Below are 41,488 nucleotides of genomic sequence, written 5' to 3'. Positions count from 1 at the left end.
TGCCGCGATGTCGCCAGAAGGAGCCAACACAGATGTTCTACGTGATTAGACCGGAGGGCGCAGCCCATCTCAACCGTCCACACGTCGTCGTCCACCGCATGAAGCTCTATGAGGACGAGCTCACGACGGTTGACGGCGTCCCGGTCACCGCCGTGGAGCGCACCTGGCTGGACATGGCCGAGATGCTGACCGTGGACGAGTTGGTGGTCATGGGGGACAGCTGTGTGCGGATGCCGCGGGTTGAATTCGAAGGGCGCGACACGCCGCTGTGCACTCTCGCGGATCTTCAGCGGATGATCGATCGCCACAAAGGCAAGCGCGGCCTGCGCAAAGCCAAGGAAGCGATCCAACTGATCCGGATAGGCTCCGATTCCCCGCAGGAATCCTTGCTCCGGCTAGCCATTGTCAGGGCAGGCTTGCCGGAACCCGAACTCAATGCGCCGATTGAGGCCGGAGACGGCGGGAGGTTCCTGCAGCCTGACTTGTCGTACAAAAAGCACAGGATCGGCATCGAGTACGAGGGCGACAGCCATGGCAGCGAAGCACAAGTGGTGCGGGACATTAGCCGCTCGGAACGGTATGAGGCGCTGGGCTGGATGGAGGTCCGGATCTCAAAACGCCACATGTTCAACGATGCGAAAGCTGCCGTAGCCAAGGTCCGAAGCGCGCTGGTCCAATCCGGTTGGCGTCCTGCCTGTTCTTAAAAACGATTGCGCCCCACCGGCTCCCAGCCTTCGCAAGCTCAGGCCGGGGCCCTCGCCGGTGTGGCCCCACGTAACTGCCGCTCTGAGGGTTCAATACGACAGTTACGCAGCAGTCGATTTGTTCTAGTGGATGACGGCGAGCAGCACACCCACGGACATGAACAGCACGCCGAAGGTGCGGTTCAGGACCTTTTGTCCGTGCTCATTGTGCGTGAACCGTTGGAATGAACGGGCTGCCAAGGCGAAAAAGAACCACATGACGCAGACGTCGATGAAAACGATCGTGGTGCTGAGGATCAGATATTGCGGAATCAGTGGCTGCTCGGGGCGGATGAATTGCGGCATGAAGGCCAGGAAGAAAACGATCGCCTTGGGATTGAGCAGGTTGACCCAGACGCCTCGCTGGAACATGGACCACGCGGGCTCGTTGCGCCGGGCCTCCACCTTTTCCTTGTCCAGGTCCGGGCGGTGAAGGAACTGCCGGATGCCCATGTACACCAGATATGCCGCCCCCGTATAGCGGATGACGTTGAAGACCACCGGCGAGCTGGAGACCAGAACGCCTACCCCGAGCGCCACGACCAGGATGTGGATGATCAGGGCCGTCTGTTGGCCCAGCACTCCCCAGATGGAGCGGCGGAATCCGGAGTTGAGCGAATTGCTCATCGTGGAGATGGCGCCGGCGCCGGGAGTGAAACTGATCAGGGTGCCAGCGCCTACCAGGGCCAGCCAAAGCGAAATTTGCACCAATCCAGCTTATGCCCGCAGGACGGGGCGCCCGGACACGCCGCTACCAGATCGTCTCCACCAACGGGAACCTATGGAACTCCTGATCGGCGGTGATGACCACCATCGATTCCACAATGGCTTGCGCAGCGATCAACCTGTCGAAGGGGTCCCGATGCTCCCAATCGAGGTGTCCGGCCGCAAGGGCATGCACGCTCCGAACGGACAGCTCCTCGTTACATAGCTCGGCGACGTGCCGGGCATAACCCAGAAGCAGTCCGTCTAAACCCGGAAGCTTACCCAGTTTGTGCTTGTAGCCGATCTCGTAAGCGCTTGCGGATGATGCCACGAGACGGTTGTCGAATGACTGGATTGCACGTCTTGCCTTGGGTGAGAGCTTCCGTGGTTCCGTGAGGGCCCAGATCAGGGCATGTGTGTCGAGGAGATAAGAGGTGCTTCCCACAGCGCAAGTTCCTCCTCACCCATAGGCTTTAGGAAATTGTCCGGAAGTTGTCCTTTAACGAATCCAAGGCGGCGCTTTGTGGGCCGCTCAATCTTCACTAGCCGGGCAACGGGCTTGCCGGCTTTGGCGATGACCACATCTTCGCCCCGTTCAACCATGTTGAGAAGCTCGGAAAGGCGGGTCTTTGCTTCCTGGACGTTGTACTGCGCCATGTTGACCAAGTTTAGTTGGTCAACCTCTGCAACGTAAGGCTTAGCGGCGCGGTGGATGCTCGCGGCCCCCTGTCGGGGAAGCTCAGGCACACTGGCCAAACCTCGAATGCACCCAGTGAGTCATGGTGCTTGGGAGATCGTCCTCCGATGGATACTGGTCAAAGTACGAGTGCGGCCCGGCGGACATATACCCGGTTTCGTCGATGCCAAAATGACCAATCATCAGAATTCCCTCCCTTGCGGCTGCCTCTGACAGAAGCTTCGCTTCCGCGTGGATTGGCTGTTCATTGAAGTAGTCGTCCTCGGCCCAGATTCCGGCGTGCGCGATCGCAAAATACGTGGAGCCCTCAATATCCAGATCTTCCAGGATGGCGTCCTGGAATGGATTCAGGCTGCCTTCAAAGGACTCCGTGACAACCCGGATGCTTTCAAGCTGCATCTCGGCGTCCAGGCCGATCACGACGAGTCTTGGGTAGAGCCTTTCTTCTTGGACGATGAGTGGACGGGCGAGGAGCTCGAGGTCAAAACCTGCTTGAATGATCATGCTTTGAGGCTATTCATGGCCGCAGACCGCCGACAGAGGTCACTTTGCCTATGTGGACAACTGCCCGAGCTTGGCCGCCTTCACGAGGAGATACTGCCGCTCCTGCAGGCTCCCTGTCTTCTTTGCCGCGGCAAGAAAGGACTCCCGGGCGCCCGCAAGGTCGCCGGACATTTCGAGCAAGTGCCCGCGGACGGCGTCGAGCCTGTGCCAGTTTTTCGGGGCATCCTCAAGCCCCTCCAGCAGTTGAAGGGCCACCCGCGGCCCCTCGACCATGGCCACAGCAACTGCCCGGTTGAGCGTCACCACCGGGCTTGGGGCCATGGCTTCGAGGACCGAGTACAACGCCAGGATCTGCGGCCAGTCGGTCTGCTCCGCGGAGGCCGCCTCGGCATGGACCGCCGCGATCGCGGCCTGCAGCTGGTAGGGTCCCGGACGCCCAACCCCCAGCACGGCTGACAAGAGTTCAAGGCCCTCGGTGATTCGCGTCGCGTCCCACAGCCGGCGATCCTGCTCGGCGAGCGGCACCAGCACCCCGTCCGGGAGGGACCTCGCCCGGCGTCGTGCATCGGTGAGGAGCATGAGGGCCAGCAGTCCGCCCACCTCGAGCTCGCCCGGGAGCAGACCGCGCAGGAGCCGCGTAAGGCGTATGGCCTCTGCCGTGAGGTCTTCGCGCTGCATGGATGGCCCGGAACTCGCCGCGTAACCCTCGTTGAAGATCAGGTACAAGACGTGGAGTACGACGCCGAGCCGCGCCTTCCGCTCGCCTGTTTCCGGGAGCTCGAAATGGGCTCCGGCCTTCTTGATGCTCTGCTTGGCCCGGCTGATCCTCTGGCCCATGGTGGCTTCCGGGACAAAGAACGCGCTGGCGATTTCCGCCGTCGTGAGCCCTCCGACTGCCCGCAATGTCAGTGCCAGCTGCGAGGGTGCTGAGAGGGCGGGGTGACAACAGAGGAAAAGGAGGGTGAGGGTATCTTCTGCAAACCCGTCCGTGTCACCGGGCGAAGAAGACTCCTCGACAGGTGGCGGTTTCAAGGCCGCCGCGCGTTGTTCGCGTGCCTGCCGGGCACTTTCGCCGCGCCAGTAGTCCACCAAACGCCGTGAGGCGACCGTCAGCAGCCACGCCCTGGGATTGTCCGGGACGCCGGACGCGGGCCATTGCAATGCTGCTTCGAGCAGTGCCTCCTGGACGGCATCCTCGCACTCTGCGAATTGCCCGTACCTGCGGACGAGCACGCCGAGGACCTGCGGCGCAAGCGTGCGCAGCAGGTCCTCGAACGTGGATTCCGTGGAAGGCTCAGCCAAGCGCTAGACCTCCGGCGGCTCGTCCTGGACGCGGCGAAGCTCCACAACCGGCGCGTATTTCACGATGCTGGAACAGATTTCCACGGCCCGTTCCTCGCTCGCGACGTCCACCACCCAGTAGCCGATGAGGGATTCTTTGGCCTCGGCGAAAGGTCCGTCGGTGGTGATGACCCCGTTGTCAGTCTGCTTGACCAGCTTGGCAGTTCCGGGGTCAGCCAGCCCCGCGTTGAAAACCATCTCGCCTGAATCGCTGAGATCCTTGTCGATCTGGATCATGAAGCCGATCATTTCCCTGATCCACTCGGGATCGGCGGCTTCCATCATGCCCTCGGCCGAACCAAACATCATGATCATGTATTTCATCTCGAACTCCTTATCAGGGCGCTCCGCGTGGGCGCTTTCGTTCATGGGTCGGAACTACAGGACGGTTTTCGACATGGTTTGATGGAAAATCCCGAAAAACTATTTCGCCTACGCCTACGCCCGCGCGATGACTTCCCCGTTCGGGATCAGGAAGAAGCCATCATCCGTGGAGCCCCAGCGGTGCCAACCGGCGGCGATCCGGGCCAGGTCAGCTTCGTTGGCCAGACCGTATTCCAGCGCCTGCTCGGCAAAGGCGGAGTGCAGGACGCGTTCGCTCCACACCCGCGACTGCCAACGCCGCTGCTGCGCGGTGGCGTACAGCCAGTTGCTGCTTGAGGGCGCGACGTCGGTGAAGCCCGCCTGCTGTGCCCAGGATACGAGCCGCCGCCCGGCGTCGGGCTCCGCACCGTTCCGTCGGGCAATCTTCTGGTAGAGCTCCATCCAGTCGTCGAGTTCGCGGACCTCCGGGTACCAGCTCATGCCGTGAAAATCGGCGTCGCGCACTGCCACGATGGCGCCGGGTTTGGCTACGCGCCGCATTTCGCGCAACGCGGCCACGGGGTCGGTCAGGTGCTGCAGGACTTGGTGGGCGTGGACCAGGTCGAAGGTCTCGTCCTCGAAGTCCAGATCGTAGATGTTACCGGTCACGAATTCCACGTTCTCCACACCACGTTCGGCCGCGAGCGAGGCAGCCTGGGCCACGATGTCGGCGGAACGGTCGAGCCCGACTACCTTCGCGGGAGCCACCAACTCCGCGAAGTCGCAGGTGATGCTCCCGGGTCCGCATCCGACGTCGAGCACTGATGTCCCGGCGGCGAGATGCGGGATGACAAACGCGGCAGAGTTCTCGGCTGTGCGGGAGGCATGGGCGCGTACGACGGACTCGTGGTGGCCGTGTGTGTAGACGTCTTCAGGCTTCTGCTCGTTCATAGGGAAACGCTACCCCGATGGAGTGGAAAGCGGGCGGAACTTGGCGTGGCCTTACTCCTGGGGCCGGTTCCGGTAGGCCGCCAGGAACGTGGCGATCCTGCGCACGGCCTCCTCGATCTCGCGGACGGACGGCAGGATGACGAAGCGGAAATGGTCCGGGGCTGGCCAGTTGAAGGCCGAGCCGTGAGAGACAAGGATTTTCTGGTCCTGTAGGAGATCGAGGACAAATTTCTCGTCGCTCTCAATCGGGTAGACATCGGGGTCCAGCCGCGGGAACAAATACATTGCCCCGGCTGCGGGAACGCAACTGACTCCGGGGATCGCAGTCAGGAGCTTCAAGGCCAGATCCCGTTGTTCGCGGAGCCGGCCACCCGGCCTGATGAGTTCCTCGATGCTCTGGTAGCCGCCCAGGCAGGTCTGGATGGCGTGCTGCGCCGGAACGTTGGAGCACAACCGCAGGGACGCCAACAGCTCCAATGCTTCACGGTATTCGGCGGTTGCCGCGTGCGGGCCGGTCAAAGCGACCCAGCCGGCACGGTAACCGGGCATGCGGTAAGCCTTGGAGAGGCCGCTGAAGGTCAGAATACAGATGTCGTCTGCCACGGAGGCCATGTGGATGTGCTGGGCGTCCTCGTAGCGGATCTTCTCGTAAATCTCGTCCGAGAAGAGGACAAGATCATGCTTGCGGGCCAGTGCCGCGAACTGCTCCAGGATGTGGCGGGGATATACCGCGCCCGTGGGGTTGTTCGGGTTGATGATGACGATGGCCTTGGTGCGCTTGGTGATCTTGGCTTCGACGTCGGACATGTCCGGCCACCAATTCTGGCTCTCGTCGCAGAGATAGTGCACCGGGTTGCCGCCCGTGAGGGTTACTGTGGCCGTCCACAGCGGATAGTCCGGCGCGGGGATGAGGACCTCGTCGCCGTTTTCCAGGAAGGCCTGCAGCGTCATGGAAATCAGTTCACTGACTCCGTTCCCGATGAAGATATCCTCGACGCCGATATTCATCAGGTTCTTTGTCTGGTAGTACTGCGAAATCGCTGTCCGCGCCGTGAAGATGCCTTTGGAATCGCTGTACCCTTGGGCACCGCGGAGGTGGTGGATCATGTCCACCACGACGGACTCCGGAGCTTCCAGTCCGAACGGTGCGGTGTCCCCAAGATTCATCTTGAGGATCCGGTGCCCTTCGGCCTCCATGGTCCTGGCCGCTTGGAGGATGGGCCCGCGGAGCTCATAACGGACGTTCTGTAGTTTGCTGGAGTGCTGCATCGGACGCATGGTTGATCATTTCATGTCCGGTGCCTGTTCTCCCTCATTCCCATCGGATGATGACCGGCAGGCTGCTCGTATTGGCCGATACTTCACGTTCAGTGCCGCGGACTGCCACGACAAAATGCTGGAGATCGTCCGCCGAGGCCGGGACCTCGAAATGGCCGGTGGGATCGCTCACGACGGCGGTTCCGGACGAATGTGGGCGGATATACGCCTCGGGGATGCCCTTGTTGTGGACGTCGACCAACCTGCCGTGGATGAGGCGGGCCACCGCGGTGGCGGCAAGCAAAGGTTCAGCGACCGGAGGGTCGGAAGGCTCGTCGAGGCTTATGCCGATGGGGACGCGGACCAGGAAACCGAGGCCTTGGCGGATGCCGGCGTCGTACTCGTCCGGCTGGAATTCTCCACTGGAGACCACGGAATATTCGGTGTTTTGCTCGATGGCAACCAAGAGTTTCTCCATGTTGTCCAGCTGCGTGGGACCATGGCATTCAACGGCCACCTTTAGCTCAAGGTCCAGCAGCGGCCCCTCCCGCCGGGAACGGCCCACCCTGTTCATGGCGACCGCATGGACCGTGACAGGAGCATCGGTGGATTGGCCTGTGGGTGGTTCGGAACCATCATCGAAGCGGACGCGCACTGGTGAGACGGCGTCGGAAAGTATCCCGAGGAGCTCGGTCAGGGACGATCGTACGACACCCACGGTGACACTCCAGTCCACAAAGTGGTCCAGCTAGCCGTTGTGCTCTACGTTACTCCCGCATTGGTCCACGAGTCACCCGGGTTCAGGCGTAACTCCATTCGATGGTTGGCTGTTTGGCGTGACATCACGCGCCGAATGGGGCTCAGCGGGCAGCCACGGCTTGCTGATCCCGCCACCAGGCCACTGTCGCCGCCATCGCGTCCGGAAGTGGCGTCGTTTCCAGCCCGAGCTTGGCTTGGCTGGCGGTGGAGTCCATGACGAATGGCCGTTCGAACTGGTACAGCATTTCGGCCAGCTCCCGCATGTCGGTTGAAAACAGGCCGAGTGTCCGGATCAGCCAGCCTGGAACGACACTCAGCTTTGGTTCGGGGACGCCGGCCGAGTGTGCGAAGGTTCCCGCAATTTCCCGCATCGTCATGGCCGGTCCCGTGGGGGCGTGCAGCACCGAGTTCCAGAGTCCGGGGTTTTGGGCTGCGGCGATCATTGCCGCGGCGAGATCCGGGACGTAGGTGAACGAGTGCGGCTGCCCGGCGCTTCCGAGAACCTGGACCGTCTTGCCTGTGAGGATCAGGGGGACCATGCGCTCTCCGGCGTGCGCCATGCGGGCACGTGGCCCGAAGAAATCGCCCGACACCACGCTGACGGTGTTCGCCGGGTGGGCCTGCCGGGCCTTCAGCAGGGCGGAGCGGATCCCGCGCTTGCCACCGGCCGCTTCGCGCGGGCTGCTTTCAGTGATGGTCTTGTCCGGCTGGCTGTAGGAGTAAAGGCTCTCGGGGAAGACGACGACGGCGCCCGCCGCCACAGCGGCGTCCATCACCACTCGCTCTGCCCCAGGAAGCTCGGCCGCCCAGGCTTTGGCCCGGTAGGCAGAACCGTGGATGCAGTGAAAGACGGCCGCGGCGCCATCGAAGGCTTCGGCCAACTTGGCCGGGTCGGAGACATCCACGCGGAGCTTTTCGACCAGAGGGTGGTCCGGGCCGCTGCCTGAGCGTGTCAGGACGCGCACCTGTTCTCCGCGGTCCGCGAGTTGCTCGGCAATGGTCCATCCGACGGGGCCTGCTCCTGTGACGACATACATGGCACTGCTCGCTTTCTGGCTCGGGATCAAGTTCTCGGGTTGTAAACCTCGTTCGAGAGCAGTGCTCTCTGAATTCAGATTGAGCCTTTTCTAATCTCCTGTCAAGAGCACTGCTCACATTTGTTGCCAGTGCTCTCTTTTGTGGCATGCTGGATGCATGGACCTCCCTTTAGCCGCAGCGGCCAAACAATCGACGCCCCGCGAGCGGGCCCGGGCCCAGACCGTAGCGGACATCATCCGGCTGGGTCGTCGGCACCTTGCCTTGCATGGCGCCGCAGGTTTGTCCCTGAGGGCTGTTGCGCGCGATCTCGGCGTGGTGTCCTCCGCTGTGTACCGCTATGTTGAGAGCCGCGACGAACTGCTGACCCTCCTGCTGATTGACGCTTACGGCGAGCTGGGCGACGAAGTTGATGCCGCCGTCGACGCCCTCCCGGGGGACGACTACCGTGGTAGGTTCCTGGCGCTTGGGCGGGCTGTTCGTCAGTGGGCCCTGCGCGAGCCGGCAAGGTATGCCCTCTTGTTCGGCAGCCCGGTGCCCGGATACCAAGCGCCCGCCGAGCGCACCACCGAACCCGGAACGCGGGTGATCTACCGGATGGTGGGGATCTTCGACGCCGCCTACCGCGCAGGTGCCTTGGCCGCCGAAGTTGCGCCCGCCGTCGTCGTTCCTCCCGCTCTTGCCGCGGACTTGGCGGCCGTCCGGGCCGAGCTGGGCGTGGCCGTTCCCGAGCCTGCGTTGGCCAGGGGCGTGCTGGTGTGGACGTCGGTCTTCGGGGCGGTCAGCTTCGAGGTATTCGGCCAATATGGGGCCGACACTTTCGCCGCGCGCGACGAGTTGTTTGAGCACCAGCTCGAGGTGCTGCGCGGAATCGTAGGGCTGTAGCGCCCGCGCAACCGTGCATGAAAGACGATGCGCGAAGGTACAGTAAACTGCATGGCTCGCGGACTTGCTGACATCGGCGCGGAGGGCGTTTTGCTCGCCGGAGCAGGACGCGCCATCCTGATGCAGATCGCCAATCCCGCGGTCGGTCACGGCGTCGCCGAACACAGCAATTTCGCCGAGCGGCCACTGGACCGGCTGCGCGCCACCATGACGTACGTCTACGCTGTGGTCTACGGCTCGGACGAGCAATTGGCCGCGGTGCGCCGGGCTGTGAATCGTGCGCACGCCCCTGTTCGCCGGATGGCGGACGACGGGTCGACGGGATACAACGCCTTTGACGCGCAATCCCAGCTCTGGGTAGTGGCGACCCTCTATGACACCGCCGTCACCGTTTACGAAAAGGTCCATGGAACCCTCGACGACGACACGGCCGACCGGGTCTACCGTGAGTATGCGCGGATCGGGACAGCCTTGCAGCTTCCCGCCGAGCTCTGGCCTGCCGACCGCTCGGCCTTCGCGAGCTATTGGGACGAATCCTTGCGGAACCTTGAACCGGATGCAGCTGCGTTGAGGCTGGCTCACGAGCTCCTGTACCCCGCGGGTGGGCCGTTCTTGATGCGGTTGAGCATGCCGTTGGTCCGGCTGCTTACCGCGGGCCTGCTGCCGGAGGAGCTTCGTGCGGGTTTCGGACTTCCTTGGAACGCCCGGCATCGGCGTAGCTTCGATGGCACCATGCGACTCCTGGCGGCGGCTTATCCAAGGCTGCCGGAAAAAGTCAGGCATTGGCCGAAGAACTACTACCTTGGCCGACTTGGACCGGGCGAGCTCGGACCGGGCGAGTAGGGCGCCGATGCGTGAGCTCACCGCGGTAGAGGAACTTATCGACGGGAGCGCGAGCCGCTTCCTGGGGAGTGCCCCGGTCCAAGGGCTTCGATCCAGGCTCACTGAGTTCACCGTCTTCGGCCTCAAGCAGGCGTGGGCGTGCATCTTCGGCGCTTCGCTCCTTGCGGTCATTTTCGCTGCCCACCTCTGGTATCCGGCCAACGCAGGCCTCGCGAGGAACGATTTCCTGACGATCGCCGCCGTCGTGATCCAAATCCTGATGGTGGCCACGAGGCTGGAAACCTTGCGCGAGCTCAGGGTCATCGTGCTCTTCCACATGGTGGGAACGGTCATGGAGCTGTTCAAGACCGACGTAGGCTCGTGGTCCTATGAAGCCGAGGGTGTCCTCCGCGTCGGCGCCGTTCCGCTATTCAGCGGCTTCATGTACGCAGCGGTTGGCTCGTACATGGTGCGGGTTTACCGGGTTTTCGACCTGCGCTTCGCCAGGTATCCGCGGCGTTGGATTACTGCGGTCCTCGCTGCAGCCATCTATGTTAACTTCTTTTCGCACCACTACACCGTTGACGCCCGCTGGGTCCTGCTGGCCGCCGTCGTCGTGATCTATGGCCGGTGCGTCATGTACTTCCGGGTGTTTCGACGTCGACTCCGGATGCCGCTGGTCCTGGCATTCCTGCTGGTGGCGCTCTTCATCTGGATTGCCGAGAACATCGCCACCTGGTCGCACGCTTGGCTGTATCCGAGCCAGCTGGATGGCTGGCATTTGGTGTCCCCGGACAAGCTTGGCTCGTGGTTCCTCCTGATGATCATCTCCGTGGTGCTGGTGGCGTGGGTCTACAAGCCGATCCCGCCCGATGCCTGACGCCTGACGCCTGACGCCGGACGCCAGGGTCGCCGGAACGCTGCGGGGTCGTCGGAGCCTTCCGGTGAACGGGCACCGTTCCCACGAGTTCGACGCCGGCCGCAAAGTTGAGCGCACTCGACTCAACTTTGAGTTGACATTGAATGAGGGCTGAGTACAGTTGAGTGCAGAACGCTCAACTAGCCGAAGGTTGAGTGCTCCCCGCCCTCCAAGCCCTCCGTGGGTATCGGAATCGGGTGAAATCTCGATCGTCGGCCATTGAAAGGAAGCAACATATGTCACGCGCTGTAGGTATCGACCTCGGAACCACTAACTCCGTCGTCTCTGTTCTCGAAGGTGGCGAGCCCACCGTCATTGCCAACGCCGAGGGTGGCCGCACCACGCCGTCGGTCGTTGCATTCTCCAAGTCCGGTGAAGTCCTGGTTGGCGAAATTGCCAAGCGCCAGGCCGTCAACAACATCGACCGCACCATCGCTTCCGTGAAGCGCCACATGGGCACCGACTGGTCCGTCGCCATTGACGACAAGAAGTACACGCCGCAGGAAATCTCCGCGCGTATCCTCATGAAGCTGAAGAACGACGCCGAGAGCTACCTCGGCGAAAAGGTCACCGACGCCGTCATCACCGTCCCGGCCTACTTCAACGACGCCGAGCGCCAGGCCACCAAGGAAGCCGGCGAAATCGCCGGCATGAACGTTCTCCGCATTGTCAACGAGCCCACCGCCGCTGCACTTGCCTACGGCCTGGACAAGGGCAAGGAAGACGAACTCATCCTGGTCTTCGACCTCGGCGGCGGAACGTTCGACGTCTCCCTGCTGGAAGTGGGCAAGGACGAAGACGGCTTCTCCACCATTCAGGTCCGCGCAACCGCCGGCGACAACCGCCTCGGCGGCGACGACTGGGACCAGCGCGTTGTTGACTACCTGTTGAACCAGCTCAAGGTCAAGGGGATCGACCTCTCCAAGGACAAGATCGCCCTGCAGCGTCTGCGCGAGGCTTCGGAGCAGGCCAAGAAGGAACTCTCTTCCTCCACCAGCACCAACGTCTCCCTCCAGTACCTCTCCGTCACCCCCGACGGCCCGGTCCACCTGGACGAGCAGCTGACCCGCGCCAAGTTCCAGGACCTCACCAAGGACCTGCTCGAGCGCACCAAGAAGCCGTTCCACGACGTCATCGCCGAGACCGGCATCAAGCTCTCTGAGATCGACCACATCGTGCTGGTGGGCGGTTCCACCCGCATGCCCGCCGTCTACGACCTCGTCAAGGAACTTGCCGGAGGCAAGGAGCCCAACAAGGGCGTCAACCCGGACGAAGTTGTTGCCGTTGGCGCAGCCCTCCAGGCCGGTGTGCTGAAGGGTGAGCGCAAGGACGTTCTCCTGATCGATGTCACCCCGTTGTCCCTCGGTATCGAAACCAAGGGCGGCGTCATGACGCACCTGATCGAGCGCAACACGGCCATCCCCACCAAGCGTTCCGAGACCTTCACCACCGCTGACGACAACCAGCCGTCCGTAGCCATCCAGGTCTTCCAGGGCGAGCGTGAATTCACCCGCGACAACAAGCCGCTGGGCACGTTCGAACTGACCGGCATCGCTCCGGCACCGCGCGGCGTCCCCCAGGTCGAGGTCACCTTCGACATCGACGCCAACGGCATTGTCCACGTCTCCGCCAAGGACAAGGGCACCGGCAAGGAGCAGTCGATGACCATCACCGGCGGCACCGCGCTGTCCAAGGAAGACATCGACCGCATGGTCCGCGAAGCCGAGGAGCACGCAGCCGAGGACAAGGCCCGCCGCGAGGCTACCGACACCCGCAACACTGCCGAGCAGCTCGCCTACTCCGTCGACAAGCTCATCGCCGAAAACGACGACAAGCTGCCTGAAGAGGTCAAGACCGAGGTCAAGGCCGACGTCGACGCCCTCAAGAAGGCCCTCGAAGGCACCGACGACGCAGCAGTGAAGACCGCTTTCGAGAAGCTGCAGCAGTCGCAGTCGAAGCTCGGCGAAGCGATCTACTCGCACGCCGGTTCCCCGGACGGCGCAAGCAGCGCCGCTGGTGCTGAAGGCGCTCCCGCCGGTGCCAAGTCGGGTTCTGCCTCCGGCGATGAGGACATCGTCGACGCCGAGATCATCGACGAAGACGAAAAGAAGTAAGCATGCCTCACCACGGCAACGACGCAGAGCACCCACCTTCCAACAACGAGGGCAAGCACGACGAGCGTGAAGGAGCCGGTCAGCAGAAGCCGGTTATCCGAGACAACCGCAAGGTTGACCCGGAGACCGGGGCCGCCCGCCACCCGCAAGGATCGGCAGCTGATTCCAACGCCGCTGCCGCCGAGGGCGACGCCTTGTCCCAGGCTGAGGAAATCCTCAACGGCATGGAGGTTCCGGCTGAAGAGTCGGTAGCCCCCGGTGCCGCTGCAGAAGCAGAGGCCGCGGAACTCCGCAACGACCTCCTGCGCCTGCAGGCTGAGTACGTCAACTACCGCAAGCGCGTCGAACGCGACCGCGCCGTGGCAGGGGAAATGGCCGTCATCGGCGTCCTGAACTCCCTGCTGCCGGTGCTGGACGACGTCGACGCCGCCCGCCAGCACGGCGACCTCGTGGACGGCCCGTTCGCCGCGATCGCCGCCAAGCTGGAGAACGCGCTGAAGACGTACGGCTTGGAGCGCATCGCGGAAACCGGAGTCGAATTCGACCCCACGATCCACGAAGCCCTCATCCAGCAGCCGGGCGGGGACATCGAAGTAGACACTGTCAGCCAAGTGCTGCGCTCCGGCTACCGGTCCGGCGACCGCGTGCTGCGCGCGGCCCAGGTGATTGTGGCTGTGCCGGCCTAGTTGTACTCATTGCGTTAGGTGTGTGCTCACCGCACCTTCGCGGATGAGGGGGCAGCACCGCGAAACGAGACAAGGGGCCCCGCCCCTTCGCCGGGTGGCCTAGGATCTGCGATCCTTGGCCACCCGGCTTCGGCAGGCCCGATGCCACTCCCGGGCCCCTTGCCTCGCTCCGCTCAGGCGGTCGTCTCACCTAAGGTGGGATAAGCGCAGCGCAGCTGGATAGGGGGCCGCGGCGTGGCGGGCACCGCGAAGCGGGCACGGCCCCCTATCCAGCGGAGCGCAAACTTAACCAGAAACGAAAGAGAGAAGCCGAGTGGCCAGCCAGGACTGGGTTGAGAAGGATTTTTACGCCATCCTTGGTGTCGCCAAGGACGCCTCTGACGCTGATATTAAGAAGGCGTACCGCAAGCTTGCGCGGAAGTACCATCCGGACACCAATTCCGGGGATGCTACTGCGGAAAAGAAGTTCAAGGACATCTCGGAGGCCTATTCGGTACTCTCGGATGCCGAGGAGCGCCAGCAGTACGATGCCATTCGCGCCATGGGCGGGGCACGCTTCGCACCGGGCGCAGCTCGCGGCGGGCCGGCCAATGGCGGCTTCGAGGACCTGTTCGGCGGCCTTTTCGGCGGCGGCGCACGCCAGCCTGCAGGGGCCGGCGGTATCCCGCCCGAGTTCGCTGACCTCTTCGGCGGCGGCTTCGGCGGTGGACAAACCGGTTTCCAGCGCGCCCCCCAAAAGGGCAGCGACCGCACGGCGTCGACCTCAATTTCCTTTGCCGGCTCCATTCACGGCACCACGGTAAGCCTGCGCGAAAGCAACGGCAACGTCATCGACGTGAAGATTCCCGCGGGTATCAGGGACGGCCAGAAGGTCCGCCAGCGCGGCAAGGGAAACCCGGGTGCCGCCGGCAACGGGGACCTCATCATCACGGTGAACGTCAAGCCCCACGATTTCTTCAACCGCGACGGCGACAACATTCGCATCCATGTGCCGGTCACTTTCGCGGAGGCCGCCTTGGGTTCCAACATCCACGTGCCAACGCTCGACGGCGACACCGTCACCGTCCGCGTCCCGGCCGGCACGCCTTCCGGGCGCACGCTCCGGGTTAAGGGCCGCGGTGTCAAGACATCGAAGGGCGCCGGCGATCTGCTGGTGACGATCGACGTCTCCGTCCCGCAGAACCTCAACAAACAGGCCGAGGAGGCCGTCAAGGCATTCGCCGCAGCCACCGCCGACGCCGATCCTCGTCACGACCTGGCCGCCAAGGCCCGTTTGTAGCGGAAGAAGACACGGGAGGGACGTAGGCATGGGCATCGACATCAACCAGCCGATCTTCGTCATCTCCGTCGCGGCCGAACTGGCTGAAATGCACCCGCAGACCCTGCGCCAGTACGACCGCCTCGGCATCGTGTCGCCGAGCCGTGCGCCGGGCAAGTCCCGGCGTTACTCCCAACGCGACATCGACCGCTTGCGCGAGGTCCAGCGACTCTCCCAGGAGGGCGTGTCCCTCGAGGGAATCAAGCGCATCCTCGAGCTCGAAAACCAGGTGGCCGCGCTGCAGTTCCGTCTGGCCGAGTTGAGCGAGGAATTGCAACGCCGGCGGAGCCCGATGGAGGCCCGCGTTTTTGCGGCCGGAGCGGCGGGCGACGTCGTCAGCCTCGCCCGCGGGCAGCGCCCCCGGGCGCGGTCACAGGCAGTTGTGGTGTGGCGGCCGCGTCCGGGGGAGTAGTCCTTTAGGCCTGCGAGAGGGACGCCAGCAGAACCGGCGCTTCCTGCCCGGCCCACGTGCCACTCAGGGCAGCAGAATCATCCGAGCCAGGCGTCGCCAGATCCAGGACGCGATTGACCAACAGTGTGAGCTCACCGCCGTCGATGCTCGTGACGGCGTCCTGAGTGATCGGAGCCGTTGGGCTCAGTGCGGGGACTTTGCTTCCAGGCGTTCCGCTGCCCTTGACCTCGACGGAACTCGTGCGTGGCTCCAGGGCGCCGTCCACTTCCACGAACTGTTCGGCTTCCCGCTGTCCCGTGAGGATGGCGGTGGCGAGGGCAGTGACGTAGACGGGATCGGCGCAGGCGTCGTGCACCCACCTCTTGCCCAAAACGGAGTGTTCCATGGTGCCAAGAAGCGAGTCCCCGGCACCAGCCAATTCCGAACCCCGGTAGCTCAGGGGAACCTGATAGAGCTTGCCGCCGCGGGAGACCAGATGGGTCTCGAGGCCGACTTCGCCGTCCGGATCATCGAAGCGGTACGCGCCGAGCAGCTCGGTCGGTGCGGACCCGTCTTTGGTGAACCACGGCTGGACGCGCAGATACTTTTCGATGAGTTCAAGTTTGCTGGGACTTAGGGTTGCTCGATGGATGATAGCCATGCGGTTCAGCCTAGTTGGCCAGCGCGGGCGCGGAGACTGATGTCGCGGTCCAGCGCAGGTGCGTGTTGTCGGCGTCGGACGCGGGCTCTTTCAAGAGGGACAGCCGGGGGCGCACGGCGTCGGTGCGGGAGCTCGGCGGTTTGCGTCGGCCCGCCCGGAACTGCGGCACCCACTGCGCGCCGGGGCCCTGGTATTCCTGCTCGGCTGCGGCGTGGAGTGTCCACTGGGGGTCGAACAGGTGCGTCCGGCCCAGGGCCACGAGGTCTGCCCGTCCCGCAAGGAGGATGGAATTGACGTCGTCGTAGCTGGAGATGGCGCCGACGGCGATGACGGCAGCTCCGGCCGGCGCGGCAACTTCCTGCCGGATGCGGTCGGCGAAAGGCGTCTGGTAGCTGCGGCCGAAGGCCGGCTGTTCTTCTTTGGCGACCTGGCCAGTGGAGACGTCGATCCCCGCGGCGCCGCGGACCACGAATGCCCGCGCGATGTCCAGTGAGTCATCCGAGGTGTTGCCGCCTTCGATCCAGTCCGTCGCGGAGATGCGTACCGTCAAAGGCTTGCTGGCAGGCCAGGCCGCGCGGACGGCGTCGAACACTTCCAAGGGGAACCGCAGCCGGTTCTCCAAGCTGCCGCCGTATTCGTCCGTGCGGCGGTTGGACACCGGCGAGAGGAACGAGGAAAGCAGGTAGCCGTGCGCGGCATGGAGCTCGAGGAGGTCGAAACCTGCTTCATTCGCTCGACGGGCAGCATCCGCGAACTGCGCCGTGATGGCGCCCATGCCTGCACTGTCGAGTTCCGCGGGCGTCTGGTTGTCCGGACCGTAGGACAGCGCCGACGGTCCGACGACGTCCCAGTTGCCGGACTCGAGAGGCTCGTCGATGCCTTCCCACATCAGCCGGGTGGAGCCCTTGCGGCCGGAGTGCCCAAGTTGTGCGCCGATCTTCGCCGTCGAGTTGGCGTGGACGAAGTCCACGATTTCCTTCCAGCTGTCCCGTTGGCCGTCCGTGTACAGGCCGGTGCAGCCGGGGGTGATCCGCCCGGTCTCGGAAACACACACCATCTCGGTCATGACAAGGCCGGCGCCGCCAAGTGCCTTGGAGCCGAGGTGGACTTTGTGGAAGTCACCGGGGATCCCGTCGACCGCGGAGTACATGTCCATGGGGGAGACGACGATGCGGTTTTTCACCTCGAGTCCGCCGATACGGAACGGTTGGAACATGGCCGGGGCGGTCTCTGCCAGCCCTTGGGATTGGGCGAAGTTGCGGTCGACGGCGTCGGCGAATTCCGGGTCGCGCAGGCGCAGGTTCTCCTGGGTGATGCGACGGCTGCGCGTGAGGAGGTTGAAAGCGAACTGCGTCGGATCCTGCTCTTTGTATTGGGCGATCCGCTCGAACCATTCCAGCGAAGCCTGGGCAGCGCGCTGGGTGGAGGCCACGACGGGACGCCGCTCGGTTTCATAGGCAGACAGTGCGGATTCCACGTCCGAGTGCTCGTGCAGGCACGCGGCCAGTGCCAGGGAGTCCTCCATGGCCAGCTTGGTTCCGGAGCCGATGGAAAAGTGTGCGGTGTGCGCAGCGTCTCCGAGCAACACCACGTTGCCGTGGCGCCAGCTTTGATTGCGCACAGTGGTGAAGTTGAGCCACTTGGAGTTGTTGGAGAGGATCTCGTAGCCATCGAGTTCCTTGGCGAAGATCGAACGGATTTTCCCGATGGCCTTTTCGTCGGAGACGCCGGGCGGGAAGACGTCGGCCGCGGTCTCGTCGAACCCGGCAGCCCGCCACACGTCCTCGTGCATTTCGACAATGAATGTGGATCCTTCGTCGGAGTACGGGTAGCCATGGATCTGCATGACCCCCCACTCGGTCTCCTTGACGAAGAACTTGAACGCCTCGAACACCTGGTCCGTGCCGAGCCACATGAACTTGTTGGGCCGCAGGTCAAGGCTCGGCATGAAGGAGCCCGCGTATTTGGCGCGGATCTGCGAGTTGATTCCGTCTGCTGCGAGGACCAGGTCATAGTTGGCCTCAAGCTCCTCCACCGGCGGCGCAACGGTCTGGAAACGCAGGTCGACGCCGAGCTCGGCGCAGCGGCGCTGAAGCAGTTCCAGGAGTTCCTTGCGGCTCATGGCCGCAAAGCCCTGGCCGCCCACCGTCACCGTTTCCCCGCCGAAGTGGATGTCGATATCGGACCAGCGTGCGAAGCGCCGGCTCATGTACTCGGCCACGACTGCGTCGGCGTTGCCGATGCCGCCGAGCGTCTCATCGGAAAATACGACGCCGAAACCGAAAGTGTCGCTGGCGGCGTTGCGTTCCCAGAGGGTGATCTTGTGCGACGGGTCGAGTTGCTTCATCAATGCCGCGAAGTACAGGCCGCCGGGGCCGCCTCCCACGATTGCGATTTTCATGCTTTTGCTCCTTCTCCGGCCTGGCCCAGGCCTGCGCCGGCAAGCTGTTGGGGGTCGATGTTGATACGGTCGCGCAGCTTGAAATGCTGCAGCTTGCCGCTGGGGTTGCGGGGAAGTTCGTCAACGAACCGGATGTCCCGCGGGTACTTGTAGGGGGCGATCGCCTGTTTCACGAAGTCCTGGATTTCCTTGCGCTTCGCGTCATCGCCTGTCACGCCTTCGCGCAGGACGATGAATGCGCAGACGACGCTGCCGCGTGCTTCGTCGGGGCGGCCGATGACGGCGTTCTCCACCACGTCGGGGTGCAGGTCGATGGCCGTTTCCACCTCGGGCGCGCCGATGTTGTATCCGGAGGAAACGATCATGTTGTCCGAGCGGGCCTGATATGTGAAGTACCCGTCCTCGTCTTTCGTGAACGTATCGCCTGTGACGTTCCAGCCGTTGACCACATAGTTCGATTGCCGCGGGTCGTCCAGGTAGCGGCACCCGGTGGGGCCGATGACGGCGAGTCGGCCAAGCTGCCCGGCTTCGAGCTCCAGGCCCTCGTCGTCGAGGATCGCTGCCCTGTACCCTGGCACGGCCCGGCCGGTGGTTCCGGGCCGGATGTCCTCCCCGGACGCGGAGATGAACACGTGCAAGAGCTCGGTGGCTCCGATACCGTTGACGAGCCTCAGGCCTGTAGCCTCCCGGACTGCCTCCCACGTTTCCTTGGGCAAATGCTCGCCCGCCGAGACCGCCACTCGCAGCTCGCGGAGCAAGGAGCCGCGGCCTTCCTTGAGGATGGCGCGGTATGCAGTGGGCGCGGTGAACAGGATCGTGGCCCCGGCCGCGGCAGCACTCTCGGCAAGCTCAACCGGGGTGGCCCGTTCCGTCAATAACGAGGACGCGCCGAAACGCAGCGGGAAAACCACCAGCCCGCCGAGGCCGAACGTGAAGGCGAGGGGCGGTGAGCCGGCAAACACGTCGTCGGCGGTTGGCTGCAGAATATGGCGGGCGAAAGTGTCGGCGTTCGCGAGGATATCCCGGTGGAAATGCATGGTGATCTTGGGCGTTCCCGTGGTGCCCGACGTCGGGCCGAGCAGCGCGACGTCGTCGGCTGAGGTGGGCACCGCTGTGAACTCGCCGCTCTTGCCAGCGGCGCGGGACGTGAGGTCGCCGGCGTCGTCGGATCCGTAGGAGAGGACAACGGTGTCCTGTCCTGCCGCAGCGAGCAGTTCGTCCATGAACCGGTGGTCCGAGATGGCCACGGCGGGACGCGTGAGGCTGATAAGCGTGCCGACCTCGCTGGAACGCAGCATCGGCATGGTGGTGACAACGACGGCTCCGGCTTTGAGCACGCCAAGCCAGGCCGCGACAATCCAGGGATTGTTCGGCCCGCGCAGCATGACGCGGTTGCCGGGCACCACTCCGAAGTCCTCGGTGAGGACCTGGGCGACCTGGTTGGCGCGTTGCTGCAGTTCACCGTAAGTCCAGACCGCGCCGTCGGGGGTTCGCAGGGCGGGCTTTCCGGCACCGTGGGTTGCGACAGCGTCGTCGATGAGTACCGCTGCTGCGTTGAGCATCGCCGGGTACTGCAGTTCCGGCAGCGTGAATTCGAGGATGGGCCATGCGCTGGCCGGTGGCAGATGGTCGCGGGTGAAGGTGTCCACGTGGGCTGATCTCAACATTGTCATGGCCACTCCTTTCAGTAATACGGCGGATAAGTCGAAGGTGTTCAGGAACCGGCGCGGATCATGCCCTCTTGGGCCACCGTTGCCAGCAGGCGTCCTTGCCTGTCGAAGAAGCGGCCCATGGCCAATCCGCGGTTGCTCTGGCCGGACACGGCTTCCTGGGCGTAGAGGACCCAGTCGTCGGCGCGGCCGTCGCGGTGGAACCACATGGAATGGTCGAGGCTGGCCGTGGCGAGCCCTGGGCTGGACCAGTGCAACCCGTTCACCCGGAGCAGGGGCTCAAGGATGGTGTAGTCGCAGACGTAGGCCAGTGCTGCCCGGTGCAGATCGGCGGTGGCGTGTTCGTCACCGGCGTCGGGCAGTTGCTCGAAGGCTTTCACCCAGATGGCCTGATACGGCAGGGATTCGCCTTCCACCTGGAGATATACCGGACCGGGAATATGCCGCATGTCGAAGCTTCGCTTCGAGGACCAGTATTCGGCGGCAGGCCCCTCGACCCCCTGCAGCACCTCGGCGGCGCTGCGGAGGGACTCGGGTTCGACGGCGGATGGCGCCCCGGGCTGGAACTCCGGGCCGTCTTCGGGCACCTGGAACGAACCCATCGCCGCGTACACGGTCTTGCCGTTCTGGTAGCCCCGCACGCTGCGGGTCGAGTATCCACGGCCGTCGCGGAGGCGTTCAACCTCGTAGCGGACCGTGGCCCCGATCTCCACGGGGCGCATGAAGTAGCTGTGCATCGAATGCAGCGAACGGTCGGCGTCGACCGAGCGCATCATCGCTGCCGCCGCCTGGGCCACCATGTCTCCACCGTAGGCCTTGGGCCACGGAACGTACTGCGAGGTGGCTTCGTAGGCTTCGTCGTGGATCCGGGCCGGGACGGCAGTCAGCTCGATGGCGTTGAGGAATGTCTCCGAGGTCAGGATTCCAGTGGACATGTCCATCAGGCCCTGCGGAAGTCTGCGAGGGTGTCGTCGGCAACGTCTTCGAGGTTGACCACGAGGTTCTCCGGGGTGCGCGCGGTCAGCCACACCAGTTCTTCGGTGACGGACATGTTGGCCTCGACATGCGGCATGAAGGGCGGGACGAATACCCAGTCGCCGGTCTTCATGTCCAGGAACTCGGAGTAGTCCTCACCGAAGTAGATGCGGCCGTGGCCGCGGAGCACGTAGCCGCCGGTTTCCGCTTCGCCGTGGTGGTGCGGCAGGGAGCGGTAGCCGGGAACATTGGAGACCTGCCCGAACCAGATCTTGGTGGCCGGGGTGTGCTGGATGCTGACGCCGGAGACGCGGACGCAGTCGCCGGACTGGGCGGTATTGGTGTCCTCTTCCCCGGCGCGGGTGACGACGGGCACTACTTTGCCATCGGGCTGGGCGTAGATGGAGTTGTCGCCTTCGGTACGGTACTCGGTGGCGGTTTCGCTCATGATGCTCACTCCTTGGAAGTGCTTGTGGATGTTGTGGTTGTCTTGGATGAGGCCGCTGTATGGATCCGGATGCTGTTTTCCAAGCGGCCGATGCCAATGATCTCGGTGGTGAGGATGTCGCCGTCGTTCAGGAAACGCGGGGGAGTCATGCCCATGCCTACTCCGCCCGGGGTCCCGGTGAGGACCAGGTCTCCTGGACGCAGGACTGTGAACTGGGAGATGTAGGACAGGAGTTGCGCCGGGCTGAACACCAGCGTCCCCGTGTTCCCGGACTGCACCAGCTTGCCGTTGACATAACCGCGGACCTCGAAATCGCCGTCGATCTCGTCCGCGGTCACCATGACCGGCCCCACCGGTGTGGTGCCGTCGAACGCCTTGCCCTGGAACCACTGGAGGGTCCGGTTCTGCCAATCGCGCATGGAAACGTCGTTGGCCACCGTGTACCCCGCGATAGCCTTTCGCGCTTCGTCTTCGTCCGCGCGGAACAGCTCGGAGCCGACGACGACGGCCAGCTCGGCTTCCCAGTCGACCTTCGCGCTGCCGTGGACATGGATGGTGTCAGCCGGACCGATCAGGGTGTCCGCGTACTTCGAGAAGAGCGTGGGGTACTCCGGCAACTCGCGGCCCATTTCCTGGATGTGGTCTGCGTAGTTCAGCCCGCAACAGATGACCTTCCCGGCGCGTGGCAGCAGCGGGGCCAGCTCGCTGGGAGGTGCGGAAACGGTACCTGATCCGGAGGCTGCAGCGAAGGCGGCTGCCACGATCGCGCGCCAGTCCGTGACGGCGAGAAGGGCTCCGACGTCGTTGGCCGGCAGCGGAACGTAACTGTTCCCGCCCGTGGCGAGCGCCGCCGTCGTGCCCCCGTCGGCTGTCCGCAAGGTGGCCAGCTTCATGCGTTATGTCCCTTCGTTTCCCGGCAATTCCTGCACTCGTTCTGATGTGTCGACATTTTTACGATCGTCACATATGCTCAACGTAGCACGGCGGGGAATGATCTGCACAGGGGTTTTTTTGAACATGTCGCAGCCGCCATCAAGAGGAGGAACAACATGAGCCACAAGACCGTCAATCCCGGGTCGCTCCCGAAGCCGTCAGGCTTTGCGCACGGAATGCTCGCCGGAAACACCTTGTTCCTGGGCGGGCAGACCGCCCTGGACAAGGACATGAACATCGTTCCCGGCGGGATCGTAGAACAGTTCAGTCAGGCGTTTTCCAATGTGCTGACCACCCTGCGCGAGGCCGGCGGACTACCCGAGGACCTGGTCAGTGTGACCATCTACCTCACCGACGTGGACGACTACATGGCCAACGGCCGCGAGATCGGACGGATCTGGCGCGAAATGGCCGGATCCGAGTATCCCGCCATGGCCGGAATCGGCGTCACGCGGCTTTGGCAGAAGGAAGCCCTCATCGAGATCCAAGGCATCGCGGTCATTCCGGAGCGCTAGCCCTGACGCACAACACCCGAGAAGTTTCGAGCAAAGGAGACAACGATGTCACAGAGCTTCGACCTGATTAAGAACCGTGAGAGCGGACTCAAACGCGAACTCACCAGTCCTCAGCTGACCATGATCGCGCTGGGCGGTGCGATCGGCACCGGGCTCTTCCTCGGAAGCAAGTTCGCAATATCTTTCGCCGGGCCCAGCGTCCTGCTGAGCTATGCAATCGGTGGCCTGATCGCCGTGATGCTGATGGGGGCGCTGGCCGAGATGACCGTCGCGCACTCGACCACCGGGTCCTTCGGGGCATTCGCCGAGCATTACATCTCCCCCCTCGCAGGATTCATGGTGAAGTACCTCTACTGGTCCTGCGTCGTGCTGGCCGTGGGCACGGAAGTCCTTGCGATCGGCGATTACATGAAGCTGTGGTTCCCCGGAGTTCCTCCGCTTGTTTGGATCCTGTTGTTTGCCGGGGTCCTCATCGCCGTCAACATGTTCAACGTCAAGGCCTTCGGCACACTGGAATACTGGTTCTCCAGCATCAAAGTGTTCGCCATTCTCGGATTCATCCTGCTCGCCGCCATTCTGGTCTTTGGAAGGCAGGACGCTGGCTACGGCATCCATAACTACACCGCCGAGGGCGGCTTCTTCCCCAACGGGGTGTCCGGCATGTGGGTCGCGGTGATTGTCGCGATCTTCAGCTACCTCTCGGTGGAAATGATCGCCATCGCTGCGGGCGAAGCGAAGGATCCGGGAACCGCGGTCAAGAAAGCATTCAAGGTCACCGTATTCCGGCTCTTCCTCTTCTACATCCTGACCCTGGCTCTTATCCTGGCGATTGCGCCCGTCAGCCAGATCCTCGCCGGAAACAGCCCGTTCGTCACCGTCATGCAGGTCATCGGCATTCCGTTCGCCGACTCGGTCATCAACATTGTGGTGATTGTGGCGGCGCTTTCAGCGATGAACTCGCAGCTCTACATCTCTACGCGCATGATGTTCAGCTTGTCCCGTGCCGGACAGGCGCCGGCCGTGTTCGGGCGGCTTCACAAGAACGGATCCCCGGTGAACGCGCTGATCCTGTGCACAGGTGGAATCGCGGTCGCGGCGTGCGTCTACGCCCTGAACCCGGAGTCCGGCTTCACCTTCATGATGGCGTTGTCGATGTTCGGGGCCATGGCCACATGGCTCATGATCTTCGTAACCCACCTGTCGTTCCGACGCTCAGCGAAGCGCGACGGTACGGCTCTGTCATACAAGCTGCGGTTCTATCCTGCAGCCTCCTGGGGCGGAGCCATCCTCATGGTTGCCATCATGGTCACGACGCTCTTCGTTGACGCCTTCCGGATGACATTGATCTTCGGGGTCCCGTTCGCCATCGGCATCGTCGTCCTCTACTTCCTCCTGAGGAACCGCCGCCAAGGCGCCACTTCGGCAAATGCAGAGCCCGACGCCGACCGGAGCCTGGAGGGGGCAGCGCACTCCTAGGGGAAGCCCGGCCGCCGCGGCCGACCTTCCCGCCTGCTCCCAGGACCTGGGTGGTAGGCCTTAGGGCGCCACCAGATCGACGTGGCCGTGGATGAGCTCGTGTGCGTGGGCTGCCGCGAGGGGCGCGGCAAGGCGATGAACCGCCTGGAACGTCTCGCGAACCGCCGGGCCGCGCCAGTCCTCCGGGAGGTATTCCAGCGGCAGGTTCGGGTCCCGGTACGGGAAACGGCGCCACAGTGTCAGCATGGGAATGTAGTAGCGGAAAGCATCCCGGCGTAGCTGGGCTGTCGAGTTGGCCAGGGCGGCCTCGGGATCATCTCCTACCACTCCGGCCCAAAGATCTCCGGCCCCTTCGTAGAGATCCAGGAACTCGGCGAATTGCTCGTCGATGGCCTTCAGATCCCACCATTCGGCCACCTTCGGCCTCATGGGTCCCTCAAAGAGGTAGTCGCCCCGGAAGAAGTCCACAAACTGGATGAGACCGTGCGAGGCAAGCCGCTCCCGAGCCTGATCCAGGACTTGGACCGGGGCAATCCATACCCCCGATGCCACAGATCCAAAACCGAGTCCGGACAGCTCGGAGCGTAGTTGGTGCCGGCGGTTCCGCATTGATTCGGGGACCGAGAACACAGCGAGGACCCAGGATTCCAACTGGGCGGAGCGATCAGCGGCGAAGATCCTCCGGTCGCCCTCGCGGAAGACGTCCAGAACGGTGTCAGAGAGTTCGTATTTGGCGACGCCGTCCTGACGGACACTTTTGAGGACACCCTTGGCCTTCAGCCGCGAGACCGAGGAACGGACTCCCGGCGCGTCGTAGCCGAGGTCGCCCAGCATGGAAATCAGGACGGATACGGGGAGGGCGTCGCCCGAACTGCGCCCGTAGAGCCCATAGATGGTGACGATCAGCTGCTGGTGGCGCACCGGGGGAGCGGGCATGTCCATCACAGGTTCAGACCCTTCGGGACTGTCGTGCCGGTGGCCTGCCGGATCCGTTCCGGCCACGGTTGGGCCGAGCCCGAGCCCGCTGGGACGTGGGCGGTGGTCAGCGTCCCATGGGAAGCCAGGCCGCCCGGCGAGTTTGGATGCGCATGGCCGTAGACCTCGAAGGCAAGGGTCATGGACGTACGGCCGAGCTTTTGGATCCTCACGGTTGCTGTCACCCGTTGGCCAAACCACAGCTTGGCCGTGTAATTGACCACTTGTTGCACTCGTGGAGCGCTCGGAAAGTACTCCGGAAGCACCAGATTCCGGAAGAGCTCTGCCTCGGCAGCCTCGACCCAACGCATGATCGCCGAATTGTGTTGATGGCCCGACGCATCGGTGTCCACCCACTCCACAGTTCTGTCGATGCTTGCCTGCATCACTGCCGGCGCTTCGGTGCCATCCACGGTTCCCCCTTCGGCGACGTTGTACTGCTCAGGCCGCGTTCAATTGTATATGTCAAGTGACGGCCGTTCGGAACCCGATATGTTTCCGAAGAGCCACCTCATGCGGCTTGCGATCGGGCGGATCACGGTGGGATTGAGGGCGCGTGATGCGCGAGTAGTGGGGCGTTCGTTTTCCTGCGCGCCCAGTTGCTTCAGGCGTCGCGTCCAGCCAGACGTCGATTAAGCCGGTCCACTTCGTCCAAGACTTCGGTTGCTGCCCATGCGCGATTCCGTTGCGACTGGGTGATCTGCGTCAGAATGCCGGCGTTCGTCAGCCTGTCCAGGACCCTGTAGATGGATCGCTCTTCGATGCCCGCGATGTATGCGGCGCTGTGCGCTTCGAACACCGGCCGCTCCAAGAGCCAAGGAATGATCTTCTCGTCTGCGGAGCCTTTCCGGGGCCGGGCCGCCTCTGTCCATGCCGCCGGGAGGGCGTCGAGGGATGCCACTGACTCGCGGGCCGCTTCCGCTGCGCGGAGTGAGGATTTGGCCAGATACAGCACGAACGGATCTACGTCGCCATTGCGGTAGTTGTTGAGCAAGGAAAAGTAGGTCTCCACATCCGCAACCATGGCCGAAGCGATCGGAATTACCGTGTTCTTAGTCAGCCCTCGCCGGCGGGAGATCGCTCCGATCAGCGCCCGGCCAATACGGCCGTTGCCGTCGGTGAACGGGTGGATGGATTCGAAATGGGCGTGCGCAATAGCCGCTTGGGCCATGATCGGGACGTCCCGCCGGGCGGAGAACGCCATGAGATCGTCCATGAATCCGGGGACGAGCTCTGCAGGCGGCGGTACATGGATGGCCCCTCGGGGTGAGTGGTCGCTTCCGCCGACCCAGTTCTGGACGTTCCGGAATGAACCGGCATGCCTGCCGTCCATGGGGTCATCCTTCATGAGCATCTTATGCGCGGCAAGCAGGGCCTCCAGCCTGACCTCGCCTGTGGTGCCCGCATCGTTGATCATGCTCTGGACCGCTTCGGCGGCAGCCACCATCGAATTGGCCTGATCCGTTGCCTTCAGCCCGATCATGGCGCGGGCGTAGTCATTTCGCTTGGCGTCGACGTGCTCGATCTTGGATGACGAAACCGCCTCGCTGCGAAGGAGAAATCCGCTGATGGCGGCCATGCGGGAAGCTGCGGTTACATCCAAGGATGCGATGGCGATCGCAGCCTCTTCGAGCGCCACGATGGTTTCACGTCCGGGCTCGAACCAGAGATCCGCTATGAGCGGCGGCAGCGATACCTCTACCTCTGTGAACTGCCGGTCCTCGCGGGGCGGTCGTCCGGATGACTTCCATGGCACAATCTTGCTCCCGTGCGCGGGCCAAACGGCCATGTAGTCTCCTGAAAACGGTGAGTTAGTCGCTTGCTACTCACATTTTATGGCAAAAAGGTGAGTAATGGCGACCTTGGTGGTCGTTTCCGAAACGGAGAAGCCTTACTCGGCGAACAGCCCCGCCAGGTCCTCCGCCGTCAGGGCGCCACCAGTCAGGGCATCGCCTTCCATCACATCCGCGAACAGCTGCGACTTCCTGGTCTTGAGCGCCATGACCTTTTCCTCGATGGTGTCCTTGGCCACCAGGCGGTAGACCATGACGTTCCTCGCCTGCCCGATCCTGTGGGTGCGGTCCACGGCCTGCGCTTCGGAGGCAGGGTTCCACCATGGGTCCAGCAGGAAGACGTAGTCGGCTTCGGTCAGGTTCAGGCCGAAGCCGCCGGCCTTCAAGGAAATGAGGAACACGGGCGCTGCGCCGTTCTTGAATTCGCTCACGACGTCGGCCCGATTCCGGGTGCTGCCGTCGAGGTAGCAATATTCGATGTCCTCCGCGTCGAGCCGCTCCCTGACCTTGCCCAGGAATCCCGTGAACTGACTGAAGATGAGGGCCCTGTGCCCCTCGGCAACGATGTCCTCCAGCTGTTCGAACAGCACATCCAGCTTGGACGAGCGCACTGCGGACAGGGACTCGTCCACCAGGGAGACATCCAGGCTCAGCTGCCGCAGCAGGGTGAGCGACTGGAAAATGGTGAAGCGGTTCTTGTTGACATCGTCGATGAGCCCAAGGATTTTCTGCCGCTCACGCTGCAGATGCGTCTGGTACACCTTCTGGTGCCGCGGGTTCAGCACCACTTCCAGCACCTGCTCCTGCTTTGGGGGCAGGTCCTTGATGACCTGCTCTTTGGTGCGGCGCATCATGAGGGGGCGGACCCGACGGCGGAGCTTGGCGAGCTGGGCCTTGTCGCCGTTCTTTTCGACAGGCTTTTGGTAGTACTCCGCGAAGCGGCGCGGGCTGGAGAACAGCCCGGGTGCGACAATCGAGGTCAGCGCCCAGAACTCCATGAGGTTGTTCTCAAGCGGCGTTCCCGTGATGGCCAGCTTGAAGGAAGCCGGGAGTTTCCGGGCGCACTGGTACGCCTTCGACTGGTGGTTCTTCACGAACTGGGCCTCGTCGAGCATCAGCCCGGCCCATTCCTTGGCAGCGTAGGCCTCGTAGTCGATCCGGAACAGCGCGTAGGAAGTGATGACGACGTCGGTTCCGGCCATCGCTTCCTGCGGATCCGTGCCGCTCTTGGCGAAGGTCTCTCCGACGGTCTTTATGCTCAGGCCGGGCGCGAAGCGTTGGACCTCGGCGGCCCAGTTGCCCACGACGCTGGTAGGCGCGACCACCAAAAAGGGAGCGCTGCTGCCCGCGCCGTCAGCGACGGATTCAGCCTGCTCCTTCGCCGCGCACATCAAGGCAATCGCCTGCACGGTCTTGCCAAGCCCCATGTCGTCGGCCAGGACTCCGCCCAGGCTGTGGCGGTACAGGAAACTCAACCAGTTGAAGCCCTCGAGCTGGTACGGACGGAGCTCGGCATCAAGCGAGTCCGGCAGCGGCAGCCCGGTCACGCCGTCGTCGAGCAAGCCGCCCACGGCCTCGCGCCATGCGGCCGCTTGCTCGTCCACAATCCCCAATTGCGCGAGCTCATCCCAGAGCCCGGCCTGGAAGCGGCTGATCTGCAGGGTGCCGTGCCGGTCCGGGTTGTCCTGCAAGGACCTGGCCTCGTCGATCAGCGCGCGGAGCTGGTGCAGCTCGGGCAGGTCCAGCGAGAAGTAGGCGCCGCTGGGCAACAACATCCGGCTCTGGCCGGCCGCGAGGGCGGAGAACACCGCGGCGAAGGACACAGGTTCGCCCTCAAGGGTGATGACGATGCCGAGATCGAACCAGTCGCGGTTGTCGGTGGCCTTGGTCGAGATGGAGACGACGGGAGCCTCGGTGGCCTCGCGGTAGTCGGCGATCTCGCCGGAGGTGTCCACGACGACGTCGGGCAGTTCGCGGAGCCGGGGCAGCACCTCCTCGGTGAAGGCCAGGGTGTCCAGGCCGTCCAGCGCCACCGAGGCCGCAAGGCGTGGAGCTCCCCATCCTCCGCTCGAGGATTCGCCCAGCGCGGCAACCACATCCCAAGGCCGGCCCAGGGACTCCAGGATCCGGGCTTCCTCGGCGTCGTCGCGGTAGCCGTGGTCGTCCGGGTGCCGCCAGAGGGGCTGGGCCGTCACGAGCTTGCTGGCCTTGTAGTGCCACTCCCAGTGCAGCCGCACCCGGTGGTCGGAGCCGTAGTTCGCCAGCAGGGACAGCGTGGGCACGGCGAGGACCGGCAACTCCACTGAATGGTCCGCTGCCGTGACCCGGGTGGACTGCTTGAGCTTCGGATAGAACGCCGTGAGGAAGCGCTCTTCGTCCTTCGCCGGGATCTGGAGCCGGGATGCGCCCATGACGAAATCGAGGAGTTCCTGCGACTCGCCGCCCTCCAACGGAGCCAGCGTGATGAGGTTCTCGGGTGCCGATACGCCGGGCAAGTGCCCGTCGCCGGGACCCGTGAAGAACAAGCCATGCGCCGGGCGGCCGATCAAGCCCAAGGTGGCCGGATCAAGGGCGTCCCCGCCCAAGGTCACCGACGGTGCGAGCTGCAGTCCGTCGTCGGGCCGGCTAAGGTCAAGCCCGACGACGGCGGGCTCGGCAGCAATGCGGACCGGCTCGGCTCCGCCGGAGTGGATGAGCGCGATCCCTATCTTCTCGGCCTCAGCTATGAGGCTCCACAGGTTCTTGCCGGCGAATTCGTTGAGCAGCATCCACATGCTCGAAGTGAGCTGACGGTAGTCCGCGGTGGAATGTGCGGCCAGGAAGTTCTGCATCCAGTCGATATGGGCTTCGTTGAACTCGCGCTTGTAGCCGAGGTAGTTCAGGTTGGTCCAGGAAACATCGCCCCGGATCCATTTGCCCTTGGCGCCCATCATCACCGGGCGGGCCTTGAGCTGGCGCACGCTGCGGAGCGGATCCCGCCGGCCTGTGTAGGAGAAGTGCGGGGCGGGTTCTTCCACCTCGAACGCCAGCGCCAAGGGGAGGCCCTGGCCTTGCGTTGGGGTTCCCGGAGTGGCGATGAGCTTGCTGAGTGCCTGCTCCCAGGCCGGCCGCTGCACGATTCCCCCAGGCTGGGCCGTCTGTCCGAACGCAGGCGCGCTCAGCAGCTCTGCCCGCACGGCAGGATGGTCTTCGGCGGCGAAGAGAAGGGCGGCCACATGTTTGCAGTCCTTGCGGACGGGGCAACTGCACACGCCTACGGTGCAGCTCCAGCCGCCGGGCTTGCGGACCAGCTTGGCCGACGTCGAATACGCTGACGGGCCACTGCCCCTGACCTTGCCCATCATCAGACCCGTAGCGGAATCGAAAGTGATGCTGCTGACCCGGCTTCCCATGGCATAGGCGAGGCCGGCCGCCAGGGAGCGGTCGTTAATGGCGGGTGTCTGAATCGCCAGTTCCCAGGAGTCGTCTGAGTGGGAAGGCATTCGTTGGGGCTACTTTCGGCAGGAGGCTATCTATGAATCCTAGCCAGCCACGGTCAGCCCTGAAACTTTGCCGGACGTTCACCTCTGCCTAGCTTGCCCGACAACCGCCCCCGCGTACGTTGAAAGGGTCCGGAGCAGCACAAGCTTCCAAGCAGTGAGGAAATCCCATGACCAGCAATGAGACCACCTTTAGGAACGTGACAGTTCTGACGAAGGACAGCATCGAGGCCGACAACGCAGCCGTTGTGGACGCGAACGTCACCGTGGTCAACGAGATGTACGAGGAGCTCCTCAACCATGAGGAAATCGCCACCAACGCCCTGCGCAGCTACTTTGTGGACTACTACCTGACACAGGCACTCGCGGGCGGTTTCGCCCAGTACGTGTTCACGGTCCCGGAACGCGAAGAGGTGGATGCGTTTGTCCGCGAAGGACTCGAAGGAATGGGCGCCAAAGGCCACCTTGAGCTGTTCAACCGCACCGCCGCAGCGTTCGACGCGCTGTCCGAGGACGACGCCGAGGCCTACTTGGACGGCGATCTTGACGAGTCCGAAGAGGCACCGGAAGCCGTTGCTGAGCTCGAGGCCCTCGACGGCGAATTCGAATCCCTCCTGGAGACCGAAGACATCATCGAACTCAACGCGGCGTGGCTCCGCAGCCAGGACGGCGTGCTCTACCTGGACGAGGAGCAGCTGAAGGCACACATCGCCGAGCGCGTGGCCCTGATCCCGAACCTCGAAGAGCGCCAGGCCGAGGCGGCCGAAGCGGAACTCGAGAACGCCCCCGAATTCGAGCTCATCATCCGTGAACTGTGCGATGTTGCCGGCTACCAGCTGGAGAAGATCACCATGGGCGATCCCAACTACGAGCACGACGGCGAGACGATCCTCGCATGGCACTTCACCACGGACCACGGCAACTACATCATGATCGAAGAGGACGACGAAGCCTTCATGATCCACCCGGAGACGAAGGAAATCATCGCGGCCGTCGAGTTCGAAGACGCCTAAAACGCCCGAAACGCTCGCTCACCTTTAAGGCCTTCAGGACAAACGCTCGCTCAGATCTTCCGGCCGGGCCGGAGAGATCTGAGCGAGCGTTTGCCTTTTGGGGTGCAAGGGTGAGCGAGGGTTTCAGTAGCCCATGCTGCTCCCGCTCGGGCTACTGCTCCCGCTTGGGGTCACCATGGAGCCGGACGGGCTGACCAAGGACCAGACACCGCCCACGCCTTGGCCGTAGGTGTCACTGGAGTCTTCGTCCTTGGAGTAGAAGTAGATAGGCATGCCGTTGATGGTGATCTGCAACTTACCGTCCGCTGTGGGGATGGTGCCGATGGTTCCGCTCACCCCGTCAACCGCAGGCATGGTCGACGTCGTTGTCACGGCAGGCCAGTTGGTAGCGCAGCTGCCGGTGCAGGCGCTCTTGCCGGAATCCTTGACGTCCTTCGCGAAGATGTAGACGCTCTTGCCGTTGGCCGCAACCACTCGCTCGCCGACGCTTGACGACGCCGTCTTCAGTTCCGCCGCGCCAGCAGGAGTGCTCGACGCCGCGGGGCTGGATGCCGTAGGGCTGGGGCTGGTGGCGCTCGAGGATGTGGAGGACGCGCCGGGGCTTCCCCCACAGCCAGTGAGGGCGATGGCCAGAGCAAGGATGCCGAGCCCGGTGCCGAGTTGCTTCTTCATGGTTTGCTCCTTCGCGTGGACCGGCCGTGGACGTGCCGGAACTAACCCGTACGACGCCGCCGGGTGAAGAATGGTTCAGGGGGCTTGAACCTTTTTCGTGGCGGGCACGTCGTATCCCAGGAGAAGGGGAAGCCGAGCACCAAGGAGGCGCCGATGCCGCTCGACGAGGATGTGGTGGCCGCGATCTACCGCGACCACGGCACAGCCCTGCGCCGTTTCGTGCTGAGCTGCACGCCGGACGCGCACTTGGCTGAGGACGTGGTGCAGGAAACCATCCTTCGCGTGTGGCAGCACGCCCCGCAGATCACCGGCAGCCTGCGCAGCTATTTGTTCCGCACTGCCCGCAATGTCATTATCGACAACTACCGCAAGGCCCAGCGGCGCCCGGCAGAGGCTGCCGAACGCGACATGGCGGACCCGGAGGAGGCCACCGAGCGAGTGGACGAGCTCCTCAACCGGGTCCTTATGGAGGAGGCGCTCCTGCGGCTCAGCACTGAACACCGGGAGGTCCTGGTAGCCCTGCATTACGAACGTTTCACGGTGAACGAGGCCGCGCTGAGGCTTAACATCCCCGGCGGCACGGTGAAATCCCGGGCCTTCTACGCCGTCAGGGCGCTGCGCACGATTCTCGACGAAATGGGGGTGCAGCGGTGAACGAAACCGGACTTCACCAATTGCTGGGCGCCTACTTGCTCGGTGGCCTCGAGCCTGTCGAGGCCCGGGCTTTCGAGGCGCACTTGGCAAGCTGCGCTGATTGCCGGCTCGAGCTGGGCGAGCTGGAGAGCCTACCCGCACTCCTCGACGCCGTCCCCGTGCCCGACGCCGTCGCGCTCGCCGCCGGGCGCCCCGCCGTCGAGCCCGCCGCCACAGTTCCGTCCGACGATCGCTCACTCTTGGGGGCTTTTTCGGAAACGCTCCCGCAGCCGATTCTCATGAAAATGGCGGCACGGCGACGGAAATCCCGACGCCGGTGGGCGGCCCTGGTGGGTGCCGTGGCCGCCGCTTGCCTAGGGTTGGGCATACTGGCGGGGCCCGTGTTGAACCAGCCACCCAAACCTGATGCCAGCTACTCGCTGCAGACGGACAACGGCCTGCAGTTCACTGTGGGGCTCGTCAGGAAGGCGTGGGGGACCGAGCTGCAACTGGAAGGCCGCAGCATGCCGGCGCAAGGCACTATGTACCTGTGGGTCAAGAGCCGCGACGGCACGGAGGAAATGGCTTGCGGTTGGACGGCGACGTCCAGCGGCCACATCAAGGTCACGGGCGCGACGCCGGTCCAGCTCGCCGGGATTTCGGGCGTGGAATTGCGCGATGACGCCCAGAAGACGGTCGCGGTGATTTCGGTCCCGGGGAGCTAGGGGTCCCCAGGACCTAGGCGGGTCAGTGTACGCGGCTACGCGGATACTGCTTCGCTCGCCTCAGGATCGGGCAGATCGTTTCGCTCCCAGCTGGGCATGTCCAATCGGTTGAAACTGTAGAGGTGGATTCCCGAGACAGCATCCGGGTGCGCAGTGAGTTCGGAAACCAGGCTTTGCGGTGAGTACTTGTCCACGCCCAGAAGCTTGCGGGCAAGGGTTCCCTTATTGCTGAGGAACTTCAGGGATGTCCCGACGCCGATCTGGGTTGCAAGCGCCAGCAGTTTGGTCCGGGGAACTGCCCCGGCAACGCCTGCCCACACCGGCAGTTCGAAGCCTTCGCGGCGCAGGAGTGCTGCGTAATCGAGGACCTTCGGGGCGGAGAAGCACATTTGCGTGACAACGTGCGTGGCCAGGTGTTGTTTGGCCAACAGGGCATCCAGCAAGTCCAGCCCGCTCACGGAAGGATGCCCCTCGGGATAACCTGCGATCCCCGCCGTGATGCTTCCGCCGGAGTACTCGGCGATGTCTGCCAGGAGGGGAAGGCACGATCGATAGGGGCCGGCACCTTGCGCACCGTCGCCACCGATGGCGAAGACCTCCGTGATCCCGGCGGCCTCGCAATCCCGGAGGATGCCGGAAAGCTGCGCCCGGTGCTCCAGCCCGCGTGCCGAGAGGTGCGGAATCACGTTGTAGCCGAGAAGACTGAGTTTGACGGAAGCCTCCATGGTCCGCGCGATGCCGTCGCGTGGTGTGCGAGGAGGGTGCGGGCTTCCTGGCGGGTGGTGCCGGAGTCCTGGATGCCTTCGGCGATGTGGGCCAGGTGGGCGGGGATTTCGCGGCCTTTCTTGCGCATCGCGGTGGCCCAGAGGCGTCCGGCGCGGTAGGAGGAGCGGACCAGGGGGCCGGACATGACGCCGAGGAAGCCGATTTCCTCGGCTTCGGTGGCGAGGTCGACGAATTCCTGGGGTTTGACCCAGCGGTCCACGGGCAGGTGCCGTTCGGAGGGGCGCAGGTACTGGGTGATGGTGATCAGGTCACAGCCCGCGGCGTGCAGGTCGGTMAGGGCTTCGGAGATCTCTTCCCGGGTTTCGCCCATGCCCAGGATCAGGTTGGATTTGGTGACCATSCCGGCGGCCCGGCCCTGGGTGATGACGTCCAGGGAGCGGTCGTAGCGGAACGCGGGGCGGATGCGCTTGAAGATCCGGGGCACGGTTTCGACGTTGTGCGCGAAGACCTCCGGGTTCGAGTCGCAGATCGCGCTGATGTGTTCGGGTTTGCCGGAGAAGTCGGGGATGAGCAGTTCGACGCCGGTGCCGGGGTTCAGTTCGTGGATCTTGCGGACGGTTTCGGCGTAGCAGCACTCGAAGATGTTCGGGCAGCCGGCTTCCTCGCAGACGGTGTGCAGGCCTTCTTTTTTCACGAGGTTCTTCAGGCCCACGAATTCCGGGCCCATCTGGACCTTGGCCTTGATCCACTCGGGCTTGCGTTCGACCGGGACGGCTTTATTGCGTTGTTCAACGCGCAGCAGCTTACGGCCTTCAGGTGCCAGGGTCACTGGAGTGCTCCTTCGGGGCTGGATACGAGTGCTTCTTCATGCTTGCGGAACTCTTCGATGAAGCGCTCGGCAATGTCGGCCGGGTTGATGGTCCTGCCGGTCTCAATGGACATGGTGGTGACGCTGGCGTCGGTGATGCCGCACGCGATGATCTGTGCGTAGGGAGCGATGTCGTTGCTGCAGTTGATCGCCACGCCGTGCATAGTGACGCCGTCCAGGACGCGGATGCCGATCGCGGCGATCTTGCGGTCCGGACCCTTGTCGTCGGCGAGGACCCAGACTCCGGCCCGGCCTTTGACGCGCGTGGCCTTGATCCCGTAGTCCTCAATGATCGCGATCATGACGGCTTCGAGGCGCTCGACGTAGTCACGGATCCCGGCGCGGTTCTTCAGCTTGAGGATGGGGTAGGCAATGAGCTGGCCCGGTCCGTGCCAGGTCAGCTTGCCGCCACGGTCGACGGGAACAACCGGCGTGCCGTCAAACGGGCGCTCGTGGTCCTCCGTGAGCTTGCCTGCCGTGTACACCGCGGCATGTTCAAGGAGCAGGACGGTGCTGGGTTTCTCGCCGGCAACAACCTTGTTGTGGAGCTCGCGCTGGGTATCCCAGCCCTGCATGTAGTCAACGAAATCCGGGGCAAGACCCAGCTGTGAAAACTCAAGAGTCATGGGGACAAGCTTAGACCCCGCTGGACTCAGCCTATGATTTTGTGGCCAAGCTCTCAGTCGTACTCGGCTTGCTTGCGGGGCTCCGGTCCCCTGGCCTGTGGATAACTTCTGCGGCAATCCGCGATTTCCGGTATTTGTTGAGGCATGGAGACTTTTTCGCCCGGCGGGAGTGGTCAGGACCATGAGGGGGACATGCCCTCCCTGGACATCGAACCGTCCGAACCCGTGATCCCGGGCTTTGTTCCGGTCCGTGAGCTGGGCTGCGGCGGGAGCGCCACGGTTTGGCTCGCAACGGAGGAGCGGTCGGGGAACAATTTCGCCGTGAAATGCCTTGGCCGGAGTCCGGCGACGGTGCATCCAGGCGAGGCCAAGTCAGCCGTGCTCCGTGAGGTGCGGCTGCTGTCCGGGCTGGACCACGAGCACATCGTCAAGGTCCACGGCGTTGTCAAGTTGGCAGGGTCCTTCGACGGCGGCTTGGGCGTGGTCATGGATTACGCCCCCGGGGGCTCGCTTGGGCAGTTGGTGTCCAGCCGGGGGCGTCTTGGTGTGGGTGAGACGGTGACTATCCTGACGCCCCTGGCACAGGCATTGGCATATCTGCATCGCAAAGGCATGACACACTCCGATGTTTCGCCCGGGAATGTGCTCTTCACTGCCCAAGGGAAGCCGCTCCTCTCGGACATGGGCATTTCCCGCGAGGTGGGGGACGCTGCCGGGGTCCCTGAGTCCGGAACCCCTGGATTCGTGGATCCCGATCCGACTGTCCGGGGGACCACAGAACTCCAGCCGCAACGCGATACCTACGCCCTCGCCGCCCTTGGCTGGTATTGCCTCACCGGTTCCGCTCCGGACACTGCGGCACGCAGGCCGCCCCTGACATTGCTGGTGCCCGCGGTCCCGACAGCCCTGGCCGTTGCCATCGAGGCCGGGCTTCATCCCGATGGGCAACAGCGGCCCTCTGCGGCGGAATTGGGTGTCGCGGTCTACAGGAGCGCAGCGCCGGAAGCCGTGGACCTTTCCGTTTCGGTGCACGCGACGGTTGTTCCGGAACTGATGACCCGGCGTCGGGCCCGAGGGCCTCGCTCAAAGCGCGCCCGCATCGCGGTGCTTTTCAACCGCTTCCGTCCGCCAGGCGCCGGACGAACGCGCCGCCGGGCGGCTGTGCCTGTTTCCGTACGACGGCGGGTGGCATCCATTGTGCTTGCCCTCGGGATAGTTGTGGGCGCGGGATCAATAACCATAGTGTGGTGGGCTGGCACAGCGTGGCAGGCCGGCGATGGAGGACCGGCAGCCGGTCCGCCGGGCCCGACGTCGGCGCCCGGCCAGGAAGGGCCAATCGGGAACGAGGCAGGCCTGCAGGGCAATACAAGGCAAGGAACCGTCCTCGACGAAGTTCCCGCGGCAGCGCGGAACCTGATCGGATCCCCAAACCCCGAGGAAGCCATCCGGGGACTGTCGGCGATCCGGGACACAGCGTTGAGTTCCGGCAAGTTCGCGCTCCTGGACCACGTCAATGTGCCGGGCTCGGCGGCCGCGGCCTCGGATGGAAAGCTCAGGGACGAATTGATCCGCGCCGGCCTGGTTCTTGCGGGCATCTCCACCACGTTAACGAGCGTGAGCCTCGAGGGCCCTCCCAGCCCGGACCGGGCAACTGTTGCTGTCACGGCGGAAACCTCCGCCTATGAAGAACGGGACGCATCAGGGACGGTAGTCGGAGCGCGTCCCCGGGGCGAACCACAGGAACTCAGGGTGGTTCTCGTGCGTGGAGAGGACGCGTGGCGGATCACCGAGATCCTGGCAAAGCAGTCTTAAGCGATCATTTACCGCCGCTTGCCACCCATCGGGCGGCGTCCGCCAGCGCGGGGTGCTGCCAGGCAAAGCCTGAATCCACCAGCTTTGCCGGTTCCATGCGCTGGTTTGCAAGGACAAGTTCCTCTGCCAGATGGCTGCCGAGGGCGAGGCGCAGCGCGGGGGCAGGTACGCGTAGGAACGCCGGCCGGTGCAGGGCCGCCGCCAGCTGCGCAACGATGGCGTTGACGTCAGCGCTTTCCGGGGCGCACACGTTGACGGGACCTTCGAGCGAGGAGTTGAGCAGGTATTCGAAGGCTGAAACTTCATCCACGAGGGAAATCCACGGCCAATACTGCCGGCCGTTTCCCAACGGTCCGCCCACGCCCATCTTCAACAACGGAAGGAGCGGACCCAACGCTCCGCCATCAGGGCTGAGGACCACACCTGTACGCGGCGTCACCACTCGTACGCCGGCGGGTGCCGTGTGGGCCGCGGACTCCCAATCGACGCACAGGGTGGCCAGCATGCCTTTGCCTGGTCCCGCGTCCTCGCGGAGCAGGCCGGCACGGGACGAGCCGTAGTAACCCGAGGCCGACTGGCTCAGGAACGTTCCGGGCGGAGTTCCCAGCCGTCCCATGGCCGCGGTGAGGGTTTTTGTTGTCCGCAAGCGTGAGTCGATGATGTCCCGCACGCGTGCTTTGGTCCATCGACGCTCCCCGATGCCTGCCCCGGAGAGGTTGACCACTGCGTCTGCGCCGTCGAGTACCGCCTCATCGAGTTGACCCGCGGCCGGATCCCAATATGCCTCGCCGGCTCCTGCAGGAGGACGGCGAACCAGCCGGACGACCTCGTGCCCACTCGCGAGGAGATGCGCGGAAAGCGCGGTTCCGATGAATCCTGAAGCACCCGATATCACGATTCGCATGCCCCATCTCATCATGGCAAGCATCACTTCGGCATTACGGCAGGCCTCAAAAGGGCTAGCTTCTCCTTTGACTATGATCGAACAATGACCTCCTCCAGCTACTTCCGTTTCCCGCATTTGCACGGTGATTTGATCACTTTCGTGGCCGAAGACGACGTTTGGATTGCGCCCGTGGCCGGAGGCCGCGCGTGGCGGATTTCTGCCCAGCAGCTCCCTGCACGCAGTCCCCGCTTCACCCCGGACGGCAAGCGGCTCGTCTGGGCGACGATCGTCGGGGCCGCTCCCGAGGTGGTGACAGCGAATGTCGACGGCGGCGGGTACCGGCAGTTGAGCTACTTCGGTCACAGCACCACACGCGTCAAGGGGTTCACCTCCTCAGGCGACATTGTGGTCACCACGGCTTTCGAACAGGCTGAGGGGCGGCACACGCATGCTTACGCCTTGCCGCTCGACGGCGGCCCCGCCGTCGGGCTTCCCTTCGGCCCCGTCGAATCGGTGGCGTTCGGCCCGGAGGTGGGGGACGAGCGTCCCGTTGTCCTTGCCAGCGTTCTCTCCCGGGAGCCCGCCTGGTGGAAGAGGTACCGCGGCGGTACCGCGGGAAAACTGTGGATCGACGCCGACGGGAACGGCGAGTTCGCCCGCTTGCTTCCCGAGCTCGACGGGAACCTCGCGGACCCGCTGTGGGTAGGCGGACGGATCGCCTTCCTCTCGGACCACGAGGGCTACGGAAATCTCTATTCGGTGCAACCGGACGGTTCGGATCTGCGCCGGCACACCGATCACGAGGACTTCTACGTCCGGCACGCTGCGAGCGACGGCAAGCGGGTCATCTTCGAATCAGCTGGCGAGTTGTGGATCCTGCCGACGCTCGAGGCCGATGCCGAAGCGGTACGGCTGGACATCAGACTGGGCTCGGCATCCCAGTCGCGCCGTCCGGCACCCCTCAAAGTCGCCGCACACTTGGGCGACGTTTTCCCTAACGCTGCGGGTTCGGCCAGCGCTGTGGAATCCCACGGAACCATCCACTGGCTACGCCACAAAGACGGACCGTCCCGGGTGGTCGAAGCGACTCCCGGTGTGCGGGCAAGGCTTCCCCGGCCCCTCATTGACGGTCGTATCGCCTATGTAGCGGACCACGACGGCGTCGATTCCATGTACATCAAGAGGATTGCCCCGCGTTTTTCGCGACCGGCCGTCGAGGCTCCAGTCCAGGACGCCGCACCCACGCCACGCGATGCTGAAGAGGACGGGGCCGGACAACTGCCACGCCCCGTCTCGGCATCGGCCATTGCAGGACAGCCCGCGACGTCCGAGGTTCGACTGCCGGAACCGCACGCGGAGCCGACGACGGCGTCCGGTGACGCTGAGGCTGTCCCGGTCAACTCCACCGGTGGCGGAGCCGAAGAGTCACGGCTCGACTCGCTGAGGATCGATTTCCCGAGGGCGGCACGTCCAAGCGCCCTCGAAGCCAGTCCCGATGGCCGATGGCTTGCCGTGGGTACCGCGTTCGGAGACGTCTATCTCGCGGACACTGCCAGTGGCACTTTGTCGCTGCTTGTCAGCGTGGGGGACGGCAGCATTGAAGGCCTCGCATGGTCGCCGGACTCACAGTGGCTCGCATGGTCAGAACCCGTGACATCCTTCGGTTCGCGGAGCAAACTGCGCATGGTCAACACCGCCAACCCGGAAGACATCGTAGAGGTCACCGACGGCCGCTTCTGCGACGAATCGCCGGCCTTCACTCCCGATGGCAAATTCCTGGCGTTCCTCTCGAACCGCAGCTTTGATCCCGTCTACGACGGCCATGCCTTCGACTTGTCTTTCCCCAGCCCCATCAAGCCGTACCTCGTGGCACTCGCTGCAGCCACTCCTTCGCCCTTCGGCCCGGTAGTGGACCTGCTGGACGAGGACGAAGCGGACGCTCCACCCGCCCGGACTGCCGTCACGGTCCGCGTGGACCGTGAAGGGCTGCCGTTGCGCGTCATCGGCGTCCCTGTGCCGCAGGGCAACTACTCGGCGCTTTCGGCCTCCAGCGGCGCACTGCTGTGGCTCGACACCCCGCTCTCGGGTGTCACGGGAGATGGCCGCGGCACGGTGCAGGACAAGGCGCCTGCTCCGGCCTTGGTCCGATACGAGCTTTCGAAGCAGAAGCAGGTCACACTCGCGTCCGCGGTTGAGCGCTACCGATTGTCCGGAGACGGCAAGAAACTGGTCTTCGTCAACGACAAGCAGGTTGTTGCCGTACCGTCCGACGCCAAGGCCGAGGAAGAATCGGGCGAGCTAGTCAAGGTTGAGCTGAACCGGATCCGGGTGGTCATGGATCCATTGGCCGTATGGGGACAGGCATTCGACGAAGCATGGCGGCTGCAGCGGGACTTCTTCTGGACCGAAGACATGGCCGGCCAGGACTGGGATTCGGTGCACCGAAGGTACCGTCCCGTCGTCGAACGCCTGGGCTCGCACGACGACTTGGTGGACCTTTTGTGGGAACTGCACGGTGAGCTCGGCACGTCCCACGCTTACGTGCGTCCCGCCGCGGTGGGCGAACCCGGGAGCAATGGACAGGGGAGGCTCGGTGCCGACCTTAAGCTCACGGAGCCCGGTTGGGAGATCACGCGCATCCTCGCCGGAGACACGTCCGACCCCCTGGCCAACTCGCCGCTGACGCGGCCTGGAGCCGACGCGAAGGTGGGTGACATGATCCTGGCGATCGACGGCGTCAGGCTCTCCGCGGACAGCACCCCGGCGAAACA

39 protein-coding genes and 1 pseudogene (1 of these 40 cut by a window edge) are annotated in these 41,488 nt (G+C 64.1%); 15 read left to right on the top strand and 25 right to left on the bottom strand.

Going from position 1 to position 41,488, the window contains the following annotated elements:
* Positions 1-704 (top strand): endonuclease domain-containing protein (locus AB4Z38_RS06350; protein ID WP_441428924.1); only part of this gene is annotated, 704 nt, incomplete at its 5' end.
* A 123-nt stretch (positions 705-827) separates the two neighbouring features.
* On the opposite strand, the gene AB4Z38_RS06345 is transcribed toward AB4Z38_RS06350, so the two are convergent.
* From AB4Z38_RS06345 to AB4Z38_RS06300, 10 genes are all read right to left on the bottom strand, one after another.
* Positions 828-1,451, bottom strand: coding sequence for a LysE family transporter (locus AB4Z38_RS06345; protein WP_441428923.1), 624 nt, complete (start codon positions 1,449-1,451; stop codon positions 828-830).
* 43 nt (positions 1,452-1,494) lie between these two features.
* The gene (locus tag AB4Z38_RS06340) at positions 1,495-1,893 is read right to left on the bottom strand and encodes a type II toxin-antitoxin system VapC family toxin (protein ID WP_441428922.1); all 399 of its coding nucleotides are present in this window, start codon (positions 1,891-1,893) and stop codon (positions 1,495-1,497) included.
* Positions 1,854-2,195 carry a type II toxin-antitoxin system Phd/YefM family antitoxin gene (locus AB4Z38_RS06335; protein WP_441428921.1) on the bottom strand — a complete coding sequence of 114 codons (342 nt, stop codon included), beginning with the start codon at positions 2,193-2,195 and terminating at the stop codon, positions 1,854-1,856. Before AB4Z38_RS06335 ends, AB4Z38_RS06340 begins: the two co-directional genes overlap by 40 nt.
* Positions 2,188-2,649, bottom strand: coding sequence for a hypothetical protein (locus AB4Z38_RS06330; RefSeq protein WP_441428920.1), 462 nt, complete (start codon positions 2,647-2,649; stop codon positions 2,188-2,190). The genes AB4Z38_RS06335 and AB4Z38_RS06330 overlap by 8 nt, the downstream gene beginning before the upstream one ends.
* Positions 2,650-2,697: 48 nt before the next feature.
* Positions 2,698-3,951, bottom strand: coding sequence for an RNA polymerase sigma factor (locus AB4Z38_RS06325; RefSeq protein ID WP_441428919.1), 1,254 nt, complete (start codon positions 3,949-3,951; stop codon positions 2,698-2,700).
* Between the two features lie 3 nt (positions 3,952-3,954).
* Positions 3,955-4,314, bottom strand: coding sequence for a YciI family protein (locus tag AB4Z38_RS06320; protein ID WP_269995225.1), 360 nt, complete (start codon positions 4,312-4,314; stop codon positions 3,955-3,957).
* A gap of 114 nt (positions 4,315-4,428) precedes the next feature.
* Positions 4,429-5,244 (bottom strand): methyltransferase domain-containing protein, encoded by an 816-nt coding sequence (locus AB4Z38_RS06315; RefSeq protein WP_441428918.1) that lies wholly within the window; start codon positions 5,242-5,244, stop codon positions 4,429-4,431.
* Positions 5,245-5,295: 51 nt separating this feature from the next.
* Positions 5,296-6,522 (bottom strand): pyridoxal phosphate-dependent aminotransferase, encoded by a 1,227-nt coding sequence (locus tag AB4Z38_RS06310; protein WP_441428917.1) that lies wholly within the window; start codon positions 6,520-6,522, stop codon positions 5,296-5,298.
* Between the two features lie 34 nt (positions 6,523-6,556).
* Positions 6,557-7,219, bottom strand: a complete 663-nt coding sequence (locus AB4Z38_RS06305) for a hypothetical protein (protein ID WP_441428916.1) — start codon at positions 7,217-7,219, stop codon at positions 6,557-6,559.
* Positions 7,220-7,361: 142 nt separating this feature from the next.
* Positions 7,362-8,297 carry an NAD-dependent epimerase/dehydratase family protein gene (locus AB4Z38_RS06300; RefSeq protein ID WP_441428915.1) on the bottom strand — a complete coding sequence of 312 codons (936 nt, stop codon included), beginning with the start codon at positions 8,295-8,297 and terminating at the stop codon, positions 7,362-7,364.
* A gap of 157 nt (positions 8,298-8,454) precedes the next feature.
* Here AB4Z38_RS06300 and AB4Z38_RS06295 point away from each other — a divergent pair, with 157 nt between their 5' ends.
* The 7 genes from AB4Z38_RS06295 to AB4Z38_RS06265 all read left to right on the top strand — a co-directional run bounded on the left by AB4Z38_RS06295 (position 8,455) and on the right by AB4Z38_RS06265 (position 15,451).
* Entirely contained in the window at positions 8,455-9,180 is a 726-nt protein-coding gene (locus AB4Z38_RS06295; protein ID WP_441428914.1) for a TetR/AcrR family transcriptional regulator, read from the top strand.
* 51 nt (positions 9,181-9,231) lie between these two features.
* Entirely contained in the window at positions 9,232-10,023 is a 792-nt protein-coding gene (locus AB4Z38_RS06290) for an oxygenase MpaB family protein (protein ID WP_441428913.1), read from the top strand.
* Positions 10,024-10,030: 7 nt separating this feature from the next.
* Positions 10,031-10,882 carry a DUF817 domain-containing protein gene (locus AB4Z38_RS06285; protein WP_441428912.1) on the top strand — a complete coding sequence of 284 codons (852 nt, stop codon included), beginning with the start codon at positions 10,031-10,033 and terminating at the stop codon, positions 10,880-10,882.
* A gap of 275 nt (positions 10,883-11,157) precedes the next feature.
* Complete coding sequence (dnaK, locus tag AB4Z38_RS06280; RefSeq protein WP_441428911.1) at positions 11,158-13,035, top strand: molecular chaperone DnaK; 1,878 nt, start codon at positions 11,158-11,160, stop codon at positions 13,033-13,035.
* 2 nt (positions 13,036-13,037) lie between these two features.
* Positions 13,038-13,721 carry a nucleotide exchange factor GrpE gene (locus AB4Z38_RS06275; protein ID WP_441428910.1) on the top strand — a complete coding sequence of 228 codons (684 nt, stop codon included), beginning with the start codon at positions 13,038-13,040 and terminating at the stop codon, positions 13,719-13,721.
* A 313-nt stretch (positions 13,722-14,034) separates the two neighbouring features.
* Positions 14,035-15,000, top strand: coding sequence for a DnaJ C-terminal domain-containing protein (locus AB4Z38_RS06270; RefSeq protein ID WP_345448435.1), 966 nt, complete (start codon positions 14,035-14,037; stop codon positions 14,998-15,000).
* A 28-nt stretch (positions 15,001-15,028) separates the two neighbouring features.
* Entirely contained in the window at positions 15,029-15,451 is a 423-nt protein-coding gene (locus tag AB4Z38_RS06265) for a heat shock protein transcriptional repressor HspR (RefSeq protein WP_441428909.1), read from the top strand.
* A gap of 4 nt (positions 15,452-15,455) precedes the next feature.
* Here AB4Z38_RS06265 and AB4Z38_RS06260 read toward each other — a convergent pair whose 3' ends face one another.
* The 6 genes from AB4Z38_RS06260 to AB4Z38_RS06235 are packed head-to-tail and all read right to left on the bottom strand — an operon-like array spanning position 15,456 to position 22,478.
* Positions 15,456-16,091 (bottom strand): CG0192-related protein, encoded by a 636-nt coding sequence (locus AB4Z38_RS06260; RefSeq protein WP_441428908.1) that lies wholly within the window; start codon positions 16,089-16,091, stop codon positions 15,456-15,458.
* 10 nt (positions 16,092-16,101) lie between these two features.
* Positions 16,102-18,492, bottom strand: coding sequence for a bifunctional salicylyl-CoA 5-hydroxylase/oxidoreductase (locus tag AB4Z38_RS06255; RefSeq protein ID WP_441428907.1), 2,391 nt, complete (start codon positions 18,490-18,492; stop codon positions 16,102-16,104).
* The gene (locus AB4Z38_RS06250) at positions 18,489-20,165 is read right to left on the bottom strand and encodes an AMP-binding protein (protein WP_441428906.1); all 1,677 of its coding nucleotides are present in this window, start codon (positions 20,163-20,165) and stop codon (positions 18,489-18,491) included. The genes AB4Z38_RS06255 and AB4Z38_RS06250 overlap by 4 nt, the downstream gene beginning before the upstream one ends.
* 41 nt (positions 20,166-20,206) lie before the next feature.
* The gene (locus AB4Z38_RS06245) at positions 20,207-21,097 is read right to left on the bottom strand and encodes an acyl-CoA thioesterase (RefSeq protein WP_441428905.1); all 891 of its coding nucleotides are present in this window, start codon (positions 21,095-21,097) and stop codon (positions 20,207-20,209) included.
* A 5-nt stretch (positions 21,098-21,102) separates the two neighbouring features.
* Entirely contained in the window at positions 21,103-21,585 is a 483-nt protein-coding gene (locus tag AB4Z38_RS06240) for a cupin domain-containing protein (protein ID WP_441428904.1), read from the bottom strand.
* A 5-nt stretch (positions 21,586-21,590) separates the two neighbouring features.
* Positions 21,591-22,478, bottom strand: a complete 888-nt coding sequence (locus tag AB4Z38_RS06235; protein ID WP_441428903.1) for a fumarylacetoacetate hydrolase family protein — start codon at positions 22,476-22,478, stop codon at positions 21,591-21,593.
* 156 nt (positions 22,479-22,634) lie between these two features.
* Here AB4Z38_RS06235 and AB4Z38_RS06230 point away from each other — a divergent pair, with 156 nt between their 5' ends.
* Together AB4Z38_RS06230 and AB4Z38_RS06225 are read left to right on the top strand one after the other, a co-directional pair.
* Positions 22,635-23,033, top strand: a complete 399-nt coding sequence (locus tag AB4Z38_RS06230) for a RidA family protein (protein WP_441428902.1) — start codon at positions 22,635-22,637, stop codon at positions 23,031-23,033.
* A 45-nt stretch (positions 23,034-23,078) separates the two neighbouring features.
* On the top strand, positions 23,079-24,509 hold the full coding sequence (locus AB4Z38_RS06225) for an amino acid permease (RefSeq protein WP_441428901.1): 1,431 nt from the start codon (positions 23,079-23,081) through the stop codon (positions 24,507-24,509).
* A gap of 60 nt (positions 24,510-24,569) precedes the next feature.
* Here the strand turns inward: AB4Z38_RS06225 and AB4Z38_RS06220 are convergent, their stop codons facing one another.
* The 4 genes from AB4Z38_RS06220 to AB4Z38_RS06205 all read right to left on the bottom strand — a co-directional run bounded on the left by AB4Z38_RS06220 (position 24,570) and on the right by AB4Z38_RS06205 (position 30,759).
* Entirely contained in the window at positions 24,570-25,451 is an 882-nt protein-coding gene (locus AB4Z38_RS06220; RefSeq protein ID WP_441428900.1) for a PaaX family transcriptional regulator, read from the bottom strand.
* Positions 25,451-25,897 (bottom strand): acyl-CoA thioesterase, encoded by a 447-nt coding sequence (locus AB4Z38_RS06215; RefSeq protein WP_441428899.1) that lies wholly within the window; start codon positions 25,895-25,897, stop codon positions 25,451-25,453. The genes AB4Z38_RS06220 and AB4Z38_RS06215 overlap by 1 nt, the downstream gene beginning before the upstream one ends.
* Before the next feature lie 191 nt (positions 25,898-26,088).
* Positions 26,089-27,273: a Fic family protein gene (locus AB4Z38_RS06210; protein ID WP_441428898.1), complete on the bottom strand. Its 1,185-nt coding sequence runs from the start codon at positions 27,271-27,273 to the stop codon at positions 26,089-26,091.
* 102 nt (positions 27,274-27,375) lie between these two features.
* Positions 27,376-30,759: a DEAD/DEAH box helicase gene (locus AB4Z38_RS06205; RefSeq protein ID WP_441428897.1), complete on the bottom strand. Its 3,384-nt coding sequence runs from the start codon at positions 30,757-30,759 to the stop codon at positions 27,376-27,378.
* A 167-nt stretch (positions 30,760-30,926) separates the two neighbouring features.
* Here AB4Z38_RS06205 and AB4Z38_RS06200 point away from each other — a divergent pair, with 167 nt between their 5' ends.
* A complete protein-coding gene (locus tag AB4Z38_RS06200; protein ID WP_441428896.1) occupies positions 30,927-31,769 on the top strand; it encodes a DMP19 family protein in 843 nt (280 codons plus the stop codon).
* Between the two features lie 123 nt (positions 31,770-31,892).
* Here AB4Z38_RS06200 and AB4Z38_RS06195 read toward each other — a convergent pair whose 3' ends face one another.
* Positions 31,893-32,441, bottom strand: coding sequence for a COG4315 family predicted lipoprotein (locus tag AB4Z38_RS06195; RefSeq protein WP_441428895.1), 549 nt, complete (start codon positions 32,439-32,441; stop codon positions 31,893-31,895).
* 153 nt (positions 32,442-32,594) lie between these two features.
* Between AB4Z38_RS06195 and AB4Z38_RS06190 the strand changes: the two genes are divergently transcribed.
* Together AB4Z38_RS06190 and AB4Z38_RS06185 are read left to right on the top strand one after the other, a co-directional pair.
* A complete protein-coding gene (locus AB4Z38_RS06190) occupies positions 32,595-33,095 on the top strand; it encodes a sigma-70 family RNA polymerase sigma factor (protein WP_441428894.1) in 501 nt (166 codons plus the stop codon).
* Positions 33,092-33,799: an anti-sigma factor family protein gene (locus tag AB4Z38_RS06185; protein ID WP_441428893.1), complete on the top strand. Its 708-nt coding sequence runs from the start codon at positions 33,092-33,094 to the stop codon at positions 33,797-33,799. Before AB4Z38_RS06190 ends, AB4Z38_RS06185 begins: the two co-directional genes overlap by 4 nt.
* A gap of 35 nt (positions 33,800-33,834) precedes the next feature.
* Here the strand turns inward: AB4Z38_RS06185 and AB4Z38_RS06180 are convergent, their stop codons facing one another.
* From AB4Z38_RS06180 to lipB, 3 genes and pseudogenes are all read right to left on the bottom strand, one after another.
* Positions 33,835-34,524, bottom strand: a complete 690-nt coding sequence (locus AB4Z38_RS06180; RefSeq protein ID WP_441428892.1) for a methylenetetrahydrofolate reductase — start codon at positions 34,522-34,524, stop codon at positions 33,835-33,837.
* Positions 34,525-34,544: 20 nt separating this feature from the next.
* Positions 34,545-35,354 (bottom strand): annotated as a pseudogene (locus tag AB4Z38_RS06175) (lipoyl synthase); the annotation flags it as partial.
* Positions 35,351-36,019 (bottom strand): lipoyl(octanoyl) transferase LipB, encoded by a 669-nt coding sequence (lipB, locus tag AB4Z38_RS06170; protein ID WP_441428891.1) that lies wholly within the window; start codon positions 36,017-36,019, stop codon positions 35,351-35,353. The gene lipB and the pseudogene AB4Z38_RS06175, both read right to left, overlap by 4 nt.
* Positions 36,020-36,211: 192 nt before the next feature.
* Between lipB and AB4Z38_RS06165 the strand changes: the two genes are divergently transcribed.
* Complete coding sequence (locus tag AB4Z38_RS06165; protein WP_441428890.1) at positions 36,212-37,831, top strand: protein kinase domain-containing protein; 1,620 nt, start codon at positions 36,212-36,214, stop codon at positions 37,829-37,831.
* A 4-nt stretch (positions 37,832-37,835) separates the two neighbouring features.
* Here AB4Z38_RS06165 and AB4Z38_RS06160 read toward each other — a convergent pair whose 3' ends face one another.
* Positions 37,836-38,735: a TIGR01777 family oxidoreductase gene (locus AB4Z38_RS06160; RefSeq protein WP_441428889.1), complete on the bottom strand. Its 900-nt coding sequence runs from the start codon at positions 38,733-38,735 to the stop codon at positions 37,836-37,838.
* 84 nt (positions 38,736-38,819) lie between these two features.
* Between AB4Z38_RS06160 and AB4Z38_RS06155 the strand changes: the two genes are divergently transcribed.
* Positions 38,820-41,488 carry the 5' portion of a S41 family peptidase gene (locus AB4Z38_RS06155; RefSeq protein ID WP_441428888.1) on the top strand. 817 nt of this gene lie beyond the right edge of the window, so only the first 2,669 of its 3,486 coding nucleotides appear in the window; its start codon is at positions 38,820-38,822; its stop codon lies off the right edge, out of view.

The sequence above is a fragment of the Arthrobacter sp. 2RAF6 genome, assembly GCF_052115205.1.
Classification (GTDB): Bacteria; Actinomycetota; Actinomycetes; order Actinomycetales; family Micrococcaceae; genus Arthrobacter.
This window is presented reverse-complemented; position numbering and strand designations above follow the sequence as displayed.

Bases quoted from the DNA above. Each gene is read 5' to 3' on its own strand.
- AB4Z38_RS06330 (WP_441428920.1), bottom strand. From the start codon at position 2,649: ATGATCATTCAAGCAGGTTTTGACCTCGAGCTCCTCGCCCGTCCACTC.
- AB4Z38_RS06320 (WP_269995225.1), bottom strand. From the start codon at position 4,314: ATGAAATACATGATCATGATGTTTGGTTCGGCCGAGGGCATGATGGAA.
- AB4Z38_RS06315 (WP_441428918.1), bottom strand. From the start codon at position 5,244: ATGAACGAGCAGAAGCCTGAAGACGTCTACACACACGGCCACCACGAG.
- AB4Z38_RS06310 (WP_441428917.1), bottom strand. From the start codon at position 6,522: ATGCGTCCGATGCAGCACTCCAGCAAACTACAGAACGTCCGTTATGAG.
- AB4Z38_RS06300 (WP_441428915.1), bottom strand. From the start codon at position 8,297: ATGTATGTCGTCACAGGAGCAGGCCCCGTCGGATGGACCATTGCCGAG.
- AB4Z38_RS06295 (WP_441428914.1), top strand. From the start codon at position 8,455: ATGGACCTCCCTTTAGCCGCAGCGGCCAAACAATCGACGCCCCGCGAG.
- AB4Z38_RS06290 (WP_441428913.1), top strand. From the start codon at position 9,232: ATGGCTCGCGGACTTGCTGACATCGGCGCGGAGGGCGTTTTGCTCGCC.
- AB4Z38_RS06285 (WP_441428912.1), top strand. From the start codon at position 10,031: ATGCGTGAGCTCACCGCGGTAGAGGAACTTATCGACGGGAGCGCGAGC.
- dnaK (WP_441428911.1), top strand. From the start codon at position 11,158: ATGTCACGCGCTGTAGGTATCGACCTCGGAACCACTAACTCCGTCGTC.
- AB4Z38_RS06275 (WP_441428910.1), top strand. From the start codon at position 13,038: ATGCCTCACCACGGCAACGACGCAGAGCACCCACCTTCCAACAACGAG.
- AB4Z38_RS06265 (WP_441428909.1), top strand. From the start codon at position 15,029: ATGGGCATCGACATCAACCAGCCGATCTTCGTCATCTCCGTCGCGGCC.
- AB4Z38_RS06260 (WP_441428908.1), bottom strand. From the start codon at position 16,091: ATGGCTATCATCCATCGAGCAACCCTAAGTCCCAGCAAACTTGAACTC.
- AB4Z38_RS06255 (WP_441428907.1), bottom strand. From the start codon at position 18,492: ATGAAAATCGCAATCGTGGGAGGCGGCCCCGGCGGCCTGTACTTCGCG.
- AB4Z38_RS06250 (WP_441428906.1), bottom strand. From the start codon at position 20,165: ATGACAATGTTGAGATCAGCCCACGTGGACACCTTCACCCGCGACCAT.
- AB4Z38_RS06245 (WP_441428905.1), bottom strand. From the start codon at position 21,097: ATGTCCACTGGAATCCTGACCTCGGAGACATTCCTCAACGCCATCGAG.
- AB4Z38_RS06240 (WP_441428904.1), bottom strand. From the start codon at position 21,585: ATGAGCGAAACCGCCACCGAGTACCGTACCGAAGGCGACAACTCCATC.
- AB4Z38_RS06235 (WP_441428903.1), bottom strand. From the start codon at position 22,478: ATGAAGCTGGCCACCTTGCGGACAGCCGACGGGGGCACGACGGCGGCG.
- AB4Z38_RS06230 (WP_441428902.1), top strand. From the start codon at position 22,635: ATGAGCCACAAGACCGTCAATCCCGGGTCGCTCCCGAAGCCGTCAGGC.
- AB4Z38_RS06225 (WP_441428901.1), top strand. From the start codon at position 23,079: ATGTCACAGAGCTTCGACCTGATTAAGAACCGTGAGAGCGGACTCAAA.
- AB4Z38_RS06220 (WP_441428900.1), bottom strand. From the start codon at position 25,451: ATGGACATGCCCGCTCCCCCGGTGCGCCACCAGCAGCTGATCGTCACC.
- AB4Z38_RS06210 (WP_441428898.1), bottom strand. From the start codon at position 27,273: ATGGCCGTTTGGCCCGCGCACGGGAGCAAGATTGTGCCATGGAAGTCA.
- AB4Z38_RS06205 (WP_441428897.1), bottom strand. From the start codon at position 30,759: ATGCCTTCCCACTCAGACGACTCCTGGGAACTGGCGATTCAGACACCC.
- AB4Z38_RS06200 (WP_441428896.1), top strand. From the start codon at position 30,927: ATGACCAGCAATGAGACCACCTTTAGGAACGTGACAGTTCTGACGAAG.
- AB4Z38_RS06195 (WP_441428895.1), bottom strand. From the start codon at position 32,441: ATGAAGAAGCAACTCGGCACCGGGCTCGGCATCCTTGCTCTGGCCATC.
- AB4Z38_RS06190 (WP_441428894.1), top strand. From the start codon at position 32,595: ATGCCGCTCGACGAGGATGTGGTGGCCGCGATCTACCGCGACCACGGC.
- AB4Z38_RS06180 (WP_441428892.1), bottom strand. From the start codon at position 34,524: ATGGAGGCTTCCGTCAAACTCAGTCTTCTCGGCTACAACGTGATTCCG.
- lipB (WP_441428891.1), bottom strand. From the start codon at position 36,019: ATGACTCTTGAGTTTTCACAGCTGGGTCTTGCCCCGGATTTCGTTGAC.
- AB4Z38_RS06165 (WP_441428890.1), top strand. From the start codon at position 36,212: ATGCCCTCCCTGGACATCGAACCGTCCGAACCCGTGATCCCGGGCTTT.
- AB4Z38_RS06160 (WP_441428889.1), bottom strand. From the start codon at position 38,735: ATGCGAATCGTGATATCGGGTGCTTCAGGATTCATCGGAACCGCGCTT.